General features: G+C 65.1%; 36 protein-coding genes and 1 pseudogene. 13 read left to right on the top strand and 24 right to left on the bottom strand.

What is annotated here, in order from left to right:
• Positions 1–161: 161 nt before the first annotated feature.
• Positions 162–650 (top strand): DUF302 domain-containing protein, encoded by a 489-nt coding sequence (locus ABLE91_RS27865; RefSeq protein WP_348935813.1) that lies wholly within the window; start codon positions 162–164, stop codon positions 648–650.
• A 1,183-nt stretch (positions 651–1,833) separates the two neighbouring features.
• On the opposite strand, the gene ABLE91_RS27850 is transcribed toward ABLE91_RS27865, so the two are convergent.
• The 12 genes from ABLE91_RS27850 to ABLE91_RS27795 form a co-directional block, all read right to left on the bottom strand.
• Positions 1,834–2,514 (bottom strand): GntR family transcriptional regulator, encoded by a 681-nt coding sequence (locus tag ABLE91_RS27850; RefSeq protein ID WP_348935812.1) that lies wholly within the window; start codon positions 2,512–2,514, stop codon positions 1,834–1,836.
• A 131-nt stretch (positions 2,515–2,645) separates the two neighbouring features.
• A complete protein-coding gene (locus ABLE91_RS27845) occupies positions 2,646–4,985 on the bottom strand; it encodes an amidase family protein (protein ID WP_348935811.1) in 2,340 nt (779 codons plus the stop codon).
• Between the two features lie 44 nt (positions 4,986–5,029).
• Entirely contained in the window at positions 5,030–6,274 is a 1,245-nt protein-coding gene (locus ABLE91_RS27840) for an MFS transporter (RefSeq protein ID WP_348935810.1), read from the bottom strand.
• Between the two features lie 100 nt (positions 6,275–6,374).
• Positions 6,375–7,967: an ABC transporter substrate-binding protein gene (locus ABLE91_RS27835; RefSeq protein ID WP_348935809.1), complete on the bottom strand. Its 1,593-nt coding sequence runs from the start codon at positions 7,965–7,967 to the stop codon at positions 6,375–6,377.
• Between the two features lie 384 nt (positions 7,968–8,351).
• The gene (locus ABLE91_RS27830) at positions 8,352–9,251 is read right to left on the bottom strand and encodes an ABC transporter permease (RefSeq protein WP_348935808.1); all 900 of its coding nucleotides are present in this window, start codon (positions 9,249–9,251) and stop codon (positions 8,352–8,354) included.
• The gene (locus ABLE91_RS27825) at positions 9,248–10,192 is read right to left on the bottom strand and encodes an ABC transporter permease (RefSeq protein WP_348935807.1); all 945 of its coding nucleotides are present in this window, start codon (positions 10,190–10,192) and stop codon (positions 9,248–9,250) included. The genes ABLE91_RS27830 and ABLE91_RS27825 overlap by 4 nt, the downstream gene beginning before the upstream one ends.
• A gap of 38 nt (positions 10,193–10,230) precedes the next feature.
• A complete protein-coding gene (locus ABLE91_RS27820) occupies positions 10,231–11,205 on the bottom strand; it encodes an ABC transporter ATP-binding protein (protein ID WP_348935806.1) in 975 nt (324 codons plus the stop codon).
• Positions 11,205–12,257 carry an ABC transporter ATP-binding protein gene (locus ABLE91_RS27815; RefSeq protein ID WP_348935805.1) on the bottom strand — a complete coding sequence of 351 codons (1,053 nt, stop codon included), beginning with the start codon at positions 12,255–12,257 and terminating at the stop codon, positions 11,205–11,207. Before ABLE91_RS27815 ends, ABLE91_RS27820 begins: the two co-directional genes overlap by 1 nt.
• Positions 12,258–12,740: 483 nt before the next feature.
• Positions 12,741–13,346, bottom strand: a complete 606-nt coding sequence (gene cofC, locus ABLE91_RS27810; protein ID WP_348935804.1) for a 2-phospho-L-lactate guanylyltransferase — start codon at positions 13,344–13,346, stop codon at positions 12,741–12,743.
• Positions 13,347–13,433: 87 nt separating this feature from the next.
• Positions 13,434–15,812 carry a 5-amino-6-(D-ribitylamino)uracil--L-tyrosine 4-hydroxyphenyl transferase CofH gene (cofH, locus tag ABLE91_RS27805; protein WP_510182011.1) on the bottom strand — a complete coding sequence of 793 codons (2,379 nt, stop codon included), beginning with the start codon at positions 15,810–15,812 and terminating at the stop codon, positions 13,434–13,436.
• Between the two features lie 103 nt (positions 15,813–15,915).
• On the bottom strand, positions 15,916–16,992 hold the full coding sequence (locus tag ABLE91_RS27800; protein ID WP_348935803.1) for an alanine racemase: 1,077 nt from the start codon (positions 16,990–16,992) through the stop codon (positions 15,916–15,918).
• Positions 16,989–17,726 carry a GntR family transcriptional regulator gene (locus tag ABLE91_RS27795; protein WP_348935802.1) on the bottom strand — a complete coding sequence of 246 codons (738 nt, stop codon included), beginning with the start codon at positions 17,724–17,726 and terminating at the stop codon, positions 16,989–16,991. The genes ABLE91_RS27800 and ABLE91_RS27795 overlap by 4 nt, the downstream gene beginning before the upstream one ends.
• Before the next feature lie 141 nt (positions 17,727–17,867).
• Here ABLE91_RS27795 and ABLE91_RS27790 point away from each other — a divergent pair, with 141 nt between their 5' ends.
• The 8 genes from ABLE91_RS27790 to ABLE91_RS27755 all read left to right on the top strand — a co-directional run bounded on the left by ABLE91_RS27790 (position 17,868) and on the right by ABLE91_RS27755 (position 26,934).
• A complete protein-coding gene (locus tag ABLE91_RS27790; protein WP_348935815.1) occupies positions 17,868–19,010 on the top strand; it encodes an amidohydrolase/deacetylase family metallohydrolase in 1,143 nt (380 codons plus the stop codon).
• Positions 19,011–19,015: 5 nt separating this feature from the next.
• Positions 19,016–20,278 carry an amidase gene (locus ABLE91_RS27785; RefSeq protein WP_348935814.1) on the top strand — a complete coding sequence of 421 codons (1,263 nt, stop codon included), beginning with the start codon at positions 19,016–19,018 and terminating at the stop codon, positions 20,276–20,278.
• 256 nt (positions 20,279–20,534) lie between these two features.
• Positions 20,535–21,350, top strand: a complete 816-nt coding sequence (locus tag ABLE91_RS27780) for an ABC transporter ATP-binding protein (RefSeq protein WP_348935801.1) — start codon at positions 20,535–20,537, stop codon at positions 21,348–21,350.
• A gap of 2 nt (positions 21,351–21,352) precedes the next feature.
• A complete protein-coding gene (locus ABLE91_RS27775) occupies positions 21,353–22,132 on the top strand; it encodes an ABC transporter permease (RefSeq protein ID WP_348935800.1) in 780 nt (259 codons plus the stop codon).
• Between the two features lie 11 nt (positions 22,133–22,143).
• Positions 22,144–22,989: an FAD binding domain-containing protein gene (locus tag ABLE91_RS27770; RefSeq protein ID WP_348935799.1), complete on the top strand. Its 846-nt coding sequence runs from the start codon at positions 22,144–22,146 to the stop codon at positions 22,987–22,989.
• A gap of 1 nt (position 22,990) precedes the next feature.
• Positions 22,991–23,464 carry a (2Fe-2S)-binding protein gene (locus ABLE91_RS27765; RefSeq protein WP_348935798.1) on the top strand — a complete coding sequence of 158 codons (474 nt, stop codon included), beginning with the start codon at positions 22,991–22,993 and terminating at the stop codon, positions 23,462–23,464.
• Positions 23,461–25,764 carry a xanthine dehydrogenase family protein molybdopterin-binding subunit gene (locus ABLE91_RS27760; protein WP_348935797.1) on the top strand — a complete coding sequence of 768 codons (2,304 nt, stop codon included), beginning with the start codon at positions 23,461–23,463 and terminating at the stop codon, positions 25,762–25,764. The genes ABLE91_RS27765 and ABLE91_RS27760 overlap by 4 nt, the downstream gene beginning before the upstream one ends.
• Before the next feature lie 42 nt (positions 25,765–25,806).
• Positions 25,807–26,934: an ABC transporter substrate-binding protein gene (locus ABLE91_RS27755; RefSeq protein ID WP_348935796.1), complete on the top strand. Its 1,128-nt coding sequence runs from the start codon at positions 25,807–25,809 to the stop codon at positions 26,932–26,934.
• Positions 26,935–27,035: 101 nt separating this feature from the next.
• Here ABLE91_RS27755 and ABLE91_RS27750 read toward each other — a convergent pair whose 3' ends face one another.
• Both ABLE91_RS27750 and ABLE91_RS27745 read right to left on the bottom strand, forming a co-directional pair.
• On the bottom strand, positions 27,036–28,058 hold the full coding sequence (locus ABLE91_RS27750) for an LLM class flavin-dependent oxidoreductase (protein ID WP_348935795.1): 1,023 nt from the start codon (positions 28,056–28,058) through the stop codon (positions 27,036–27,038).
• 51 nt (positions 28,059–28,109) lie between these two features.
• Complete coding sequence (locus ABLE91_RS27745) at positions 28,110–28,580, bottom strand: YybH family protein (RefSeq protein WP_348935793.1); 471 nt, start codon at positions 28,578–28,580, stop codon at positions 28,110–28,112.
• A 174-nt stretch (positions 28,581–28,754) separates the two neighbouring features.
• On the opposite strand from ABLE91_RS27745, the gene npdG reads away from it, so the two are divergent.
• On the top strand, positions 28,755–29,402 hold the full coding sequence (gene npdG / locus ABLE91_RS27740; protein ID WP_348935792.1) for an NADPH-dependent F420 reductase: 648 nt from the start codon (positions 28,755–28,757) through the stop codon (positions 29,400–29,402).
• A 12-nt stretch (positions 29,403–29,414) separates the two neighbouring features.
• Here npdG and ABLE91_RS27735 read toward each other — a convergent pair whose 3' ends face one another.
• The 3 genes from ABLE91_RS27735 to cofE form a co-directional block, all read right to left on the bottom strand.
• Positions 29,415–30,668, bottom strand: a complete 1,254-nt coding sequence (locus ABLE91_RS27735; RefSeq protein WP_348935791.1) for a M20/M25/M40 family metallo-hydrolase — start codon at positions 30,666–30,668, stop codon at positions 29,415–29,417.
• An 84-nt stretch (positions 30,669–30,752) separates the two neighbouring features.
• Positions 30,753–31,715 (bottom strand): 2-phospho-L-lactate transferase, encoded by a 963-nt coding sequence (gene cofD / locus ABLE91_RS27730; protein ID WP_348935790.1) that lies wholly within the window; start codon positions 31,713–31,715, stop codon positions 30,753–30,755.
• Positions 31,712–32,482: a coenzyme F420-0:L-glutamate ligase gene (gene cofE, locus ABLE91_RS27725; protein WP_348935789.1), complete on the bottom strand. Its 771-nt coding sequence runs from the start codon at positions 32,480–32,482 to the stop codon at positions 31,712–31,714. The genes cofD and cofE overlap by 4 nt, the downstream gene beginning before the upstream one ends.
• Positions 32,483–32,610: 128 nt before the next feature.
• On the opposite strand from cofE, the gene ABLE91_RS27720 reads away from it, so the two are divergent.
• Positions 32,611–33,534, top strand: a complete 924-nt coding sequence (locus tag ABLE91_RS27720; protein WP_348935788.1) for an alpha/beta hydrolase — start codon at positions 32,611–32,613, stop codon at positions 33,532–33,534.
• Between the two features lie 177 nt (positions 33,535–33,711).
• Here ABLE91_RS27720 and ABLE91_RS27715 read toward each other — a convergent pair whose 3' ends face one another.
• From ABLE91_RS27715 to ABLE91_RS27695, 5 genes are read right to left on the bottom strand one after another with little or no spacing between them, the layout of a single operon-like run.
• Positions 33,712–34,560: a substrate-binding periplasmic protein gene (locus ABLE91_RS27715; protein ID WP_348935787.1), complete on the bottom strand. Its 849-nt coding sequence runs from the start codon at positions 34,558–34,560 to the stop codon at positions 33,712–33,714.
• 38 nt (positions 34,561–34,598) lie between these two features.
• Positions 34,599–35,276 (bottom strand): amino acid ABC transporter permease, encoded by a 678-nt coding sequence (locus tag ABLE91_RS27710; protein WP_348935786.1) that lies wholly within the window; start codon positions 35,274–35,276, stop codon positions 34,599–34,601.
• A gap of 9 nt (positions 35,277–35,285) precedes the next feature.
• Positions 35,286–35,993, bottom strand: a complete 708-nt coding sequence (locus ABLE91_RS27705) for an amino acid ABC transporter permease (protein ID WP_348935785.1) — start codon at positions 35,991–35,993, stop codon at positions 35,286–35,288.
• On the bottom strand, positions 35,990–36,805 hold the full coding sequence (locus tag ABLE91_RS27700; protein ID WP_348935784.1) for an amino acid ABC transporter ATP-binding protein: 816 nt from the start codon (positions 36,803–36,805) through the stop codon (positions 35,990–35,992). Before ABLE91_RS27700 ends, ABLE91_RS27705 begins: the two co-directional genes overlap by 4 nt.
• A gap of 27 nt (positions 36,806–36,832) precedes the next feature.
• Entirely contained in the window at positions 36,833–38,179 is a 1,347-nt protein-coding gene (locus ABLE91_RS27695; protein WP_348935783.1) for a cyclase family protein, read from the bottom strand.
• A gap of 99 nt (positions 38,180–38,278) precedes the next feature.
• Between ABLE91_RS27695 and ABLE91_RS27690 the strand changes: the two genes are divergently transcribed.
• On the top strand, positions 38,279–39,172 hold the full coding sequence (locus ABLE91_RS27690; RefSeq protein ID WP_348935782.1) for a LysR family transcriptional regulator: 894 nt from the start codon (positions 38,279–38,281) through the stop codon (positions 39,170–39,172).
• Between the two features lie 449 nt (positions 39,173–39,621).
• On the top strand, positions 39,622–39,963 hold the full coding sequence (locus tag ABLE91_RS27685; protein ID WP_348935781.1) for a hypothetical protein: 342 nt from the start codon (positions 39,622–39,624) through the stop codon (positions 39,961–39,963).
• 103 nt (positions 39,964–40,066) lie between these two features.
• Here ABLE91_RS27685 and ABLE91_RS27680 read toward each other — a convergent pair whose 3' ends face one another.
• Entirely contained in the window at positions 40,067–40,576 is a 510-nt protein-coding gene (locus tag ABLE91_RS27680; RefSeq protein ID WP_348935780.1) for an Lrp/AsnC family transcriptional regulator, read from the bottom strand.
• Between the two features lie 160 nt (positions 40,577–40,736).
• Positions 40,737–40,950: pseudogene (locus tag ABLE91_RS27675) on the bottom strand (IS5/IS1182 family transposase); the annotation flags it as partial.

Genomic DNA, 40,950 nt, shown 5'->3' with positions numbered 1-40,950 from the left:
TTCGATGATCATCACCTGCCGATCGGCATGGAACTTGACGGCCCGGAGGGTCAGGACCGCGTGCTCCTCGACCTCGCCGCGCGCGTGGAGAAGATTCTCGGCGCCGTGTCGCTACGGTTGTGACCGCCCCGAATCCGCCCTGCAATACTGGAGATAGAACAATGGCCAACCCAACCGTCTCGACGCAGACCTTTGCGAACGAGCACGTCACCATCCGGTCTACGAAGACATTCGCCGAGACGAAGGCCAAACTGGAGAGCCTGCTCCCGCGGATCGACGATGGGATTTTTACCCTCCTGCGATACGGCGAAGCGGAGCGGGCACTGCGCGAGCTGGAAGCCTCGGCGAACCTGTCGATCTTCAGCTTCCGGGATCATGGCGCTCTGCTGGCAGTCGCCGGATTGAAGCGGCGGTCGATCCAGTATGACATCGGCAATCCTCTCACGGCCTCAAAAATGACCCGCCACCAGCTCTCGGCAGGCCTCTACGCGCCAATCCGCGTCCTGCTGCGTGAGGACGGGGAGGGGTCGGCGTTCGAGTACGACCGGCCGGCCTCTGTCTTCGGCCAATTCGGGGACTCGGAAGTCGACGCAGTTGCACAGCGTCTTGATCGGGACTTGCAGGTCGCCTTGGAGGCGGCGTCATCCTGAGATCTGATGCTTTCGCAATCACCCGCGGAATGTCCGGATTTCGCGAGGACGCCAACGCTCGCGTAGCGATGGTGAGCCAGAAGCGACCTGTTCCTGGTTCGCGTGCATGGCACTAGTGTGATGGGGGCTGTCCCTCGCAAGGGGGATGCCATACACGTCAATCAAGAGACCCACTCATAGCACCAGCCTTGGAACGCCGGCCGGATTATCGGTACCAAGCCTCCCAGGAAGCCCACACATGTTTTGGCACTACGCACGCGGCCGCACATTGCCGATCGGGTGAGCGATCTCGCCATGTTCAACCTTGCCATCGACAGCAAACTGCATGCTGCGATCTGGTCACACTGAAGGTAGGCGACGTCGTCTCCGGCAGCAGCATTCGTGCGAGATCAGTGGTCGTCCAGCATAAGATCGGGTAGCCGGTTCTCATCGAGTTCATCGAACCGACAATGGAGGCACTCGCTGCGTAGCTCGTTACGGTATGTGCAGCCTGCGGCGAATGAAGGTTTCTCTGCTCTACAAATGGACCGGAAATCTCCGAGCCTGCCAACTCCTGCCCGGCCATAGAAGCTCGAAAACACTGTTCGGTATCGCGGAATCGAAGTCAACGATGCCTTGAACCTATCGGAGCAAACGGAGATCTGACATTTGGCGCCGGCGATCGAGTGATTGCCGACGCCTGACCCTCAAGCGACTCTGAGAATGTCCACCTGGAGATAGGCGTGGCGTTCATCGTCGCGGTCGGCATTTGGGAGCGCCATACCCCCCGCCCCCGCAAGCGGAGGCTGCTTTGAGACGCCTCCACAGTCAATCGACCGGCATCTCTACAAAATGTGACTGGACCGGCCAAGTGATCAGCGAGCTGCGGCTTCATGGAGCCATTGGCCCGCGCGCATCTCTCCCGCTTCACCGAACTTGAGCATTGACTCTCGAAGCTGGCTGGAGAGCAAATAAAGAACATATTGCTCCGAGCCCTTAGGAGGTCACGCTCTGCGGTGCTATCCGGGCAAGCCCTCGAAATACTGCATGCGGAGATCGAGAAGATCGAAGGCAGGACACGGCGCAGCCGGTCCATTCTGCCGTTCGGTGTCCCGGAGATGGAATCTCGACTTCCTGGAAAGGGGCTTGCGCTCGGCGCGCTTCATGAGGTCGCTGGGGTGGAACGGAGCGAGGATGAGCGGCCTCAGCGCTCTGGCGTCATGAACGGGGAAAGCTCACTCCCCGACAACGCTTTGCGCACCCGCTCCTTCGAACCGTGCACATGCGAGCGGATCAGTTCATCCACGAGGGCCGCATCGTGTCGCTCAAGGGCATCGACCATCGCCATATGGCGGCCTTCCATGTCCGCGATCCGCACGACGCGGAGCTGGGACAGGCTCAGCACAATCATGCGGTCGAACTGCGAGATCACACGGATGCAGGCTTCCGCGAGTTGCCTGCGCCCGGAGGTCTGGGCGAGGGCGATGTGGAAGCGGCGGTTGTAGCCGAGGATGTCCACCGTATGGCGTGGATGGATCTTGGCGGCGAGGCGCAATGCTTCGATATCCGCAGGCGTTGCGCGGCTGACGGCGACACGGGCGCATTCGCGCTCCAGCAGATCGCGCATGTCGTAAAGCTCCTCGGCGTCCTCCCAGACCAAGCCTCGCACGCGGTAGCCCCGGCGCGGCAGCACGTCCACCAGCCCGTCGAACTCCAGCCTCAAGAGTGCGTCGCGGACCGGCGACTTGCTGATGTTGAATTGCTCGGCGAGCTCGTTCTCGCGTAGCTCCTGGCCGGGCAGAAGCGTGCACGTGACGATGTCGTGGTGCAAGCGCCGGTAGATTTCATGGCGCAGCAGCTTCTGATCATGCGTCGCGTCGAGCAAGGGCAATACCGGTAGGTCGGATGGCATGGCGGCCGAAGCGCCTCTCCGGCGCCCGGCGGCTACGGCATGCCACCCAATGTCGCTTTACGCAACTCCGCCGAGCACGGAGCGTCTCCGCCCGGCGGTGGGCCTCAGGCTCTGGCGGTCGCCTTCATGGGGATCGGCCCGAAGGAGGGCGGCGGGACACGGCGCTGGGAAGCGGCCTCGTAGGCGGTGGCGACCTTGAGCTGGATGTCCTCCTTGCCAGGCTCGGCACGGAACACGAGGGAGAAGGGCAGGCCGGGCTCGGGGATGGTGGTGGGCGTGGGCGATGGCGCTGATACATAGCGCATGCCGTCGGGCGTGAGCTTGAACACCGGATCGTAGACCGAGGTGACATAGCCGGCGGGAACCAGCATTTCGCTGAGGCCCGCATTGGGGCCGCTCAAGGATTCCGGCCGCAGGTTGCTCGGGATGTCGTACTGGTAGGCATGGCCGATGAGGCCGGGCGCCCAGGGCGTATGCAGGCGCACGAGGCAGTCGAGCTTGTTCTCCAGGATCACCATCATGTCCACGCGCCGCAGCAGCTCGCGCAGCATGATGCGCTCGTTGACGCCCTGCCGGCCGCCGAGTGGGTTGCGCGGATCGGCGGTCTCCTCCCAGTTCTTGAAAGCGGCGCGCTGGTCGTCGCCCCAGAACTTGGAGCGGGCGTTCAGGGCGGCGAAGTCGGTGAGGGTCTCGGTGAAGCCCTTCTCGCGCCAGTCCGCCGCGCGACGGGTGAGATATTGCGGGATGTGGAAGCGGAAGGTGTTCGCCAGCTCCTGGTGCTGGATGGTGCCGAGGTCGAGGTTGACGGGCGGCTCGATCAGCCCCTCCGCGAGCGCCACGCAATAGTCGATCGGTGTCATGGTGCCGGAGCCGAACACCTTGCCGGGCATGAACTCGGTAGGGAGGATGGCGGCAGCGAACTCCTTGAACACCGGCTGGCCGTCGCGCCGCAAGCGGAACAGCAGGTCCGGCATGAAGACCGGAACGAGGCGCGCGAGGGCCTTGCGGAAGTCGACGCTCATCTGCTCGACCTCGGGATCGGGCGTCCACAGAGGGTCGGAGGATTCCACCAGCGTGGCGCCGAGCGTCCGGCCCAGAACGTCCTTGATCTCCTTCGTGGCGGCCGTGACGATCGGCTCCTCGGTCTTGGAGTCCGCCGGGTAGCTCATGGACTCGCGGATGACGCCGATGCGCACGCCCTTGAGCGCGCCGGACGGGGCGGAGGTGGTCACATGGCTCAGATAGGGCGTCGCGAGCACGGACGAGCGCGGCACCGTGGTGAAGGGGTCGCGCGGGTCGTAATAGCCGTTCTCCGGATCCTTCAGCGCATCGAGGATCCTGGCGCAGTCCGCCAGGGCGCGCGCGTGGATGCCGGTGCGGTCGCAATAGATGTCGGCGCCGATGGCGCCGCCGTCGAAGCCGAGCATGGCCTTGTGGGGCAGGATGAGCGCCACTGCATTGTGGTTCGACGGGCCGCGGCAGGAGGCGCGGGTCTCCTCGCCGAGGCTCGCCATGACGAGGTTCGTGGAGACGGACAGCGCCGAGCCGGAGCTGGAGCCCAGTGAAGCGGCACGTTTGGTGTCATAGGGATTGGAGGGATTGCCGCCCCAGGTGGAGCGCTGATAGCCCAGCGTCGAGGGGAGAACCTGGTCCGGCTTGTGCTGTCCGCCCGGATCGCCAGCGCGGCCGTTATATTCCGTGTTGATCGCCTTGGCGAAGATGATGGCGCCCTTGTTGCGCAACTGCTCGACCAGCACATGGTCGCGCGCCGGAAAATCCATGTCGTAGGCGGCATCGCCCCCGCCCGTTGAGCGCATGTCCTTGGTGTCGAAGGGATCCTTGAATGAGAAGACCACGCCATACATGGGCATCTTCTCTAGGTCGGGATTGGTACCGTAGGTCGCGTCGAGCTCTGCCGCGTGCTCCAGGGCGTCCGGCAGGTGGCGGAAAAACTGGCACACCGGCGGGGCGCCGGGCGGCAGGTCGCCGAGGGAGGGGTGCTTGTCGAAGTCGCTACGGCAGGTGACGGACCGCTCGCCCCGGATGTTCAGCGTGCCGATTGCATTGACCTGGCCGGCATTGGGGATGCCGACGATCATGCCGAACTGCTGCATCACCTCCGGATCCGACGCCGTGGCCTCCATGCGGCCGAACTCCAGCGGTGGTCCCTTATACTTGTCGAGGTCGGGCAGGATGTCGGACACCTTCGCCGTCTGCGTGGGAAAGCGCAGCGGCTCCAGGGCGCGAACTGCGCCTGTCGCTTCCGGGACAGGCGCCCCGTCCTCGGTGACCAGCATGCTGGCAACGCCGTTGAAGGCCCGGCAGCGGTCAATGTAGTGCTGCACGATGTCGACCACGGTGATTTCGCCAGCCCTGATGGCCGCCTGCATCTCCGGGATGGTCGCCTCTTCCAGCTGGAAGGGAATGCCGGGGGTCTTGGTCATGACACGGGTCCTCATCTGGTCGGAAGGGTGAGTTGCGGAGGCGCTCAGGCCACCTCCGTGATGACGGGTTTCGCTGCGGCCTCCAGGTTCAGCTTCCGCAGCAGGGGCGCGCGCAACGCGACCACGCCCACGACGAAGAGGGTGACGGCGCCGCCGAGATACAGGGTGGCGCTGGGGCCGATCACGCTCGCCACCATGCCGCTCTGGAAGGCCCCAAGCTCGTTGGACGAGCCGACGAACACCGATTTGACAGCCGCGATCCGGCCGCGCATCGCCTCCGGCGAGGCGAGGCGCAGGATGGCGTGGCGGATCACCATGCTGACCCCGTCGCAGATCCCGGCAATGAACAAAGCGGCGAGCGACAGATAGAATGCGTGCGAGAGGCCAAAGACGATCACGCTCAGGCCGAACAGGGCGATGATGGTATGCAGAAGCAGGCCGGCATGGCGTGCGGGCAGGAAGTGTGTCGCTGCGAGCGCGGCCACAAGCGCGCCCGCGGCGCTCGCCGAGCGCAGCACGCCGAAGCCGGTCGGCCCCACATGCAGGATGTCGGTGGCGATCGCCGGCAGCAGCGCGTTGGCGCCGGCGAAGAAGACGGCGAAGAGGTCGAGCGTCATGGAGCCCACCAGGACCTGGTTGGCGAAGACGTAGCGCACGCCTTCCGCGATCCGCCTGAAGGCACTGACCCCTGACGTCCGTGGCGGCGAGGGATGGCTTTTCACGCCGGCGAAGATGGAAAGGACAGACACCGCGAACAGCGCGGCGATGATGCCGTAGGTGGCGGCGGGCCCGAAGGCCGCCCAGGCGAAGCCTCCGGCGACCGGCCCGGTCACCTCGGCGACGCGGCCGGCGGAGGCCAGGATCGGCACGCCGCGCAGCACCATGTGCCGCGGGAGAACCTGCGCCTCCAGGCCGAAGGACGCCGGATCCTCGAAGGCGCGAATCGCGGCGGTCAGGAAGGAGACGGCATAGATGACCGGCAGCAGGGCTGCGGCTTCCAGAAGGGTGATGACGGCGAGCGTGGCCGCCAGCGCAGCGAGGAGGCTGAGCGTGATGAGCACGAGAGCACGGCGGTTGTGGCGGTCGGCGACGTCCCCGCCATAGAGCACGAGCGAAATGCCGGGGACCGCCGCCGTCAGCCCGAGGAGGCCGAGATAGAACGGGTCCCTTGTCAGCTCATAGACCTGAAGGCCGAGCAGCACCGTAAGGCCGGACGCGCAGAGCCGGGATATGGTGTTGCCGGCCAGGAAGGAACGGAATTCCACGTTCCTCAGCAATTGGATGATCACGGAATCACTCTCGTTTGGACGGCCGGGGCAGGGCGGGCGCATGCCCGGCGCGACACAGCGGCCCGGAGACCACTGCGCCTGCTGCATGTTGCTTTGCCGCTCAGGGCTCGACGGTGACTTGGGTGAAGTCCTGGTACCAGCTCTGCGCCTGCTTGAAGCCCTTGACCTTGGAGCTCATGGCGCGCGGATTGAGGTCGTGCACGATGAACACCCACGGCGCGTCATCCACGATGAGCGCATGGGCCTGGGCGATCAGCGCATCGCGTTCCTTCGGCTCGAAGGTGGCGAAGGCCTTGTCCATCAGCTCGTCCACCTTCGGGTTCTTGTAGAGGCTCCAGTTAGAACCGTTCGGCGGGGAGCCGGCCGAGTGGAAGTTCAGGAAGAGCTGGCTGGGGTCCGAGATGGGCAGGCCGTGATTGACCACGTCGAGGTGCGCCATGCCGGGCTGGTCGTTCCGCTGGCGCATGGTGTTGAGCATGGTGCCCCAGTCTACCACCACATATTCAACGTCGATGCCCAGTTCCTTGTAGGACTGCTGCACGAACTCGGCCATGGGCAGGGGAACCATGTTGCCGGAACCGGCCGTCGGCACCTGCACCTTCAGCTTCAAGGGTTTGCCGCCCGGCCCGTATCCGGCCTCCTTCAGCAGCGCCTTGGCCTTCGCGGGGTCGTACTTGTAGTGCTCCGCCGGGTTGCCGAAGAGCTTGTAGCTGTCCGGCCAGGGACCGCGGGAGGGAATGGCGGTGCCGGCCAGCATCTCCACCAAAGCGTCGCGGTCGAGCCCGTAATTGAGGGCGAGGCGCACGCGCTTGTCATGGATGGGGGAATTGTCGCTGTTGTTGGCATGCCAGGCCCAGATGTGCGGATAGGGCTTGGTGACGATCTGGAAGCCGGAGTTCTTCAGGCCGGGAATGCTGTCGGGCGAGGGATATTCGATCCAATCCACCTGCCCTGAGCGCAGCGCGGCGACGCGGGTATTGGCATCCGGTATCGGCATCAGCACCAGCTTCTGGAGCTTGGGGATGCGGGTCTTGTCCCAGTAGGCCTCGTTGCGCGCCAGCTCGATGGAGGTGCGCGGGGTTATGCGCTCCACCTTGAAGGGGCCCGTGCCGGCGGGATTCTTCTGGAAGTCCACCCAGTTGCCGATCTTCGCATATTGGGTGGGGCTCACCATGAACACGCGCGAGATCAGGTACGGCAGCATGGAGAAGGGTTTGGCCGTGTAGAGCGCGATGTGCGTGTCGTCGATCTTCTCGACCTTCACGACGGCCGAGGTGTAGGTGCGATAGCTGCGCGCCTGCGCCTGGTCGAACTGCGGCGCCTTGTCATTGATGTGCCGGTCGAAGTTCCAGATGACGTCCTCGGCCTTGAAGTCCGTGCCGTCATGGTACTTCACGCCCTGGCGCAGGGTGAAGATCCACTTCGTGTGGTCGTTGGGGTCGATATGCCACTCGGTCGCGAGGCCGGGGGTCAGATCGGCGAAGGCATCGGTCTTGGTGAAGTCCCAGTTCACCAGGGCGTCATAGATGGGATAGCCGGCGAAGCGGCCCCCCTCGCTGCCATTGTCCGGAATGCCGCCGGTGGTGGGGATGTCCGACGTGGTCATGCCGATGCGCATGGTTTGCGCGTTGAGCGGCCCGGCCGTAAGGCCAAGGGCGAGTGCTGCGGCCAGCAGGGCTATCTTCGATCGCATGGGCACCTCTGAGGTGTGGGGACGACGTCTCCTCCCTGCCGACGTGCTCCGAATCCGGGCACGTCGTGCGACACGACGACTTCCTGCCGTTCTGTAAAAATTAGGGGCCACCGGATCGCGGCAAATCTTGCGCTCTCGGATGGAGCATATCTGGCAGATTCTGCCAGAATAAAATAATGATCATGATATATATCGTGAATCTGAGACATGTCAGCGCTCGTTCAATTCAGGTGTGTCTGATTGATCTGCGCCGTTTTTCTGTCTCACTGCTGAATGCTTCAGCTCAGACTCAAACGGACAGGACATATTATGTGAGAATATGCTCGAACTTCAACATAAAACGGAAATTAAACCTTCATTTTTCCGATTCTCCGGAGTGTGCCCTTAACTTTTCACGTCCATGGCGGCGCGCAGGCCGTCGCTGGCCATGTTGAAGCAGATGCTGGTCATGAAGATGCAGAGGCCCGGCAAGGTCGCGAGCAGCGGCTGGGTATAAATGGCCGTGCGCAGTGTGTTGAGCATCAGGCCCCATTCCGGCTCCGGCGGCTTCACGCCGAGGCCGATGAAGGACAGGCCCGAGGCGAGGATCATGGACACGCTCACGAGCGTGGTCGCATAGACGAAGATGGGCCCGAGCACGTTCGGCAGCACGTGGATCCGCACGACGGTGAGCGCGCTCGCCCCGGTGGAGCGGGCCGCCTCCACATAATCGAGGTTCCGCGTGCTGGTGGTGACGGTTTCCGAGATGCGGATCATCATCGGGATGAACACCATGGTCATGGCGACGATGGCGTTGCCGATGCCCGGCCCCAGCGCGCCGCTGATGGCGACGGCGAGCAGCACGGAGGGAAAGGCATAGAACACATCGGTGGTGCGCATGATCAGCATGTTCAAGCGCCCGCCGGCATAGCCCGCCGTGATGCCGAGGGCTCCGCCGACGAGAGCGGCGACCACCACCGGCGTGAGCCCCACGAACCAGGAGAGGCGCCCACCATACATCAGGCGGGTGAGCATGTCGCGGCCGAGCTCATCCGTGCCCAGGATGTGGCCGGGCGTGCCGGGCGGCCGCAGCCGCCGCGCCATGCTCCCCTGGAGCGGGTCGTAGGGCGCGATCAGCGGGGCGAACACGATGACCAGCGCCATGAGCGCGAGGACGCCGAGGCAGGCCATGGTGACCTTGTCCCGCAGGAGCTTCTTGCCCACCTCGCGCCAATAGCTCGCCCGCGGCGGCGCGGCAGTCCGGGGGATGGCGAGCTTCGCCGTGACGGTCGAGGCGTGGGTCATGTGCGGCGCATCCTTGGATCGAGGGCCGTCTGGATCAGGTCGACGATGAGATTGAGCGCGACGAAGATCATGGCGAGGACGAGGGTCGCGCCCTGCAGCATGGGGATGTCGCGCTGGAAGATGGCCTGGTTCAGCATCATGCCCGTGCCCGGCCACGCGAACACGGTCTCCACCAGGATTGAGCCGCCCATGAGGTAGCCCAGCTGAAGGCCCATGACCGCCAGCGCGCTCGGCGCGGCATTTTTCACCACGTGGAGCATGACCCTGGCGCGGTTGAGTCCCTTGCCCTTCAGCGTGGTCATGAAATCCTGGCTGAGGATCTCCACCACCACGCCGCGGACGGTCCGCGTCACGAGGCCGGCAGGGATCACCGAGAGCGTCACGGCGGGCAGGATGAGGTGGCGGATATGCGCCCAGTTCCACGCCCAGTCGCCTGGCCCCGCGCCGATGGAGGGCAACCAGCCGAGGAGCACCGAAAAGATGATGACCAGCACCATGCCAAGCCAGTAGTGCGGCACGGACACCCCGCCGACAGCGAAACCGACGGCGAGGCGATCCACCCAGGTGCCCCGAAAGGCTGCCGCGAGGCCGCCCAGCACGCAGCCGATCACGAAGCCGAGCCCGGCTGCCGAGGAGGCGAGGATGAAGGTCTTGCCGGCTGCGCTGACGAGTTCCTCCGAGACCAGGCGCCGGTTGGCGATGGAGCGACCGAAATCGCCCTGCACCACATGCATGAGCCAGAGGCCGAACTGGATCGGCAGCGGCTTGTCGAGGCCGTAATCCTTCCGCACCATCGCCACCGTCTCCGCCGAGGCATCCGGCGGCAGGATGGCGTCGATGGGATCGCCCGGCGCGATATGGACCAGCAGGAAGCAGACGAGGCTCACCGCCAAGGCGATGGGTATCGCATAGAGCACGCGGCGGAAGGTGTATTGCAGCATGACGGCTCTCCCCGGCACCGGCCGGCGCGACGACGGATCTAGGGGCGGCTCTCTACGTGGATGCAGCGGGCGGCGCGTCCCGGCTCGGGCGTGCGCAGATCGGGCAGGGCGGCAAGGCACGGGCTCTGCGCCTCGCTGCAGCGGGGCGCGAAGGCGCAGCCGTCCGGCAGGTCGCGCAGGTCCGGAGGCGCGCCGGGGATGGTGGTGAGGCGGGTGCCGCGCGAGCCCTCGCGCACCGTGGCGCCGAGGAGGCCGCGGGAATAGGGATGGAGCGGCGCGGTCATCATCTCGACCACCGGGCCTTCCTCCACGAAGCGCCCCGCATACATGACGGCGATGCGGTCGGCGATCTCGCCCGCCACGCCGAGGTCGTGGGTGACGAAGATCATGCCCATGCCCATTTCCTGCTGGATCTCGCGCAGCAGGGTCAGGATCTGGATCTGCACCGAAGCGTCGAGGGCGGTGGTCGGCTCATCGGCGAGCAGGAGCTTCGGCCTGCAGGAGAGGGCGATGGCGATCATCGCCCGCTGCCGGAGGCCGCCGGACAGCTCATGGGGATAGGCGGACAGCCGCCGCTTCGCCGAGGGCACCTGCACCATCTCCAGCAGCTCGATCGCCCGCAACTTGGCGTCCCGCCGCGAGAGGCCTTCGTGGCGCACGATGGCCTCGCTGATCTGGTGGCCGATGGTGAAGACCGGATCCAGGGCCGTCATCGGCTCCTGAAATATCATTGAGACGAAGGGCCCCCGCAGCGTCTCAAGCTCGTCTTCCGTGGCGGCGATGATGTCCCTCCCGCCCACCTCCAGGGTGCCGGACATGACGGTCTTGGAGGGCGGGTTGAGGCGCATGAGCGCGCGCAGCGTCACCGACTTGCCGGAGCCGCTTTCGCCCAGGATGCAGAGCACCTCTCCCGCATTGAGGTCGAAATCGACGCCGTTGACCGCGTTGATGGCGCTGCCGTTCTGGACGAACCGCACTTTGAGCTGGCGGGCCTTCACGAGGGTATCGGGCATCACGCCACCATGCGGGTTGCGAGGCTGTGCCCGCTGGAGGGGAGGACGGCGAGGCAGGCTGCGGCGTGGGTCTCGCCGGCGGCGTCCGTCCCGATGTCTGAAAGCTCCGGCAGCACGGTGGCGCAGACCGGCTCGGCCAATGTGCAACGGCCCATGAAACGGCAGCCGGGGGGCGGGTCGATGGGGTTGGGAGGGTCGCCCGAGAGCGGCGAGCCGGCGCGCCGGCGGCGCGGATCCATGGAAGGACGGCTCGCCAGGAGGGCGCGCGTGTAGGGATGCGCCGGGTTCCGGAAGACCTCTTCCACGGGGCCGATCTCGGCGACGCGGCCGAGATACATGACCAGCACCCGGTCCGCCATGTGGTGCACGACATTGAGGTCGTGGCTGATGAACAGATAGGTCAGCTTGAACTGCGCCTTGAGGTCGATCAGCAGATTCAGCACCTGGGCCTCGACGGACTTGTCGAGGGCGGAGACTGGCTCGTCGAGGATCACCAGGCGGGGCCTCAGTGCCAGGGCGCGGGCGATGTTGACGCGCTGGCGCTGGCCGCCGGACAATTCGTGCGGGTACCGGCGCGCATATTGGGTGGGGGAGAGGCCGACCGCTTCAAGCAGCTCATGCGCCCGCGCGACCGCTTGATTGTGCGCAAGCCCATGGACCATGGGCGGGAAGGCGATGGATTCTTCGATGGACAGTCGCGGGTTGAGGGAGGAGTAGCTGTCCTGGAACACCATCTGCACCTGACGATGGAAGTCGTTCATGCGCAGCGCCGTCGAGCCCACGAGCTCGCCGTCGAACACAACCTCGCCGGACGTGGGCGGGATCATCCCCATCACCAGACGCGAGAGCGTGGACTTGCCGCAGCCGGATTCCCCGACGATGGCCAGGGTCTCTCCCTTGATGATCTCGAAATCGACGCCGTCGGCGGCTTTCACCTTCGCCTCGCCGCCGAAGAAGCCGCGCTTGAGAGGAAAATGCTTGGTCAGCCCGCGGGCGATGACCAATGGCTGTGCTGGCCCGCCACGATCCACACGCTCTTGGAGATCTTGCAAGAAGGGCACCCGCAATTGGTGATATTTCACTATCCGATGCAACGGATGTGCCATTCCGGGAGCGGGTTTGGCTCCGCACGCTGCGAGGTGGCATAAAAGATGATGGGGCTACGGTTATGCTCTGCTCAACTTGCGCAGGTCTGCGGGACGGTCGGTGAACACGTGTGCAATCGGGTATTTCGGCTTTGCCCAATTCGCGTACTGCATGCTGCTCGGTTGGGCAGTGAGCTGCTGAGATCGATGCGATTATTAAGAACGAAGGTGGCAAGAGACTGCCGACTCAGATCACGGGATATGCTGGCGCCCCTCGTCGAGAACTTCGCGGCTATCATCACGGCAGAGGCTATTAGGAGCGGAGCGGGAGTTCATCCTGAAAGCAGGTCTGTCAGCATCAAGGCCTCCATGTACTGCATCTTCGCGCCTATCAGGCTCGACGGGGTAGGGCGACCTCAGCCAGTGTCGAGGGACCTTTCGATGGTGCCATCAGGCGGCGGGACAGGATGCGGCGCCGCCCCAGGCCGCAAGGTCCGCCGGAGTGTCGATGTCCAAAGCGAGGGCAGGGGCGCTCAGGATCTTCACCGGACACCCGGCGCCCTCGGCGATGGCCTGGTGCCGGGCGAGGCTGTCCGGGCCGAAGCGGTACCTTCTCAGCATCACGGGCCGCTGGAACAGGACGTTCGTGCCCGCCCCGTGGCGGTCCGGGACCAGCACGATGACGGGCTGATCGCCGGCGCAAATGGCGCGAAGAACCTCTAATGTCGCCAATGGTAGATCCACGGGAAGGACCAGAAGGGCACTGGCGCCGCGCTCCCGCGCGGCGGTGGTGCCTGTCGCGAGGGCAAAATTGAGATCGGCTTCGCCCGGCTCGTTGAGTGCTACCATTTCCAGTGCGGCGGCCGCTTGAAGCACCTCTTTGTCCCGGCTCACCACAATGGTCCGTCCCGGTCCGCAGAACTGCGACAGCAGCGCGAGCGTCCGCTTCAGAAAATGCGCATTCAGGGCGCGCCGGCCCGGCTGATCCAGATGGCCCGCAAGACGCGACTTGCCCTCGTCGAGGGGCTTCACCGGAACGACAGCGAACAGGCTCATCCTTGACCCTCGAAAGCAGCAGCAATCACGTCCGAGCCACCGGAGGTGGCCACAGGCCACCCACAGTGCCGATGGATCCCGCCAAGGTCATGCATTTGCGTGGCGCTGGGCGATGAAGGGCGTCTGGACGAGATCGGCCAGCGGCCTGGCCTGGAAGCTGTGGGCGCGGCGCTCCTCTGGCGCAGCGAGGTAATGGGTTGTGCGTTGGCTCGGAACGCGACCGATACCGGCGATCAGCTCTTCCATGGCGGTGGGCGGGAATTCCTGGCCATGCTGTGTGCCGGCGGCGCGCGAGATGCTCTCATTCATGAGCGTTCCCCCAAGGTCATCGGCGCCGCCGTTCAGGACCGCCCTTGCGCCGTCCGGTCCGAGCTTCACCCAGGAAGCCTGGATGTGGGTAATGAGCGGATGCAGCACGAGACGGGCCACCGCATGCATCAGCCGCGCCTCGCGCCAGGTGGGGCCTGTGCGCGACTGACCGCGCAGATAGATGGGCGCTTCCATATGCACGAAAGGCAGCGGCACGAATTCCGTGAAGCCGCCGGTCTGCGCCTGGAGATCGCGGATATGCTGCAGGTGTCGCGCCCAGTGCAGTGGGCGTTCCACGTGGCCGAACATGATGGTGGAGGTCGTGGGAAGCCCCACTTCGTGCGCGGCGCGCATCACGGCAAGCCATTCCGCGGTCACAAGCTTGTCCGGGCAGATGATGCCACGTACCTCGTCGTCCAGTATCTCCGCGGCTGTTCCAGGCAGCGAGCCGAGCCCCGCGTCCCGCAGCCGCTCCAGAAACGCATGGATCGACAGACCGAGCGTGGATGCGCCGTGGGAGACTTCCAAGGGTGAGAAGGCGTGCACGTGGATGCCCGGCGCCCCATCCTTCGCCGCGCGCAGAAGGTCGAGATAGGTTTCTCCGGTATAGTAGGGATTGATGCCGCCCTGCATGCACACTTCCGTCGCGCCCCGATCCCACGCCTCAGCCGCGCGGCGGGACACTTCGGTCAGCGAGAGGTCATAGGGTCTGCCGCGCAGGTCCTCATGCTGCTTGCCTTTCGAGAAAGCGCAGAACTTGCAGTGATAGGTGCAGACATTGGTGTAGTTGATGTTGCGATTGACCACGTAGCGCACCGCATCGCCCACGGTGCGCCGGCGCAGGTCGTCAGCGGCCGCGCAGACGAGGTCCACGTCCGCCCCCCGCGCCGAGAACAGGCGCACGATCTCCTCCTCGCCCAGCCGCGCGCCGCCGGAGGCGCGGGCGATCAGCGGGCCGAGCGCGTCATCGTGGGCGTCGCCCCGGCCTTCCGGCGGCAGGGGCATGATGACGCCGGTGACCCAGCGATCGACCCGTGCGAGCCCTTCGGAATCCACCGCATGGGCGACGCGCTGCGCGAGATCCGGGTGCTGCCAGGTGAGGGAATCGAGGGCATAGGCCGGGTAGGCCGCAAGGCGCTGCACTAGGGTGCAGCCGCTCGCCGCGGTCGCGGCTGCAAGGCGCGGCACGGCTGGCCAGGGTGCCTCGGGATTGACGTGATCCGCGGTCACCGGCGAGATCCCACCCCAATCATCGATGCCGGCTTCGATAAGGCGCGGGAAATCCTCGTAGCTCAGGTTTGGCGGCACCTGGATGCTCATCCCGGCACCGAACACATGGCGCGCCACGGCGGCCGTCCAGAGCAGGGCATCGAGGCCGGGTTCATGCGCCTCTGCCATGCGCGTCCGGGTCTTGGCACGGAAGTTCTGGACGATGATTTCCTGGATGTGGCCGTGCCGCGCGTGGCTGTCGCGCAGCGCCAGCATGGAGGCGACGCGTTCCACCCGCATCTCGCCAATGCCGATCAGGATGCCTGAAGTGAAGGGGATCTTCGCGCGCCCCGCGGCCTCGACCATGGCCATGCGTGCGGCCGGGTGCTTGTCCGGTGAGCCGTAATGGGGCCCGCCCTTCTCGCACAGCCGCTCGGAGATGCTCTCCAGCATGATGCCCTGGGAGACGCTGACCCGTTTCAGCGCCATCATGTCCTCCTCGGACATGAGGCCCGCATTCACATGCGGCAGCAGGTTCGTCTCTTTCAGGACGAGCGCGCACATGGTGACGAGATAATCCAGCGTCGAGGCATGGCCCAGGGCGGCAAGCGCCGCGCGCGCTTCGGCATAGCGCGCCTCGGGCCTGTCGCCGAGGGTGAAGAGCGCTTCCCGGCAGCCCTCCCGCTCGCCCGCGCGGGCGATCGCCAACACCTCATCGGGCGAGAGATAGGGGCTCGACACCCGGCCCGGGGTCGTGGCGAAGGTGCAGTAGCCGCACACGTCCCGGCAGAGGCGGGTCAGGGGGATGAACACCTTGCGGGAATAGCTCAGCCGGTTGCCGTGCTGCTCTCTGCGCAGCGTGACGGCGCCGGCGAGAAGCGTATGCATCGGCATGGCCTCGAATGCCGCCACCAGGGCCTCTGCCTCATCCGCCTTGTAGAGCTGCATTGCTCACCTCAGTCCCTTGGAAAACCTTGCGCCGGTCGAGGGCCGTGCAGCAGGGGAACCCGCGCGGCAGAGCCCCAGGATGACCGCCGGCGCGCATCGGCGGCTAAGCGTAGCGGCCTTCGAGGGGAACGCGCTTCACGCCCTCCGGCGAGAGGAGATGAAACGCCGCGTGCAGATTGACCGTCGGATCACAATGTGTCGCCCCGATGAGGATGCGCGCGCCGATCTTCGGCGGCTCGGCGCGGTCGGGGAGGATGATCACGCCATGCTCATCCCCCGCGAACTGGTAGCGCGCGCCTTCGGGCACCCCGAGCAGGATATCCGGCGGCGGCCCGTTGAAGGCGAGGGCCTTCACCCCCGCATCCACCGTCACCTGGCCCGGCCGGTTCGCCGAGACGACAGTGGCGAGCACGAACAGGGATTGCTGGAAGGGAAGGTTCTTCTCCCAGGCGAGACGGCGGTAATCCGCATCCATGAACAGGTATGAGCCGACCTGCAATTCGGTGTAGGCGCCGGAGGCATCATAGGCGTAGGCCCCCGTGCCGCTGCCCGACACCACGTCGCAGCGCAGCCCTTCGGCCTCGATCGCGCGCCTCAGGGCGTCGAGATGATCGGACGCGGCGTGTGCTGCCGCGCGGCGCTCGCCCGCATCCACCATGTGCTGGATATGCCCGCCGAACCCCTGCAGGCCGGTGAGCCTGAGGGATCCCGTGATCCGCTTGGCGAGCGCCACTCCCGCCTCTATCTCGGCGACTCCCGTGCGCCTCTGGCCGAGATCCACGTCGATCAGCACATCGAAGGGCGCGTCGGCCGCGGCCAGCAGGGCCACATGGGTGGGATGATCCACCACCACCGTGAACTTCGCTTCCCGCGCGAGCGTCGCCAGGCGGCGGACCTTGCCGGGCTCCGCGACGGGGGAGGTGACGAGGACGTCGCGCAGGCCGCCCGCGATCATCATCTCGGCTTCCGCCACCGTCGCGCAGGCGACGCCCCGCGCGCCGGCCTCCATCTGCATGCGGGCGATGAGGCTCGACTTGTGGGTCTTCACATGGGGGCGAAGCGCGATGTCCCGGTCCCGGGCGAAGGCCGCCATCGCGGCGATATTGGCGCGCAGCACCGGCTCGTCCACCACCAAAGCCGGCGTGGCGATAGGGGCAAGCGCTGGGTGGTTGATCGTCATGTCTTTTGGCGCTTGCGCTTCGGCGGGGCGTCCGGTTCGCCGGGGACCTCGCGGAGTGGAACATTGCCGAAGAAGAATTCGACATCCCCGGGGAAGTGGCCGAGCACCGCCCGCATGGCCTTCTCCGCACCAAGGGAATCCCGCTCGCTGATGGCGTCCACCACGTCAAGATGAGCGCGAATGTCCGCAAGCAGCGTTTCGGGCCGGAGGCGCGGGATGCCGAAGTACCAGAAGCGCGACGCGTTGTTGTGGAGGATCGTGATCTGCCGCTCCAGCGCCCGGTTCTTGGTCGCTGCTGCAATGGTGCGGTGGAAAACCTGATCCATCCGCACGAGCTTTCGGAACTCACGCTCCTTGATCACCGTCTCATAGCCGTTGAATGCCGCCCGCAGCTTGGAGATTTCGGGCGCCGTGGCTCGCTGGGCGGCGATGGCCGCGCAGCCGCCTTCCAGGAGCACGCGCGCCTCAAAGACATCCTGCATCTCGCGCAGGCCGAGGTCGGGGACATGGGTCCCGATGCGCGCATGGCGCTCGACCAGTCCCTCCAGGGCCAGCCGGTAGAGGGCATCGCGGACACCGGCCAGGCCGATGTCGAAGGACTGCGCCAGATGCTTCTCATCCACCGTCGCCCCTGGTGCCAGGTCACCGAAGATGATGGCGGAGAGGATGTGTTCGTAGGCATCGTCGCGGCGCGTGGTGGGCGCTTCCGCAAGCTCGGCTCGCCGGGCTGCCATCTTTCCCCCTTCCAGATTTTGCATGATCTAAAATTTCAGTTTGCACGTCCAAAGTCAAATATGTGATAAGCGTAGGCCGTGCGCGGCGTGCGAGCCCCGCCCGTTGAGACTGGCGCCGCAAGAGCCTGGGAGCGCTTCGCAATCATGTACGATTTGTTGATTCGTGGCGCGCGTATCGTTGATCCAGGCCAATCCATCGATGCGACGCTCGACGTAGCTTTCGCCGACGGCATGGTCGCGGAAGTCGGCTCCATCACAGGGGAGGCGAGGGATGTCCGCGATGGCAGCGGTCTCATCCTCGTGCCGGGGCTGATCGACCTGCACACCCACATCTATTGGGGTGCCACCTCCATCTCCATCGACGCGCATACCATCATGGAGCGCAGCGGCACCACCACCTTCGTGGATGCGGGAAGCGCCGGGCCCGGGAATTTCCACGGCTTCCGCAAATTCATCGTCGAGAAGGCACAGAGCCGGATCCTCGCCTATCTCAACGTCTCCTTCCCCGGCATCTACGCCTACAGCAAGTCGGTCATGGTGGGCGAGTGCGCCGACATGCGGCTGCTCGATCCAGCGGAATGCGTGCGGGTCATCAACGAGAACCGCGACCTGATCGTCGGCGTGAAGGTGCGGCTCGGCAAGATCGCCAGCGGCGACAGCGGTATCGCCCCCCTCGACATCGCCATGGAGGTGGCGGAGGAGACGGGCCTCCCGGTCATGGCGCACATCGACAACCCGCCGCCGTCCCGCAAGGATGTCCTGAACAAGCTCCGGCGCGGCGACATCCTCACCCATTGCTTCAAGCCTTTCCCCAATGCCGCGATCCGCTCGGATGGCGAGGTTTGGGAGGAGGTGCTGCTGGCACGCGAGCGCGGCGTGGTGTTCGACCTCGGGCACGGCGGCGCCTCGTTCGGTTTCGATGTGGCGGAAAAGATGCTGGCCAAGGGTTTCGTGCCCGATGTCATCTCTTCCGATGTGCACGCCCTCAACGTGAAGGGGCCGGTCTACGACCTGCTCACCACGCTGTCGAAGTTCCATCTCCTCGGGCTCGATTTCTCCTCGCTCATCGCCACCGCCACCTGCAACGTGGCCTCCGCCCTCGGCCATCCCTATCTCGGGAGCCTGAAGGCGGGATCGGCGGGGGATGCGACCTTGCTCGTGATCGAGGAAGGCAAGTTCGACTTCATCGATTGCGTCGGCAAGATCCTCACCGGCTCCAGCCGGCTCGCGGCGCGGGGGATGGTACGCAATGGTCGCTGGTTCGAAGCGGGACTTGCATTTTGAGCGCCGTGGAAGAGCCGCTTCACCATCTCGGTGCGCGGGAGAGCCTCGCGCTGATGACCGCGCACGGCATCAGCGCCGCCGACATGGCGAAGGCGTTCGGGGAGCGGATCGCGGCGCGTGAGGCGGACATCCGCGCCTGGGCCTATTGCGACCCTGAAGCCGTGATGCGCCGCGCCGAGCAGGGTGACACCATGGGCGCGCTCGACGGGCTGCTCATCGGCATCAAGGACAATTTCGACACTGCGGATATGCCCACCGCCTATGGGTCCCGCTTTTACGAGGGCCACCGGCCGGCGTCCGACGCCGCGGCCGTTGCGATCCTGAGGGCGAACGGGGCCATCCTGGCGGGCAAGACGGTCTGCACCGAGTTCGCCGCCTGGCCGGTCTCCAAGACCCGCAATCCCCACAGCAGCGCACGCACGCCCGGCGGTTCCTCCAGCGGCTCGGCGGCGGCGGTGGCCGACCATATGATCTCCGTCGCGCTCGGCACGCAGACGCTCGGTTCGGTGGTCCGTCCCGCCTCCTATTGCGGTGTGGTGGGCTTCAAGCCCAGCTACGGCCGCATCAGCCGCGTGGGCGTGAAGCCGCTGGCAGAAAGCCTCGACACGGTCGGCGTGCTCTCGCGCAATGTGGGGGACGCCGAGCTCATCTACCGCGTGCTGAGCGGCGACGAGCGCCGCGCGAGTGCGTCGCCGCGCATCCATGTGTGCCGGGGCCTCAACTGGGACCTGGCGGACGAGGATGCGAAAGCCGCCTTCGAGGCGTTCGTGGCGAAGCTCGGCGCGGCCGTGGCGCTGAAGGACTGGCACTATCCCGGTTTCTTCACGCAGCTTGCAGCGGCGGCGCGGACCATTCACGATTTCGAGGTCTATCGCGGCTTTACCTTCGAGCGCACCTCTGCGCCGGAAAAGCTGAGCCCGTCTTTTGTGCAGGGCCTGGAGCGCGGCCGGGGGTGCACCGCCCCCGATTACGAGGCCGCCGTCGAACAGGGTCGCGATGGGCGAAACCAGTTCGTGGGCGAGATGGGTGACGGAAGCGTCGTCATCACGCTCAGCGCGACCGGGGAGGCGCCTGCTTATGAAACAGGCACCGGCGACCCGGTGTTCAACAGCTCCTGGACCTTGCTGCACGCGCCCTGCCTCACGATCCCCGTGCTGGCGGGCGCCTCGGGCATGCCCATCGGCCTTCAGATTGTCGCACCAAAGTTCCGCGATGCCGAGGTGCTGCATGCCGCCGCCTGGCTCCATGATTTCGCGCGGGGCCTTTAGGGGCTGCTTCAGGGACGATGTCCGCCAGCCGGGGTGGACACAGGCGCGGCCTCCTTCTTGCATGTGGAATGGGCAGAACTGCAATCAACCAAACTGCCTTGACTGACATTTCAGTCTACACATAATAGAAAGGTTGATAAAGTGATGTGGTCCGCTCGAATCCATTCGGGTCGGAATGCGGCCACCGGGTGGGGGCAAAGTTCCGATGGCCTTTCTCGCCGCACCTCCAGCCCGTCTCGCCTCAGGAGGGGATCGCGTGTCCGCTTTGCCTGAAGACAAGCCGGTGCACGCCCGCGCCTTGATCGAGCTGAGGGACGTCAACAAGCGGTTCAGCACCCGCTCGGGTGAGACCGTGGTCGCGCTGGAGAACGTCAACCTCAACGTGGCGGACGGGGAGTTCCTCTCGGTTGTCGGCCCCTCGGGCTGCGGCAAGACCACCTTGCTGCGCATCCTCGCCGGCCTTGAGCCGCTGACGTCGGGCTTTGCCACCATCGAGGGAAACGGCATCTCCGGCCCGCGCAACCACGTGGCCGTGGTGTTTCAGCAGGCGACGCTCCTGCCGTGGTATTCGGTGCTTGAGAATGTCCTCATGCCGGTACGTCTCCTCGGCACGCCCGCCAAGGCCGACGTCGAGCGTGCCGAGGGTCTGCTGGAGCTTGCCGGCCTCTCCGGCTTCGCCCGAAAGTATCCGTTTGAATTGTCCGGCGGCATGCAGCAGCGCGTCTCCATATGTCGCGCCCTGGTCCGCGACCCGAAAATCCTGCTGATGGACGAGCCCTTCGGTGCGCTCGATGCCATGACGCGCGAGACCATGAACCTGGAGCTCATGCGGCTGTGGGCCCAGCACAAGAAGACCGTGGTCTTCATCACCCATTCCATCCCGGAGGCGGTGCTTCTCGGCGACCGCGTGGTGGTGATGTCGCCACGTCCCGGCCGCATCAGCCACATCCTCGATATGGGCATTCAACGCCCCCGGTCGCTGAAGACACTTGCGCTGCCGGAGTTCGGCGCGCTGTGCGACGAGGTGCGTTCCATCTTCGGCTCGGCCTCAGGCCATGGGGCGGAGCTATGACGATGACCCGGCGCCGCAGCGAGACGCTGCAATCCATCCTGTTCCTCATCTGCGTCCTCGGCCTGTGGCAGGCGGCGACGGTGGCGTTCAACATCTCGCCGGTCATCTTCCCGGCCCCAAGCAAGATCGCCGTGCGCTTCTATCAACTGATCGCCACCGGGCAGATCTGGCCGCATTTCTTCGCGACGCTCACCTCCATCCTCTCGGGGTTCGGCATCGGCATCGTCGCCGGGGTGGTGGTCGGCGCCATGGTCTCGCTTATGCCGTGGTTCGAGCGGCTGATCTATCCGTACCTGGTCGCCCTTCAATCGGTGCCCAAGATCGCCATCGCCCCGCTTTTCGTGCTGTGGTTCGGCTATGGCGTGATGTCCAAGGTGGTGATCACGGGGCTGGTTTGCTTCTTCCCCGTGCTTGTCAGCGTCATCGCCGGCTTCAACTCCACCGACCGCGACCAGCTGGAGATGATGAAATCTTTCGGTGCGTCGCGCTGGCAGACGCTGCGGCGGCTGCGCATCCCGGCGGCCCTGGTGCTGATCTTCGCCGGCATCGAGATTGCGGCGGTGCTCGCCGTCATCGGCGCGGTGGTGGGCGAGTTCGTGGGGGCGCAGCAGGGGCTTGGATATCTCATCACCGCGCTCAACTTCTCGCTTGATGTGCCCGGCGTCTTCGCGGTGCTGATCTTCCTCTCTGCCATCGGCATCTGCCTTCATGCCGTGGTGCGCATTCTCGGCCGGCGGCTGGTTTTCTGGATCCACCGCGACGCCGCGCCCCTTGTCGGTTGAGGGAGCGTTCGTTGAAGCTCCCGGCATTCGACTATGTGGCGCCGGCCAGCCTCTCGGAGGCGCTGGCGGCGCTGCGCAACAACGAGGACGCGAAGGTCCTCTCCGGCGGCCAGAGCCTCATGCCCATGCTGGCGTTCCGCCTGCTTGCGCCGAAGCTGCTGGTGGACCTTCGGCACATCGGGGGCCTCTCCGACATCCTCATCGACGGCATGGGCGTTCATCTCGGTGCGCGTGTGCGCTGGTGTGACATCCTCGAAGACGACCGCCTCGCCACGGCGCAGCCCCTCCTGCGGGCGGCCATCGGCCATGTGGCCCATTATCAGATCCGAAACCGCGGCACGGTCGGGGGCAGCCTCGCCCACGCGGACCCTGCGGCCGAGTTGCCGGCCATCGCGGTTGCCTGCGACGCGGTGGTGGAGATCGCCGCCGCATCCGGGACACGCCGCGTGCCCGCGCGCGATTTCTTCACCGGCCCCATGAGCACCGGTCTTGCGGAGGACGAGATCATCTTCGCCCTCCATTTTCCGCCGTGGCCGGAAGGGCGGCGCTGGGGCTTCCGTGAGTTCTCCCGCCGCTCCGGGGATTTCGCCTTGGCCGGGATCGGCCTGTTCTTCGATATGGCGGATAGGCGGAACGCCAACAGCCACATCGCCGTATTCGGCGTGGGAGATGCGGCGGCGCGCCTGCCGGAGGCGGAGGCAGCTCTAGACGGCGCCGTGCTCGATGTGGCTGCCATCGCCGCCCGGACCGCCGAGGTGAGTGGCGACATTCATGCCAGCGCGGCCTACCGGCGCGCGCTCATCGAGACCATGACGGAACGCGCCCTCGCCGATGCTCTCGCGCGGAGGGATCACTGACATGGCGGTGACCCTTCAGGTGAACGGAGCCACGCGCACCCTCGATGTTCCACCGCGCATGACGCTGGCCGACGCACTGCGCACCCAGCTCTCGCTCACCGGCACCCATCTCGGCTGCGAGCATGGCGTCTGCGGTGCCTGCACCGTGCTTGTGGACGGCGCCGCCGTGCGCTCCTGCCTGATGCTGACCGTGCAGGCAGAAGGCAGCAGCGTCACCACGGTGGAAGGCCTTTCGCTGCCTGAGGGGCTGACCCCGCTCCAGCAGTCCTTCAAGAAGCATCACGCGCTGCAATGCGGCTTCTGCACGCCGGGCATGATCACCACCGCCCACGCGCTGCTGACGCATGAGGCGAACGCGGACGAGGCGCGCGTCCGCGAAGTGATCAGCGGGAACCTCTGCCGCTGCACCGGCTATGTGCCCATCATCGAGGCCATCCTCGATGCCCGCGCCGCCTATGGGGCGGGGGAGACATGAACCCGCGCCCTAACGCCTATGTGGGCGCACCCATCGAGCGCGTGGAGGATTATCGCTTCCTGCGCGGCGAAGGGACCTATGTGGCCGACCTCGCCCGCGCCGACAGCTTCCATGCAGTGATCCTGCGCAGCCCCGTCGCCCACGGCGTGATCCGCCGCATCGATGCCTCGGAAGCGCTGGGTATGCTGGGCGTGCGCGCCGTCATCACCGCCGCCGAGATCGGCGAGCGGCCGAAGATCCCGCTGCGCCAGACCATCATCCCCGAAGGCGAGCCCTATTATCAGCCGGTCATCGCCACCGGGCACGTGCGCTATGTGGGCGAGCCCATCGCGGTGGTGGTGGCGCAGAGCGCGGCGCTGGCCGAGGACGCCCTGGAGCACATCGCCTTGGAGATCGATCCGCTGCCCGTGGTGGCGGGGACGCAGGCGGCGCTCGCCGACGAGACGCTTCTCTTCGAAGCATCTGGCACCAACAAGACGGTGGTGTTCCACGCCCGCTGTGGCGATGCCGACGCCGCCTTCGCGACCGCGCCCTATGTCCGCCGCGAGCGCTTTAAAATCCAGCGCCACACCGCCTTGCCCATGGAGCCGCGCGGGCTGTTCGCCGAGTGGAAGGACGAGGCCGGCCAGCTCATCGTATGGGGAGCCGCCAAGGTGCCCTTCTTCAACCGCGCTTTGCTCGCCCGCATGCTCGGGCTCGACAAGGCGCAGGTGGAGATGATGGAGGTGGACGTCGGCGGCGGCTTCGGCGCGCGCGGCGAATTCTACCCCGAAGACTTCCTCATTCCATTTGCCGCTTTCCATGTAGGCGGCTCGGTCGCCTGGTCGGAGGATCGGCGCGAGCACCTCATCGCCATGAACCATGCCCGCGAGATGGAGGCGGACGTGGAGATCGCCTGCGCGAGCGACGGCATGGTGCTGGGCCTGCGGGGCAATGTGGACGTGGACACCGGCGCCTATGTCCGCACCAACGGGTTCACGCCGCCGCGCAACGTGGCGCAGTTCATGAGCGGCCCCTACCGGGTGCCGAACATCCACGTATCGGCGACGGTGCTTGTCACCAACAAGACGCCCGCGGGCACCTATCGCGGTCCCGGCCGCTATGAGAGCGCTTTCTGCTTCGAGCGCCTGCTGGACCACGCCGCCGCCGACCTCGGCGTCGATCGGGCGGAGATCCGCCGCAGGAACCTCGTCTCCGAAGCGGAGATGCCCTATCCGCTGGCGCCCATGGGCCATGCCGACAACATGACCCAGACCAGGTGCGACGGCGGCGCCTATGCCGAGCTGATGGACAACTGCCTGGCGGCGTTCGGCTGGGAAGAGAAGCTGGCGCTCAACGGCAAGCTGATCGATGGCCGACACCATGGCATCGCGCTCGGCAATTATATCGAGGGGGGTGCCTCCGGCCCGAGCGAGGCGGCGCGCATGGACCTGGAGGCGGACGGCTCGGTGAGCCTTTATGTGGGCTCCTCCGGGCTCGGGCAGGGGGTGGAGACCATCCTTATCCAGATCGCTGCCGACGCACTCGAAATTCCCATGGAGCGGCTGCGCATCTTCCACGGCTCGACCACGCTGGTGAAGCAGGGTTACGGCTCGTTCCACTCCCGCTCCACGGTGATGGGCGGCAATGCCGTGGTGCTCGCCGCGACCGCGCTGAAGGACGCGCTCCGCGCCACCGCTGCCGCGCGCCATGGCTGCGCGGCGGAGGACGTCTGCGTGTCCGACGGCCTGGTGCATGTGCCGGGCCGTCCTGCATTGGGCTTCGTGGCTTTCGGTGCCGAGAGGATCTCGGTGGAGCGCGATTTCTTCAACACGACCCTCACCTACAGCTACGGTGCCCACGCTGCCCATGTGGCTGTGGACCCGAAGACCGGCCACGTGGAGGTGCTGGACTATCTCGCGGTGGACGATGTGGGCCGCGTCATCAATCCCCTCACGCTCCACGGGCAGGTGATCGGCGCCCTCGTCCAGGGCCTCGGCAGCACCTTCCTGGAGGAACTGCGCTATGACGAGGACGGCCAGGCGCTCACCGGGTCGCTCGCTGACTACCTGCTGCCTACGGCCTCCGACTTTCCCCATTTGCGCGCCCATTCTCTGGAGCTGCGCGCCTGCCCGAACAATCCCCTTGGCGTGAAGGGAGCGGGGGAGGGCGGGCTCATCTCCGTGGGCGGCGTCATCGCCAATGCCATCGCGGCCGCCTTTCCCGGCCTCGACCTCAAGCCGAACCAATTGCCCCTCTCGCCAGAGCGCGTCTGGGGCCTGATCGCCGAAGCCAAAGCATCAAAGAAGAGGGCGGCGTGAAATGCGCACGACCCGGATCCAGACCTTCCATAGGAGAACCGCATGTCACTCAGTGCACAGAGCATCGGGGGGATAACGCTTGGCGCGTTGTCCCGCCTGGCAAGGATCACCCTCAGCGCGGCGCTGCTGATGGGCGCCTTCACGGCGGCCGCCGACGCGCAACAGCTGCGCAAGATCACCTTCCTGGTCCCCACCACGGTGATTTCGGAAGCCTTCTCGCCCTTCCTGGTGGCCAAGTACATGGGCTATTTCAAGGATGAGGGACTGGACGTGAACCTCATCGCCTCCGGCGGCTCCAACGCCTCCGCCATCGGCGTGTCCTCCGGCGCGGGCGATCTCGGCGCGGCCTCCCCGGCCCAGTCCATCGTCGGCATGCAGGATGGGACGCTGGACATCAAATACGTCTACGATCTCTACTACGGGTCCATCTGGGCCACTTCGGTGATGAAGGATAGCCCGATCAAGAGCTTCAAGGAGCTCAAGGGCAAGAAGATCGGCGTCACCGCCATGGGCAGTGCCGGCATCACCTATGGCGAGGCACTCGCCAGGGAAGCCGGCCTCGACAAGACGGACGTCAGCTTCATCTCGGTCGGTGCCGGTGCGCAGGCCATGACCTCGCTGCGGCAGGGCCTCGTGGATGCGCTGATCTTCTCCTCCGAGGCGACCGCGAAGTTCGAGGTAGCCGGCCTCCCGCTGCGCTACCTGCCCATGTCGGGCGGCTTCGCCACCTTCCCGGATGCTTCCATCGTCGCCAAGCAGGAGATGATCGCCAAGGAGCCGAAGGTCATCTCGGGCTTCGCCCGCGCGGTGGCCAAGGGCTATGTCTTCACCATGGCGAACCCGGAAGCCGCAGTGCGCATCTCCTGGAAGCTGGTGCCGGAAGCCGAGCCGAAGGTGGGCACGCCCGAGGAGATCCTGAAGGGCGGCATCGCGGTGAACCTGAAGCGCATGGAGATCTGGAGCTCGCCCGAGACCAACGGGGTTTACGGCCTGTTCGTCGCCAAGAGCTGGGACGACCTCGTCACCTATCTGGTGGATACCGGCGTACTGAAGCAGAAAGTGCCGACGAGCCGCATCTTCACCAACGATTTCATCAAGGACGCCAACGATTTCGACCGGGCAGCGGTGCAGGCCCAGGCGAAGGCGTTCGATCTCGGCAAGCTGAAATGAGGGATGGGGCGGCGTTCAACGAGAATGCCGCCCTGGAACGCGACGCGACGGCCGGGACACACCCGGCCATCCTCGCTTGCGGTGTGGGTAGGCGAAGTTGGCTATCGGGTCGCGCCCGCCAGGAGCCGCATTTCCTCGTGGGGCATCTCGCCGGCGAAGGTCAGTGCGAGGTCGGTAATCCCCAGCGCCTTCTGCGACGCTGCCTGCTCCAGGCAGTCCTCCGGCGTTCCGGCGACCGCATAGGCAGCCACATGGCGCTCATCCAGCACCGCGCCGGCATCCTCTCCGGCCTTCAGCCGCGCGGCGGCCGTGTCGAGTTCGCTCTCTTCCAGCCCGGTGCCGATCAGCAGCGCATCCTTCACCGTGGCGACGCGCTTGCTCAAGGCGACGAAGCCGGGAAGCATCTCCGCCACCGCGAGCTTCGCTGCGAGATGCGCCTCCGCCCGGTCCTTGCGCACGACGCAGGGGGCATAGCGGACGATCTCCGGAAGGACCGTCCGCCCTGCCTTGCGCGCGGCGCCGAACACGATCTGCGAGGCCTCGGCGATGAAGCCGGGCGTGCACATGTTGGAGACGATCCAGCCATCCGCCGCCTCGCCGCAGAAGGCGAGGGTATTGTCGCCGCGTCCCGCCACATGGATGGGCAGGCCCGGCCGCGCGACATAATCGAGCTTGATGCCCTTGGACGAGAGCACCTTGCCCTCATAGGTCACCGTCTCGCCTTTCAGCAGCCCGCGCACGATGGCGACCGCATCGCGCACCGCGCTGAGGGGCTTGTCGTAGCTGAAGCCCATGCGCTCCACGCCGCCGGCGACGCCCGCGCCGATGGAGAGGGAGACGCGCCCGTCGCTTACCTCGTCGAGCGCACCGATCTCCATGGCCATGAGGCTCGGATGGCGGCTGAAGGGATTGAACACGCCGGCGCCGATATGGATGTTCCTGGTGTGCGCGGCGCAGAGCGTCGCGGCCGCGAGGATGCCGCGCGCGAAGGGGTTTTCGGCGAACCAGACTCCCTGCAGCCCCGCCTCGTCGGCGGTCTTGGCGAAGGCGAGGCAGTCGCGCGGGTGCATCCCGCCATGCAGCCGGATGCTGAGTTTGGGCAGAGGGCTCTCAGACGGGCTCATGGGCATCTCCGAAAGGGAGGGAGGCGGGAAGCCTCCATCCGGATGCTGGTATCACACGCCGCCGGGACGCGGCGTCGATTCTTCCTTCGAGAAATGGGCGTGGACGACGCGCCACACGCCATCTTCTTCCCGGCGGAACACCATGGTGGACCGGGTCACGAATTCGCTGTCGTCATAATTGAGGTCGCGCGGCGGGGGCTCGCTTCCGGTCCAGCGGCGGCGGGTCTTGCGATGGCAGTAGACGACCGCCATGCCGTCGTTCACCACGCCCTTGATGTCGAAGGGCGTCCAATAGGTGGAATCGACGTTCTGGCCATAATATTTCCAGAGGTTGATCCAGTGTTCGCGGCCGTAATAGGTGTGGCCGTTCAGGTTGAAATAGACCGCTTCCGGCGTGCCGCTGTACAGCGTCGCAACCTTGGGCCAGTCGAAGCGTGTGTTGGCGTCGATATAGGCTTCATGCAACTCCAGGATCTTGGCCCGATCCTCAGCGGTTCCGCCGATCAGTTCCGGTTCGCTCATCGCATCAGTTCCCTTCAGTCGCCGTATCGTCCGGCCCACCTTCATCGCCCGCTTCACCGAGGCTTGCCTTGAGATATATCAGTTTCTTGTAGCTTGAAACATAAAACTAAAATGTTAGAAACGAAAAAATGACGCGCTCAGAGCCCGCTCGGGCCGGCGCCGAGAGGTGATGACATGAGCGACGACCTTCCCAAAATCGCCATTCTGGGCGGCACCGGCGATCTCGGCTCGGGTCTCGCCAAGAGGCTTCTAGCGGCGGGATACGGGGTCACCATCGGTTCGCGCTCCCGCGAGAAGGCGCAGGCGTTTGCTGCCACCCTCGGCGCGCACGCGCGGGGGGCGGACATGCGCGGCGCGACGATGGCAGGTGACGTGGTCATCCTCTCCGTTCCCTGGGCGAGCCACGGGGAGACGCTGGCCGAGATCCACGATCTGGTGCAGGGCAAGATCCTGCTCGACGCGGTGGTACCGCTGGTGCCGCCGAAGGTCGCCACGGTCCAGTTGCCGAAGGAGGGCTCGGCCGCGCAGATCGCCCAGGAGCTTCTGGGCGAAGGGGTGCGCGTCATCTCCGCCTTCCACAATATCGGCGCTGCCAAGCTTCACGCGGGCGAGCCCATCGAATGCGATGTCCTGGTCTGCGGCAACGACAAGGATGCGCGGGAACTCGGCATCGCGCTTGCCAACGCGGTGGGCGCCACCGGCATCGATGCCGGCGTCCTTGCCAATTCTGCGGCGGTGGAGGCGATGACCTCGGTGCTCATCGGCATCAACCGCCGCTACAAGGTGAAGAGTGCGGGGGTGAAGATCACCGGCCTCTCATGAGCGCCTCAGGCCTCACCTGGCCTCCGGCTTCACGCGGCTGCACACATTCACGGCGATGCGCGCGTAGGACTGCGCGGTGGCGACGATATCGTCGACGGTCATGCACTGGGTCTTGAAGCCGCGCGGCGGCCCGTAGGTGATGGCCGGGATGCCCATCTCGTTGAAGATGGAAACGTCGCGCCACATGCTGGAAATGGGCGCGTGTGCCAGCTCCAGCTCGGCGTTGAAAACGTCCCTGTGGGCGGCGCGGATGCCGTCGAGCAGGATGGTGGTGTCGCCTGCCTCGTAGGATCGGCGGTAGACGAACAGCTCCACATCCCCCGGAATCCCCTGATCGGCCAGCATGGTCTTCAACTGGCGCTGGATCGCCAGCGGATCGGACACCGGCGTCAGGCGGCAATCGATATAGAGCGCGCAAAGCTCGGAGGTGCGCGTCACATGATAGGGGTTTCCGGCACGGATGGCGCCGATGACCACCTTGGGGACGATGGTGCCGTCCTTGCAATGGTAGGTGTTGCGGGTCTCGTAACCGCGCGCCCATTGCTGGAGCACCGGCACCAGCAGCGCAGCGCGGACGATGGCATTGGGATGCTTCACGTCCACTTCGGCGTCGGGCACGAAGGGCGTGTAGAGCTGCCCCTCGCCGTGCACCGTCACCTTGAAGAAGGCCTTGCCGGCCTCGATGGCGGCGTAGCGGAAATCCGTGCCCTCCGCCACCAATGCGAAGTCGGCGACGCCCCCATGCTGGATCAGATAGCGGCTGCCCACTTCCTTCGAGAGATAGCGCGGCGATTCAAACTCATCCACCGCCTCGTAGCCGATTTCGCCGGGCACCGCCGACAGCAGCAGGTCGCCGCGGAGCTGGATGCCCGACGCCTTCACCGCCTTGGCGGCGATGAGGAAGGCGGCCATGGGCCCCTTGTCGTTGACGATGCCCTCGCCATAGAGCGTATCGCCCCTCAGCCATGCGCCGTGGTCGATGGCCGCGTTCGGGTTACGCAGGCTCCAGAGGTCCGCCTTGCTGCGGCCTGTATCCATGTGGCTGTTGAAGATCAGGGAGTAGCCGTCGCCGGCGCCGGGCAGGCGGCCCAGCACATTGAACCGCTCCGGCAGCATGCCGATCTTCCGGGGCGAGAAGCCTTCCCGCTTCATCCAATCGAGGATGAACTCGCCCACTTCCGCCTCTCCGCCCGGCGGGCTCTCGATGTTGCAGAGGTCGAGCGCAAGCTGCACCAGCTCGTCACGGTCGATCGCAAAATCGGTCATGGGCAACACTCCGATGAACTGACATGTTACATTTCATCGAAATTAACATGCAAATGCGACGCCGGCTCTCGCCCCAGTATGTTGTCACGCCAGGTCCTGCGCCACCTTCAGGCAAAGGCCGGCGAGGGTTATGCGGTCCGCGCGGCTGCGCATGACGGTGCTCGCCACCACCGGCTTCATGCCCATGCGTTCGATGTCCTCCGCCAGGGGCGCGTCCGCCTCGTCGATCAGCAGCGCATCCACGAGGCCGCGATAATGTTCGGCCACCGTCGCGGCACTGACCGTATGGCCGAGTTCCGCCATCAGCTTCGCTGCCGGCCCCTTGATGGCCGCCCCGGCGACGATGGGGGAGACCGCCACCACCGGCGCGGGGGTCTCACGGATGAAGTCGCGCAGGCCCGGCACGGCGAGGATGGGGTCGATGCTGAGATAGGGATTCGAGGGGCAGATCACGATCGCCTGCGGAGCCGCCTCGCCCCGCATGGCCATCAGCGCTGGATTGGGGTTCGCCTGTTCGGCGCCTTCGAACAGGATACTGCGCACAGCGACGGCGCATTTCAGGCGCACGAAATAGTCCTGGAAGGCGAGCGGCCCGTCCTCGGTCTCCAGCATCGTGCGGACCCGGTCGTCGGTCATGGGCACCACGCGGGCGGAGATACCCAGGGCGCGGCAGAGGTCGGCGGTCACGGCGGTGAGGCTTTCACCGCTGCGCAGCCGCGAGGTGCGAAGGGCATGGGTGGCGATGTCGCGGTCGCCGAGGCGGAACCAGACCGGCCCGCCGAGCCGCTCCACCTGTTCCATGAAGCTCCAGGTTTCGCCCGCAATGCCCCATCCCAGTTCCGGATTGGCGATGCCGGCGAGGGTGTACATGACGGTGTCGAGATCGGGTGAAATAGAAAAGCCCAGATGCTCGAAGTCGTCTCCCGTATTGCCGGCGACCGTCAGCCGTTCGCCCAGCAGATGGGCCAGCCCGTCCGCCAGCTTGGCGCCGCCGACACCGCCGGCGAGGGCCAGCACGTTCATCCCTGACGTGGGCATTCCGGTCATCGGAAGAGGTCCTTGTCCCGCGGCCTTATGAGGTTCTTCGCGCTGGCCTCAGTGCGGGCATAGGGCACGCCGCGGGCAAGGACGATGGGCCGCCCCTCCGCGCCCTGGCCCATCACCAGCGAGGCGGCGGCGGCCAGTTCGTCCGCCATGCCGATCTCCGTGGTTTCCAGCGGGCGGCCGAACAGGTCCGGTGTGCCGCGCAGGTTCAGCAGGGTGGGGAGGCCGCTGGCGCCGATGGTGGTTCCCACGGTGCCCATGCGCCAGGCCCGGCCGATGCTGTCGATGATCAGGACCGCCACGTCGAGGCCCGTGCGCGCCTTGATCTCCCGGCGAAGCGCGCCGCTGCTGGCGTCCGGATCCACCGGAAGCAGGAGGGCGCAGTCGTGGCCGTCCACGTTGGAGCGGTCTATCCCTGCATTCGCCAGCACCATACCGAGGCGATGGGCGACCACCAGCACGCCGGGCACCGCCCGCAGCACTTCCGCGGATTCCAACAGCACCAGCTCCACCAGCCGCGCATCCTTTTGCGTTTTTTGTGCCAGTTCCTCGGCGCGGGTGCTCGGTGTCACGGTTGGGAGGTGGACCAGCCGGCCTTCCGCCTTGGAGACGATCTTCTGCGCGAGAACGAGGACGTCTCCCACCTGCAATGTCTGGCCCGACGTGGCGAGGGCAGCGAACAGGATGTCGGCGAGGTCGTCTCCGGGCATGACCCAGGGGACGCCGCGCAGCGGGATCAGTCTCAGCTCGTCTGGAGATGCGTCGGTCACGGGCGGGCCTGAGGGTGCCGGAAAGAGCGTCTGAGGTACGGCGTTTGCCCCCCGGAGCGCAAGGCCATTGCCCCCGGCGACGACGCGTGATTGTGTGCGCGCCACGTGATTGGTGAAGGCGTTTTTCCATGGACCAGCGTGACGTCGCGTCCGGCCCCCCCATCCCCGAAGAGCTTCGTCGCCTGATGGCTGAGATCGGTCCCAAATGGGGCAGCAATGTCGGTGGGCACGTCAAGCTCATGCTCGACCACTTCACCGAAGTTCTGAAGGACGCGCCGACCGATGGCGTCTCCATCACGCGGGACGTGGTCTATGGATCCCATCCGCGCCAGAGCTTCGACGTCTTCCAGCCCGCAGGGGCGGCCGGCAAGCGGCCGGCACTCATCTTCGTGCATGGCGGAGCGTTCGTGGAAGGCCATCGCAACCGCACGCTGGCCATCTATTCGAACGTCCTGATGTATTTCGCCAGGCACGGCATCGTCGGCGTCAACGTCGGCTATCGTCTTGCAGACGACACGCCATATCCCGGCGCCACACAGGATATCGCCGCGGTGGTGGCGTGGGTGAAGGCCCACGCCACCGATCTCGGTATCGATGAGGACCGCATCTTCCTCATGGGGCATTCGGCCGGCTGCGCCCATGTCGCCACGTATGCCTATGACGCGCGCTTCCGGCCGGATGAAGGCAATCTCCTGCGAGGGCTGATCCTCGTCAGCGGCCGGGTGAGGGCCGACGTCCTCGCCGAGAATCCCAACGCCAAGAAGGTGGAAGCCTATTACCAGACCACCGACGCTGCGCTGCTGGATGACTATTCCCCGGTCTCCCACGTCGATGCCGGCAGCGTGCCGACCTTGGTAGCTTGGGCGGAATACGAGAATCCTCTGATCGATGTCTACAGCGCGGAGCTGGTTCACCGTCTCGCCGTCGCCAAGCGCCGCTCTCCGCCGGTGGTCTGGCTCCAAGGCCACAATCACACATCCATCATCGGCCATTTCAACACGGCCGATGAGAGGCTCGGGCAGGCGATCCGCCGCTTTATCTGTGAACATTGATAGAATTCGCCGATCACCCGGCACGCACGAAACTGGAAAGGCGGCGCAGAGTGTCGCCGTCTTCCTCATGTATATGCTCGATGTCGATTTCAATATGGTCGGTGGCGGCAGTTACATTCGACGATCAGGCATTCCAGATAGACGCGGTTCTCAAGATCAATTTCCGCAGAGGCGATTTCATGTGAATCTCTCGACGTAGCTCTTGTAGAGCGCCTGGACCTGACCGGTGGCTAGGACGGTGGCCACCCACATGTCGAGGAAGTTCTTCCACGGCTCATCCCCGTAGCGAATTGCCCAGGTGTTCGGCCGCTTGTCGAAGGGGTGGTCCGGGTCGATGACATGGGCCCATGAATTGCGCTTGGCGAGGCTCAGGATATCGATGTCTCCGGTCCAATAGGCCGTTGCGCGGCGTGCCCGCACCGGCTCGGCCGCGAGGGCCTGCTGCCCGGCGACGGAGAGCACCTTCGCCTTCGGGAACAGGAGCGGCATGCGCGCCTCTTCCGTCGCCCCAGCGCTGACCGAGATGGTGACGTTCTCGTTATTGAGGTCGGCCAGAGTCTTGTACTTGTCCGCATCGTCCTTGTGGACGATGGCAAGGCTCCCCTTGGTCCAGATCGGGCCGATGAAGTTGACCACGAGGCCGCGCGCCGCCGTGAAGGTGAAGGATGCCGCGAGGAGGTCGAAGTCACCCTTCCTGAGGGCGACGGTCGCATTCCCGAAATTGACCTCCTGGTATTCGGCCTTCATTTCCAGGTCGCTGGCGAGCTGGTCTGCAAGGTCCTTGTAGATGCCCTGCAACTCGCCGGTCTTGGGGTCCTTGTAGAACCACAGCGGGTTCTGGGCGTAGCCGATCCTCAAGGTGCCGCCCTTCTTGAGCTTGGACAGCATCGAATCCGGGCTGATGCCGGTATCGAGCAATTGGGCTCGCGCCGGCGTGGACATGCCCGAGAGCAGGGGGAGCCCCGCGCCCGCGATCGCAGCGGCGGTAAGGAAGTTTCGTTTGTTCAGTTTTCCGTCGTCATTCATTTTGATATCCTCTGTCAGGTTGGAAGTTTTATTTATATTTATTGTTTTATTGAAAGGCCGTACTTGTCCCTGAAGTGATCGGATATAAGCTTAGAGATCAAGGATACTGATGTAATCACCGCGATATACAGGATCGCCACGGAGGAGAGGATCTCTATGGGCTCCAGCGAGCGGTCGACGAGGCGCAGCGCCTGGAACATCAGGTCTGGCACCGCGATGACCGAGACGAGGGTTGAGGACTTGAGCACCACGGCCAATTGGTTGATGAGCGAGGGTGCCATTTCGAGCACCACCTGGGGCAGGACGATCCGCCTCATGGTGCGGGCCGGCGAGAGGCCAAGCGCCATCGCCGCCTCCCGGTGCCCCTTGTTGATGGCCTCGATGCCGGAGCGAAACGTTTCCGCCAGATAGCCACTCGATTGAAGCGCGAGTGCGATGACGCCGGCGCCGATTACGGTTCCAGGAAAGCCGAAGACCTCCGGCCAGACATAATTGACCCAAAGCAATTGCACGACCATCGGGGTCGAGCGGCAGAACTCGATATAGGCGATCGCCGCGTATTTCAGGGCGGGGACATAGAGGCGGATCAGGCAGGCCGCGAGACCCACGACGGTCGCCAGCAAGAAAGCCTGCGTGCAGACCTGGATGGTCGTGAGCAGCCCCGTCAGCAGAAGGTCCAGGTTGCTGAGGACGTTGCGCTGGAGATTGTCGAGCATGGCGCTGCCTCACGCCAATCCGGCTCGGCGCCAGCGCGCGGACAGCCGGTCGGCCACCTGCGTGAGGAGCACGATCGCGGTGCAGAAGACGATGGCCGCCCAGGTATAGAGCGGCAGCGGCCGGGACTCCTCCATGGTGATCATCGAGACCCGGTACATCAGGTCCTCGATGGCGATCAGCGATACGATGGAGGTGGATTTGAACAGCGAGATGTACTGGTTGAGGCTTTCGGGCAGCATCCGGCGCACGGCCTGCGGAATGACCAGCCGCCGCAGGATCATCCAGCCCGACATGCCGACCGACATGCCGGCCTCGATGTTGGCCTTGGGTACCGCCAGGATGCCGGCGCGAAAGGTTTCGGAAAAATAGCCGCTATAGGCGACAGCGAGGCTCGCCACCGCGACCGTGATCGGATCGAACCTGACGTTCGTCCCCGTGATCCGCCCGATGATGATGGGCAGGACGTAATAGGCCCATACAAGGAGCACGTATTCGGGCGTATTGCGGAAGATCTCGGCATAGGACGTCGCGGTCGCTCGCACCGCCCAGTTGCTGCTGAGCCGGGCGATGCCGATGAGCATTCCGATCACCGTGGCGCCGACGGCGGAGAGGGCGAAGATCAGCAGATTGTACGAGAATCCGCTCAGGAGGACGTTTCGGTACTCCCAGAAAAGATCGGGGTTCAGGGCCTCTCCCAGAGCCTGCAATGTTGTCATTGTAGCGCCCTCGCGAGAAACTGGCGGCAGCGTTCGCTATTGGGGGTGGCGAACATCTGCGCGGCCGGTGCGTCGTCCTCGATCCGCCCGTCATGGAAGAAGAGGATGCGATCGGCCACATCGCGCACGAATGCCATCTCGTGCGTCACGATGATCATGGTCGCGCCCTCGGCGGCCAGCGACCGCATCACCGTCAGCACCTCTCCCGTCAGTTCCGGGTCAAGGGCTGAGGTTGCCTCATCGAAGAGCATGATCTTCGGCGTCATGGCGAGCGCCCGTGCAATGGCGACCCGCTGCTGCTGCCCGCCGGAGAGCCGGGCCGGATACTCATTCTCCTTGCCCAGCATGTTGACCTTGGCGAGATGGGCGCGCGCGATCTCCACCGCCTGTTTTCTCGGCAGCCGTTTGACGTGGAGCGGCGCTTCGATGACGTTCTGCAGCACGGTCATGTGCGGCCAGAGATTGTATTGCTGGAACACCATGCCGAACTGCGCGCGCATGCGGTTGATGCTGGAGGCGGTGTCGGGCACATGCAGGCCGCTGGGGCCGGTCTGGAAGCCGATCGGCTGCCCCTCGAGATAGACCTCCCCCGAGGTGGGGCGCTCGATGTAGTTCAGGCATCTGAGGAACGTACTCTTTCCAGATCCGCTGCCCCCAATCACTCCAAGCACAGCACCTTTCTGAAGATCGAGGCTTATGCCCTTCAGAACTGGCACATTTGAGAAGCTCTTCGTCAGGTTCCTGACCATCAGAATCGGGCGATCCATATCGAGTGATCCCATTTCGCTGAATGAATACAAAGCATTATTCATGCCAAACAGCGAAGTGGACCGAGATCATCAGATGCGGGCAGCGAATGCGCGCAGCGGAGCTCCTGTGCCTCTGACGAACTTCAGCGGGAAGGCGCAGATCTCCCAGCCACCATCGGCAAGCGCGCCGAGATTGGTAGTGACCTGCAGCATGCAGATGCCCGCCAACAGGATCTTGTTGTGCACCGGGGATGTCAGATCGGCGTGCTCGTCCAGGCCGACCAGGTCGGTGACGAGGACGGAGGCCTTGCGCTCGACAATCCAGTCCGCGCCATCGGCCGTGATGAAGGGGCGATGATAGCCATAGTCGGCCCGGTCGTAGTTCCGGCAATGGCCCGTCCAGATGACGGCGGCGTCGCCCGGCTCGAAACCGGCCCGCCCCACCTGCGCTTCCAGGTCTGCTGCGCCGATCGCCTCTAGTGGTCCCTTGTGGCGCATGTCGAACATCCGCGCGCGGGCCACGAGGTCCGAAAGGCGGAGATCATCGATGGCCAGCCCGTCCTCGTCGAAATGGGACGGCGCATCCAGATGGGTGCCGGCGTGCTCGTTCAGCATCATGGCGTTGGTCTGGTAGGAGACCTCCTGCGCTGAGAAAAACGCGGTCAGTTCGTGGTTGGCGCGCGTCCAGAATTGCGGGATCGCGCCGAGTGAGGGCATCGCCCCATGGAGGTCGAGCGTCAGGTCGACGATGCCTCGGGCGCGCCAGTTCACGAGGCCGCAGGCACGGATGATGGACCCGGCTCCGCCTCGGATACGCAGCGGCGCGCCGTAGAGGTGCCATATCCGTCCTTCGAGCGCCTCGAGGTTGCGGAGCTGCTCCATGGTCAGGATGCCGGCCTTGTGGAGGATGCGTTTCACCTCGAAACGGTCGTCTCCTGGACGCCCGAGGCCGGGAAAGTCCGCCGCCACCAAAGCCGGCCGGCGGGAGGCGAGGAACTCCGCTGCGTCACGGCCGAGTTCGGGCCGCCGCCAGAAATAGCCGGGATCGGCGATGTGGCGGTCATGGCCCGTCCACAGCACCGCCGCCTCTCCGGGCTGGAGATCCCCGGCACTGGCGCGCATCAGTGCCGGAACGTCGATCGTGCCGGTGCGGCCGAGGGATCGCAGGTCCAGCAGGCGGGCCGAAGCCAGGAAGCGCTCCAAGGGCACCTGTTCGATCGGCATACCCTGCGGATTGAACCGAAGCGGGCCGTCAATGTGCGTGCCCGTATGGTCGGTGGTGAGGACGAGCCGGCCGGCGCGGGTCTGCGTCCCACCCTGGAGTTGGCGCGCATAGGCATAGCCCATGCGCTCCCACACCTTCGGCCCCAGGTCGTCGGTCGGCATGCCTTCGTAGAACGGCATGGTGAGATCGATCACGTCGTCGGCAGTCAGCATCACGGCCCCGGAACAGTTTTTGGAGGGCTCAGCTTGCCATCTGCCACTTATCACGCATAATTCGATTTCTTTTGATATATTAATAAACAAAGGAAATGAATGAATCTGCCCGACCTGAAGCACCTTGCGACGTTCATGTGGGTGGTGCGCACGGGCAGCTTCAGCGGGGCTGCGGCGCATCTGAACATGACGCAGCCGGCGGTTTCGAACCGCATTGCCGAACTGGAAGCGCGGCTCGGCGTGCGCCTCTTCGAACGGTCGACCCGCTCTTGCCACGTGACAGCCAAGGGGCGCGCACTCCTGGAATTCGCAGAGCGCATCTTCGCGTTGACCGACCAGATCAGGTCCGACATCTCGGAGAGCCGTGAGGTCGTCGGCATCGTCCGGATCGGCATTCCCGAGCCGGTCGCGCTCACTTGGCTTCCGAGCCTCCTCATCGAGCTGGAGCGGCGCATGCCGAGGCTCCAGGTGGAGATCGAGGTGGGGCTGAGCCGTGAACTGCTCCCGAAGGTGCTGGCGTTCGACCTAGACCTCGCCTGTGTCGCAGGCCCCGCCAGCATGGACGGCATCGCGAGCGAGGCAATCGGCGAGCTGAAGCTCGCTTGGCTGGGGAGCCCAGAAACCGCCTTGCCCACCGTGATCACGCCGCAGGCTCTGACCGGTCAGGCCTTCCTGCTCCATACGGGAAGCCGCCACTGGCCTGCGATCGAAGCTTGGTTGCACGCGGGCGAATGCTGGCCGCGTCGGATCGTTCGCTGCAACAGCATTCCGGGCCTGATCCAGTCGGTCGTCGGCGGTGTCGGCATAAGCGTGCTGCCCGTCAGCACGGTCGCCAGCGAAATCGCTTCCGGCCTGCTTCGGGTCATCCCCTCACGGTCCCCACTGCCGGCCAATCCCTTCAGTATCATCCACGCCGACCGCCCTCTGGACCTCACCATCCGGCTTGTCCTGCAAGCCACCAGGGATGTCGCAAATGCCCACATGTTGTCCTGACGTGCCTTACGCTCTCTACGCAAGTTGAGCGGCGCGGGGTTCGTCAACAAATTTTGGCGGAGTGGGCCATCGCGCCGACATAGGACGCCGACCTCGCATCACGCGGCGGTACAAGTATTTTCGTTGGTGCTGTCGCGCATAGGGGCCTCCTCAGAATCTCTTCTAAGGTATGACCCTGGGTACGGCTCAAGCGATTATTTTCTGAACATTGTTCGCGAAGTAATTGGTGTCCGGCTATCCGGAAAATGATCGCTTTCAATCCTCGGCAAGCGCGCCTCCGTTCTGATACTCGATGACTCGGGTCTCGAAGAAACTCTTCTCGTTCTTCAGGTCCATGGCCTACCTCATCCATGGGAGGCGATTGGACCGACTGGATGAGACGCGGCCTGCCACACAGCCTCTGCCACATCCGTCTCTTTCGTCACCATGGCCGGTGTCGCGAACGCTGCATGTGCCTCGGGTATCGGGTCCTCGATGCGCAGTTCCGAATTCTGCAGGAAGCAGGTAGCCGGTGCGTAGTCCGGCTCGACCAGCTTGATGCGCACACCGAAGGCCTGAAGCTCGTGGGCGAGCGATGCTCGCCCACGAGCTGGCTGTCCTGGCGCAGCTCGATGCGTCGCCTTTGGTATTCAAAAACGCGAGGGCACCGAGTCCTCCCGGACCCATCGCGCGAACTCGTCATCATCGGCACGCCCTATATCGCCGCCTATTCGGTCACAGCCTCCACCGTCCGCATGCTTCGCGTCCTTCACGGCGCACCAGCGCTGCCCGAGGAGTTTGCCGAAGATTGACCGAGCATGGTCCATGAAAAAGGCCCGACCGAACGGGCTGTGCCAGGTCGCTTCCGCACTCCTTTGCGCAAGCACCTCAGATGAATCTCTCACGAGAGGATGCCTATGCCCCGGCAGCGCCGAGAGGCCCGGCGTTGGCGAACTGCAGCGGGATCTCTGTAGTGGATTTGAGCTCCTGCATGGCGAACATGGAAGTCACGTCCGTGAGCTCCACCTTGGAGATCAGCTTTTTGTAGAGAGCGTCATAGCTGCCGATGTCCGGCACATGGGCTTTCAGCAGATAGTCGATCTCCCCGCTCATGCGGTAGAAATCCACGATCTCCGGTATGTCCTGGACGGCGCGGGCGAACGTCTCCAGCCATTCCACCGAATGCTTGTTGGTGCGGACGGCGATGAAGACGGTGACCCCCACATTCAGCTGCGCCCGGTCCAGCAGGGTGACGCGCTTGCGGATGATCCCCGCCGCCTCCAGCTTCTGCACGCGCCGCCAGCAGGGGGTCTGGGAGACGCCCACCCGGTCGGCAAGGTCGGTGAGGGGGAGTGAGGCGTCGGCCTGGAGCTCTCTCAGGATCTTCAGGTCGATGGTGTCGAGCTTCACAGAACTGCGGGACATGGCTCCTCCGGCGTGGATGGGAATCCGATTCCATCATCCATATCCGGTATGCAAGATTTTTCCATCATTGGCCGATCAGGTGATAAATTAAACCTCCTTGCGCACGAATAGCAGAAACATTCGCAAGTCATTTCCGCATCGTAGCATCTAGAGTCGGGACTCAATCGCACCAGAATGCAATGACGGCGGCAATGTAGGCACCTGCGAGGTAGTTGGCGGCAAGCTTGTCGTATCGGGTAGCAATGCTTCGCCAGTCCTTGAGCCGACACCAGAGGCGCTCGACAAGATTGCGGGCGCGATAGGCGCCACGGTCATAAGGAATAGGGGCGCGGCGGTTCCTCGTGGGTGGGATGACGACTTCGGCGCCCTGCCGG

It is taken from the genome of Aquabacter albus (assembly GCF_040049275.1).
In the GTDB taxonomy this organism is placed as follows: domain Bacteria; phylum Pseudomonadota; class Alphaproteobacteria; order Rhizobiales; family Xanthobacteraceae; genus Aquabacter.
This window is presented reverse-complemented; position numbering and strand designations above follow the sequence as displayed.

What these genes read in the sequence shown, in the direction of transcription:
- ABLE91_RS27745 (WP_348935793.1), bottom strand. Translation starts at nt 28,580, where the DNA reads ATGAGCGAACCGGAACTGATCGGCGGAACCGCTGAGGATCGGGCCAAG.
- npdG (WP_348935792.1), top strand. Translation starts at nt 28,755, where the DNA reads ATGAGCGACGACCTTCCCAAAATCGCCATTCTGGGCGGCACCGGCGAT.
- ABLE91_RS27825 (WP_348935807.1), bottom strand. Translation starts at nt 10,192, where the DNA reads ATGCTGCAATACACCTTCCGCCGCGTGCTCTATGCGATACCCATCGCC.
- cofH (WP_510182011.1), bottom strand. Translation starts at nt 15,812, where the DNA reads ATGCAGCTCTACAAGGCGGATGAGGCAGAGGCCCTGGTGGCGGCATTC.
- ABLE91_RS27755 (WP_348935796.1), top strand. Translation starts at nt 25,807, where the DNA reads ATGTCACTCAGTGCACAGAGCATCGGGGGGATAACGCTTGGCGCGTTG.
- ABLE91_RS27710 (WP_348935786.1), bottom strand. Translation starts at nt 35,276, where the DNA reads ATGCTCGACAATCTCCAGCGCAACGTCCTCAGCAACCTGGACCTTCTG.
- ABLE91_RS27720 (WP_348935788.1), top strand. Translation starts at nt 32,611, where the DNA reads ATGGACCAGCGTGACGTCGCGTCCGGCCCCCCCATCCCCGAAGAGCTT.
- cofD (WP_348935790.1), bottom strand. Translation starts at nt 31,715, where the DNA reads ATGACCGGAATGCCCACGTCAGGGATGAACGTGCTGGCCCTCGCCGGC.
- ABLE91_RS27680 (WP_348935780.1), bottom strand. Translation starts at nt 40,576, where the DNA reads ATGTCCCGCAGTTCTGTGAAGCTCGACACCATCGACCTGAAGATCCTG.
- ABLE91_RS27700 (WP_348935784.1), bottom strand. Translation starts at nt 36,805, where the DNA reads ATGAATAATGCTTTGTATTCATTCAGCGAAATGGGATCACTCGATATG.
- ABLE91_RS27735 (WP_348935791.1), bottom strand. Translation starts at nt 30,668, where the DNA reads ATGACCGATTTTGCGATCGACCGTGACGAGCTGGTGCAGCTTGCGCTC.
- ABLE91_RS27760 (WP_348935797.1), top strand. Translation starts at nt 23,461, where the DNA reads ATGAACCCGCGCCCTAACGCCTATGTGGGCGCACCCATCGAGCGCGTG.
- ABLE91_RS27775 (WP_348935800.1), top strand. Translation starts at nt 21,353, where the DNA reads ATGACCCGGCGCCGCAGCGAGACGCTGCAATCCATCCTGTTCCTCATC.
- ABLE91_RS27820 (WP_348935806.1), bottom strand. Translation starts at nt 11,205, where the DNA reads ATGCCCGATACCCTCGTGAAGGCCCGCCAGCTCAAAGTGCGGTTCGTC.
- ABLE91_RS27865 (WP_348935813.1), top strand. Translation starts at nt 162, where the DNA reads ATGGCCAACCCAACCGTCTCGACGCAGACCTTTGCGAACGAGCACGTC.
- ABLE91_RS27695 (WP_348935783.1), bottom strand. Translation starts at nt 38,179, where the DNA reads ATGCTGACTGCCGACGACGTGATCGATCTCACCATGCCGTTCTACGAA.
- ABLE91_RS27835 (WP_348935809.1), bottom strand. Translation starts at nt 7,967, where the DNA reads ATGCGATCGAAGATAGCCCTGCTGGCCGCAGCACTCGCCCTTGGCCTT.
- ABLE91_RS27845 (WP_348935811.1), bottom strand. Translation starts at nt 4,985, where the DNA reads ATGACCAAGACCCCCGGCATTCCCTTCCAGCTGGAAGAGGCGACCATC.
- ABLE91_RS27690 (WP_348935782.1), top strand. Translation starts at nt 38,279, where the DNA reads ATGAATCTGCCCGACCTGAAGCACCTTGCGACGTTCATGTGGGTGGTG.
- ABLE91_RS27800 (WP_348935803.1), bottom strand. Translation starts at nt 16,992, where the DNA reads ATGACGATCAACCACCCAGCGCTTGCCCCTATCGCCACGCCGGCTTTG.
- ABLE91_RS27705 (WP_348935785.1), bottom strand. Translation starts at nt 35,993, where the DNA reads ATGACAACATTGCAGGCTCTGGGAGAGGCCCTGAACCCCGATCTTTTC.
- ABLE91_RS27750 (WP_348935795.1), bottom strand. Translation starts at nt 28,058, where the DNA reads ATGAGCCCGTCTGAGAGCCCTCTGCCCAAACTCAGCATCCGGCTGCAT.
- cofC (WP_348935804.1), bottom strand. Translation starts at nt 13,346, where the DNA reads ATGAGCCTGTTCGCTGTCGTTCCGGTGAAGCCCCTCGACGAGGGCAAG.
- ABLE91_RS27685 (WP_348935781.1), top strand. Translation starts at nt 39,622, where the DNA reads ATGTGCCTCGGGTATCGGGTCCTCGATGCGCAGTTCCGAATTCTGCAG.
- ABLE91_RS27765 (WP_348935798.1), top strand. Translation starts at nt 22,991, where the DNA reads ATGGCGGTGACCCTTCAGGTGAACGGAGCCACGCGCACCCTCGATGTT.
- ABLE91_RS27795 (WP_348935802.1), bottom strand. Translation starts at nt 17,726, where the DNA reads ATGGCAGCCCGGCGAGCCGAGCTTGCGGAAGCGCCCACCACGCGCCGC.
- ABLE91_RS27830 (WP_348935808.1), bottom strand. Translation starts at nt 9,251, where the DNA reads ATGACCCACGCCTCGACCGTCACGGCGAAGCTCGCCATCCCCCGGACT.
- ABLE91_RS27715 (WP_348935787.1), bottom strand. Translation starts at nt 34,560, where the DNA reads ATGAATGACGACGGAAAACTGAACAAACGAAACTTCCTTACCGCCGCT.